The sequence below is a fragment of the Domibacillus indicus genome, assembly GCF_000970685.1.
In the GTDB taxonomy this organism is placed as follows: Bacteria; Bacillota; Bacilli; order Bacillales; family Domibacillaceae; genus Domibacillus; species Domibacillus indicus.
In genome coordinates this window covers 685,222-742,892 of the sequence record NZ_LAJB01000002.1, presented here as the reverse complement: position 1 = coordinate 742,892, position 57,671 = coordinate 685,222, and the positions used below count along the sequence as shown (strand labels likewise).

At 45.5% G+C, this 57,671-nt stretch carries 58 protein-coding genes and 1 tRNA gene (2 of these 59 only partly in view); 52 read left to right on the top strand and 7 right to left on the bottom strand.

All coding sequences use genetic code 11. From position 1 onward, the window contains the following. The 3 genes from VP98_RS04180 to uvrC form a co-directional block, all read left to right on the top strand. On the top strand, positions 1–171 hold the final stretch of the coding sequence (locus tag VP98_RS04180; RefSeq protein ID WP_046174010.1) for an electron transfer flavoprotein subunit alpha/FixB family protein. Its footprint begins 810 nt before the window's first position; the window shows 171 of its 981 coding nt (coding positions 811–981); the start codon falls outside the window, past its left edge; its stop codon occupies positions 169–171. Positions 172–270: 99 nt separating this feature from the next. Beyond that, positions 271–585: a thioredoxin gene (gene trxA, locus VP98_RS04175; RefSeq protein ID WP_046174009.1), complete on the top strand. Its 315-nt coding sequence runs from the start codon at positions 271–273 to the stop codon at positions 583–585. 60 nt (positions 586–645) lie between these two features. After that, complete coding sequence (uvrC, locus tag VP98_RS04170; protein WP_046174008.1) at positions 646–2,424, top strand: excinuclease ABC subunit UvrC; 1,779 nt, start codon at positions 646–648, stop codon at positions 2,422–2,424. 187 nt (positions 2,425–2,611) lie between these two features. Here uvrC and VP98_RS04165 read toward each other — a convergent pair whose 3' ends face one another. Beyond that, entirely contained in the window at positions 2,612–3,097 is a 486-nt protein-coding gene (locus tag VP98_RS04165; protein WP_231584105.1) for a YslB family protein, read from the bottom strand. Positions 3,098–3,266: 169 nt separating this feature from the next. Between VP98_RS04165 and VP98_RS04160 the strand changes: the two genes are divergently transcribed. The 12 genes from VP98_RS04160 (at position 3,267) to VP98_RS04105 (ending at position 11,894) form a co-directional block, all read left to right on the top strand. Then, on the top strand, positions 3,267–3,875 hold the full coding sequence (locus VP98_RS04160) for a succinate dehydrogenase cytochrome b558 subunit (RefSeq protein WP_046174007.1): 609 nt from the start codon (positions 3,267–3,269) through the stop codon (positions 3,873–3,875). 67 nt (positions 3,876–3,942) lie between these two features. Then, positions 3,943–5,706: a succinate dehydrogenase flavoprotein subunit gene (sdhA, locus tag VP98_RS04155; RefSeq protein WP_046174006.1), complete on the top strand. Its 1,764-nt coding sequence runs from the start codon at positions 3,943–3,945 to the stop codon at positions 5,704–5,706. Then, positions 5,706–6,476, top strand: coding sequence for a succinate dehydrogenase iron-sulfur subunit (sdhB, locus tag VP98_RS04150; protein WP_046174005.1), 771 nt, complete (start codon positions 5,706–5,708; stop codon positions 6,474–6,476). The genes sdhA and sdhB overlap by 1 nt, the downstream gene beginning before the upstream one ends. An 80-nt stretch (positions 6,477–6,556) precedes the next feature. Next, the gene (locus VP98_RS04145) at positions 6,557–7,000 is read left to right on the top strand and encodes an acyl-CoA thioesterase (protein WP_046174004.1); all 444 of its coding nucleotides are present in this window, start codon (positions 6,557–6,559) and stop codon (positions 6,998–7,000) included. Positions 7,001–7,082: 82 nt separating this feature from the next. Continuing rightward, entirely contained in the window at positions 7,083–7,289 is a 207-nt protein-coding gene (locus VP98_RS04140) for a helix-turn-helix domain-containing protein (protein ID WP_046174003.1), read from the top strand. Between the two features lie 119 nt (positions 7,290–7,408). Further along, entirely contained in the window at positions 7,409–7,858 is a 450-nt protein-coding gene (locus VP98_RS04135) for a MarR family winged helix-turn-helix transcriptional regulator (protein ID WP_046174002.1), read from the top strand. Positions 7,859–7,868: 10 nt separating this feature from the next. Next, positions 7,869–8,663, top strand: a complete 795-nt coding sequence (gene racE, locus VP98_RS04130) for a glutamate racemase (RefSeq protein WP_046174001.1) — start codon at positions 7,869–7,871, stop codon at positions 8,661–8,663. Between the two features lie 72 nt (positions 8,664–8,735). Further along, positions 8,736–9,725 carry a GerMN domain-containing protein gene (locus VP98_RS04125; RefSeq protein WP_231584117.1) on the top strand — a complete coding sequence of 330 codons (990 nt, stop codon included), beginning with the start codon at positions 8,736–8,738 and terminating at the stop codon, positions 9,723–9,725. Between the two features lie 68 nt (positions 9,726–9,793). Further along, positions 9,794–10,552 (top strand): ribonuclease PH, encoded by a 759-nt coding sequence (gene rph / locus VP98_RS04120; protein ID WP_046173999.1) that lies wholly within the window; start codon positions 9,794–9,796, stop codon positions 10,550–10,552. Next, positions 10,545–11,153, top strand: coding sequence for an XTP/dITP diphosphatase (locus VP98_RS04115; protein ID WP_046173998.1), 609 nt, complete (start codon positions 10,545–10,547; stop codon positions 11,151–11,153). The genes rph and VP98_RS04115 overlap by 8 nt, the downstream gene beginning before the upstream one ends. After that, positions 11,150–11,668, top strand: coding sequence for a metallophosphoesterase (locus VP98_RS04110; RefSeq protein WP_046173997.1), 519 nt, complete (start codon positions 11,150–11,152; stop codon positions 11,666–11,668). Before VP98_RS04115 ends, VP98_RS04110 begins: the two co-directional genes overlap by 4 nt. A gap of 149 nt (positions 11,669–11,817) precedes the next feature. Next, positions 11,818–11,894 (top strand) — tRNA-Arg (locus VP98_RS04105). Between the two features lie 184 nt (positions 11,895–12,078). On the opposite strand, the gene VP98_RS04100 is transcribed toward VP98_RS04105, so the two are convergent. Next, the gene (locus VP98_RS04100; RefSeq protein ID WP_046173996.1) at positions 12,079–12,468 is read right to left on the bottom strand and encodes an SET domain-containing protein; all 390 of its coding nucleotides are present in this window, start codon (positions 12,466–12,468) and stop codon (positions 12,079–12,081) included. Between the two features lie 127 nt (positions 12,469–12,595). Between VP98_RS04100 and VP98_RS04095 the strand changes: the two genes are divergently transcribed. From VP98_RS04095 to yihA, 6 genes are all read left to right on the top strand, one after another. Next, positions 12,596–13,543 carry a hypothetical protein gene (locus VP98_RS04095; protein ID WP_046173995.1) on the top strand — a complete coding sequence of 316 codons (948 nt, stop codon included), beginning with the start codon at positions 12,596–12,598 and terminating at the stop codon, positions 13,541–13,543. 121 nt (positions 13,544–13,664) lie between these two features. Continuing rightward, positions 13,665–14,951, top strand: a complete 1,287-nt coding sequence (gene tig / locus VP98_RS04090) for a trigger factor (RefSeq protein WP_046173994.1) — start codon at positions 13,665–13,667, stop codon at positions 14,949–14,951. Between the two features lie 199 nt (positions 14,952–15,150). Beyond that, the gene (gene clpX / locus VP98_RS04085) at positions 15,151–16,416 is read left to right on the top strand and encodes an ATP-dependent protease ATP-binding subunit ClpX (RefSeq protein ID WP_046173993.1); all 1,266 of its coding nucleotides are present in this window, start codon (positions 15,151–15,153) and stop codon (positions 16,414–16,416) included. Between the two features lie 126 nt (positions 16,417–16,542). After that, entirely contained in the window at positions 16,543–16,728 is a 186-nt protein-coding gene (locus VP98_RS04080) for a hypothetical protein (protein ID WP_046173992.1), read from the top strand. Beyond that, entirely contained in the window at positions 16,725–19,049 is a 2,325-nt protein-coding gene (lon, locus tag VP98_RS04075; protein WP_046173991.1) for an endopeptidase La, read from the top strand. The genes VP98_RS04080 and lon overlap by 4 nt, the downstream gene beginning before the upstream one ends. Then, positions 19,046–19,681 carry a ribosome biogenesis GTP-binding protein YihA/YsxC gene (gene yihA / locus VP98_RS04070; RefSeq protein ID WP_046173990.1) on the top strand — a complete coding sequence of 212 codons (636 nt, stop codon included), beginning with the start codon at positions 19,046–19,048 and terminating at the stop codon, positions 19,679–19,681. Before lon ends, yihA begins: the two co-directional genes overlap by 4 nt. Positions 19,682–19,718: 37 nt before the next feature. Here the strand turns inward: yihA and VP98_RS04065 are convergent, their stop codons facing one another. Then, entirely contained in the window at positions 19,719–20,213 is a 495-nt protein-coding gene (locus tag VP98_RS04065) for a hypothetical protein (RefSeq protein WP_046174152.1), read from the bottom strand. A gap of 419 nt (positions 20,214–20,632) precedes the next feature. Here VP98_RS04065 and hemA point away from each other — a divergent pair, with 419 nt between their 5' ends. From hemA to VP98_RS04030, 7 genes are all read left to right on the top strand, one after another. Further along, complete coding sequence (hemA, locus tag VP98_RS04060; protein ID WP_046173989.1) at positions 20,633–21,976, top strand: glutamyl-tRNA reductase; 1,344 nt, start codon at positions 20,633–20,635, stop codon at positions 21,974–21,976. Between the two features lie 13 nt (positions 21,977–21,989). Continuing rightward, positions 21,990–22,823 carry a cytochrome C assembly family protein gene (locus VP98_RS04055; RefSeq protein WP_046173988.1) on the top strand — a complete coding sequence of 278 codons (834 nt, stop codon included), beginning with the start codon at positions 21,990–21,992 and terminating at the stop codon, positions 22,821–22,823. Positions 22,824–22,857: 34 nt separating this feature from the next. Next, on the top strand, positions 22,858–23,784 hold the full coding sequence (gene hemC / locus VP98_RS04050) for a hydroxymethylbilane synthase (RefSeq protein ID WP_046173987.1): 927 nt from the start codon (positions 22,858–22,860) through the stop codon (positions 23,782–23,784). Continuing rightward, complete coding sequence (locus tag VP98_RS04045) at positions 23,781–24,542, top strand: uroporphyrinogen-III synthase (RefSeq protein WP_046173986.1); 762 nt, start codon at positions 23,781–23,783, stop codon at positions 24,540–24,542. Before hemC ends, VP98_RS04045 begins: the two co-directional genes overlap by 4 nt. Beyond that, the gene (hemB, locus tag VP98_RS04040; protein ID WP_407919197.1) at positions 24,542–25,519 is read left to right on the top strand and encodes a porphobilinogen synthase; all 978 of its coding nucleotides are present in this window, start codon (positions 24,542–24,544) and stop codon (positions 25,517–25,519) included. Before VP98_RS04045 ends, hemB begins: the two co-directional genes overlap by 1 nt. 17 nt (positions 25,520–25,536) lie before the next feature. After that, positions 25,537–26,826 (top strand): glutamate-1-semialdehyde 2,1-aminomutase, encoded by a 1,290-nt coding sequence (hemL, locus tag VP98_RS04035; RefSeq protein ID WP_046173984.1) that lies wholly within the window; start codon positions 25,537–25,539, stop codon positions 26,824–26,826. A gap of 104 nt (positions 26,827–26,930) precedes the next feature. Next, positions 26,931–27,608, top strand: coding sequence for a hypothetical protein (locus VP98_RS04030; protein WP_046173983.1), 678 nt, complete (start codon positions 26,931–26,933; stop codon positions 27,606–27,608). On the opposite strand, the gene VP98_RS19185 is transcribed toward VP98_RS04030, so the two are convergent. After that, complete coding sequence (locus VP98_RS19185; protein WP_082087829.1) at positions 27,550–27,732, bottom strand: hypothetical protein; 183 nt, start codon at positions 27,730–27,732, stop codon at positions 27,550–27,552. The two genes, VP98_RS04030 and VP98_RS19185, sit on opposite strands and share 59 nt — an antisense overlap. A gap of 339 nt (positions 27,733–28,071) precedes the next feature. Between VP98_RS19185 and VP98_RS04020 the strand changes: the two genes are divergently transcribed. The 3 genes from VP98_RS04020 to VP98_RS04010 all read left to right on the top strand — a co-directional run bounded on the left by VP98_RS04020 (position 28,072) and on the right by VP98_RS04010 (position 35,092). Continuing rightward, positions 28,072–30,714: a valine--tRNA ligase gene (locus tag VP98_RS04020; RefSeq protein ID WP_046173981.1), complete on the top strand. Its 2,643-nt coding sequence runs from the start codon at positions 28,072–28,074 to the stop codon at positions 30,712–30,714. A 61-nt stretch (positions 30,715–30,775) separates the two neighbouring features. After that, a complete protein-coding gene (locus VP98_RS04015; protein ID WP_046173980.1) occupies positions 30,776–32,077 on the top strand; it encodes a bifunctional folylpolyglutamate synthase/dihydrofolate synthase in 1,302 nt (433 codons plus the stop codon). 57 nt (positions 32,078–32,134) lie between these two features. Then, entirely contained in the window at positions 32,135–35,092 is a 2,958-nt protein-coding gene (locus tag VP98_RS04010; protein ID WP_046173979.1) for a vWA domain-containing protein, read from the top strand. A gap of 234 nt (positions 35,093–35,326) precedes the next feature. Here the strand turns inward: VP98_RS04010 and VP98_RS04005 are convergent, their stop codons facing one another. The 3 genes from VP98_RS04005 to VP98_RS03995 are packed head-to-tail and all read right to left on the bottom strand — an operon-like array spanning position 35,327 to position 38,911. Then, complete coding sequence (locus tag VP98_RS04005) at positions 35,327–37,786, bottom strand: hypothetical protein (protein ID WP_046173978.1); 2,460 nt, start codon at positions 37,784–37,786, stop codon at positions 35,327–35,329. Next, positions 37,786–38,451, bottom strand: a complete 666-nt coding sequence (locus VP98_RS04000) for a type II secretion system protein (RefSeq protein WP_156151296.1) — start codon at positions 38,449–38,451, stop codon at positions 37,786–37,788. Before VP98_RS04000 ends, VP98_RS04005 begins: the two co-directional genes overlap by 1 nt. Next, positions 38,393–38,911, bottom strand: a complete 519-nt coding sequence (locus tag VP98_RS03995; protein WP_046173976.1) for a type IV pilus modification PilV family protein — start codon at positions 38,909–38,911, stop codon at positions 38,393–38,395. Before VP98_RS03995 ends, VP98_RS04000 begins: the two co-directional genes overlap by 59 nt. 119 nt (positions 38,912–39,030) lie before the next feature. Between VP98_RS03995 and VP98_RS03990 the strand changes: the two genes are divergently transcribed. From VP98_RS03990 to VP98_RS03890, 21 genes are all read left to right on the top strand, one after another. Next, positions 39,031–40,677 (top strand): putative sodium/potassium/calcium exchanger, encoded by a 1,647-nt coding sequence (locus VP98_RS03990; RefSeq protein WP_046173975.1) that lies wholly within the window; start codon positions 39,031–39,033, stop codon positions 40,675–40,677. Beyond that, the gene (locus VP98_RS03985) at positions 40,661–41,536 is read left to right on the top strand and encodes a PRC-barrel domain-containing protein (protein ID WP_046173974.1); all 876 of its coding nucleotides are present in this window, start codon (positions 40,661–40,663) and stop codon (positions 41,534–41,536) included. Before VP98_RS03990 ends, VP98_RS03985 begins: the two co-directional genes overlap by 17 nt. 4 nt (positions 41,537–41,540) lie before the next feature. Continuing rightward, positions 41,541–42,905, top strand: coding sequence for a VanW family protein (locus VP98_RS03980; RefSeq protein WP_046173973.1), 1,365 nt, complete (start codon positions 41,541–41,543; stop codon positions 42,903–42,905). 13 nt (positions 42,906–42,918) lie between these two features. Then, positions 42,919–44,577, top strand: a complete 1,659-nt coding sequence (locus VP98_RS03975; protein WP_046173972.1) for a GspE/PulE family protein — start codon at positions 42,919–42,921, stop codon at positions 44,575–44,577. 5 nt (positions 44,578–44,582) lie between these two features. After that, positions 44,583–45,620: a type IV pilus twitching motility protein PilT gene (locus VP98_RS03970; RefSeq protein ID WP_046173971.1), complete on the top strand. Its 1,038-nt coding sequence runs from the start codon at positions 44,583–44,585 to the stop codon at positions 45,618–45,620. A 4-nt stretch (positions 45,621–45,624) separates the two neighbouring features. Further along, entirely contained in the window at positions 45,625–46,839 is a 1,215-nt protein-coding gene (locus tag VP98_RS03965) for a type II secretion system F family protein (protein ID WP_046173970.1), read from the top strand. 88 nt (positions 46,840–46,927) lie between these two features. Beyond that, positions 46,928–47,413: a prepilin-type N-terminal cleavage/methylation domain-containing protein gene (locus tag VP98_RS03960; protein ID WP_269431493.1), complete on the top strand. Its 486-nt coding sequence runs from the start codon at positions 46,928–46,930 to the stop codon at positions 47,411–47,413. A gap of 4 nt (positions 47,414–47,417) precedes the next feature. After that, positions 47,418–48,161, top strand: coding sequence for a prepilin peptidase (locus tag VP98_RS03955; RefSeq protein ID WP_046173968.1), 744 nt, complete (start codon positions 47,418–47,420; stop codon positions 48,159–48,161). A gap of 15 nt (positions 48,162–48,176) precedes the next feature. Continuing rightward, entirely contained in the window at positions 48,177–49,118 is a 942-nt protein-coding gene (pilM, locus tag VP98_RS03950) for a type IV pilus biogenesis protein PilM (protein ID WP_046173967.1), read from the top strand. Between the two features lie 6 nt (positions 49,119–49,124). Next, the gene (locus VP98_RS03945) at positions 49,125–49,733 is read left to right on the top strand and encodes a hypothetical protein (RefSeq protein ID WP_046173966.1); all 609 of its coding nucleotides are present in this window, start codon (positions 49,125–49,127) and stop codon (positions 49,731–49,733) included. Further along, positions 49,730–50,524, top strand: a complete 795-nt coding sequence (locus VP98_RS03940; RefSeq protein ID WP_046173965.1) for a hypothetical protein — start codon at positions 49,730–49,732, stop codon at positions 50,522–50,524. Before VP98_RS03945 ends, VP98_RS03940 begins: the two co-directional genes overlap by 4 nt. Then, positions 50,524–50,961 carry a type II secretion system protein gene (locus VP98_RS03935; RefSeq protein WP_052712118.1) on the top strand — a complete coding sequence of 146 codons (438 nt, stop codon included), beginning with the start codon at positions 50,524–50,526 and terminating at the stop codon, positions 50,959–50,961. The genes VP98_RS03940 and VP98_RS03935 overlap by 1 nt, the downstream gene beginning before the upstream one ends. Before the next feature lie 75 nt (positions 50,962–51,036). Continuing rightward, on the top strand, positions 51,037–51,600 hold the full coding sequence (locus tag VP98_RS03930) for a hypothetical protein (RefSeq protein ID WP_046173964.1): 564 nt from the start codon (positions 51,037–51,039) through the stop codon (positions 51,598–51,600). Between the two features lie 106 nt (positions 51,601–51,706). Beyond that, positions 51,707–52,291 (top strand): Maf family protein, encoded by a 585-nt coding sequence (locus VP98_RS03925; protein WP_046173963.1) that lies wholly within the window; start codon positions 51,707–51,709, stop codon positions 52,289–52,291. Between the two features lie 21 nt (positions 52,292–52,312). Then, positions 52,313–53,020, top strand: coding sequence for a RadC family protein (radC, locus tag VP98_RS03920; protein ID WP_046173962.1), 708 nt, complete (start codon positions 52,313–52,315; stop codon positions 53,018–53,020). 133 nt (positions 53,021–53,153) lie between these two features. After that, positions 53,154–54,164 (top strand): rod shape-determining protein, encoded by a 1,011-nt coding sequence (locus VP98_RS03915; protein ID WP_046173961.1) that lies wholly within the window; start codon positions 53,154–53,156, stop codon positions 54,162–54,164. Positions 54,165–54,263: 99 nt separating this feature from the next. Beyond that, positions 54,264–55,157, top strand: a complete 894-nt coding sequence (mreC, locus tag VP98_RS03910; RefSeq protein ID WP_046173960.1) for a rod shape-determining protein MreC — start codon at positions 54,264–54,266, stop codon at positions 55,155–55,157. Beyond that, positions 55,154–55,666 (top strand): rod shape-determining protein MreD, encoded by a 513-nt coding sequence (mreD, locus tag VP98_RS03905; RefSeq protein WP_046173959.1) that lies wholly within the window; start codon positions 55,154–55,156, stop codon positions 55,664–55,666. The genes mreC and mreD overlap by 4 nt, the downstream gene beginning before the upstream one ends. A gap of 65 nt (positions 55,667–55,731) precedes the next feature. Then, complete coding sequence (gene minC, locus VP98_RS03900) at positions 55,732–56,409, top strand: septum site-determining protein MinC (RefSeq protein ID WP_046173958.1); 678 nt, start codon at positions 55,732–55,734, stop codon at positions 56,407–56,409. Between the two features lies 1 nt (position 56,410). Beyond that, positions 56,411–57,217, top strand: coding sequence for a septum site-determining protein MinD (gene minD / locus VP98_RS03895; protein ID WP_046173957.1), 807 nt, complete (start codon positions 56,411–56,413; stop codon positions 57,215–57,217). A 72-nt stretch (positions 57,218–57,289) separates the two neighbouring features. Further along, positions 57,290–57,671, top strand: the 5' portion of a protein-coding gene (locus VP98_RS03890) for a hypothetical protein (protein ID WP_046173956.1). Its footprint extends 56 nt past the window's final position; the window shows 382 of its 438 coding nt (coding positions 1–382); its start codon is at positions 57,290–57,292; its stop codon lies off the right edge, out of view.

Here is a 57,671-nt window from a genome sequence, read left to right as displayed (position 1 = left end):
GCGATTCAGCATTTAGCCGGCATGTCCAATTCAAAAGTGATCGTAGCGATCAATAAAGATCCGGACGCTGATATTTTTAAAGTAGCGGATTATGGCATTGTAGGGGATTTATTTGAAGTAGTGCCGATGCTGACGGAAGAATTTAAAAAAGTAAAAGCGGGAAGCCTCTAAGTTTGAAGCTGCGTTTTTAGGGTAAGCAAAATAATAGCTTACGCTAAACAACGGTGATATACTTTCCGTATGATGCAGAAACTTTAGGAGGTATTATAAATGGCAATTGTAAAAGCAACTGATGCAAACTTCTCAACTGAAACTGGAAGCGGACTTGTTCTGGCGGATTTCTGGGCACCGTGGTGCGGGCCGTGCAAAATGATTGCTCCAGTACTTGAAGAATTGGATTCTGAAATGAGCGATAAAGTAAAAATCGTAAAACTTGATGTTGATGAAAACCAGCAAACAGCTGGTGAATACGGGGTAATGAGCATCCCGACATTGATTTTGTTTAAAGACGGCCAGCCGGTTGATAAAGTCATCGGCTTCCAGCCAAAAGAAGCGCTTGAAGAATTAATCAACCGCAACGCGTAATACATGACAAGCGCCCCGATGTACCGGGGCGCTTTTTTTGTCTAAAGAGGTGTACATCCTATGAATGAATTGATTCAGCATAAATTAGCTCTCTTGCCAGATGAATCAGGCTGTTATTTAATGAAGGACCGGCATGGAACGGTTATTTATGTGGGAAAAGCGAAAGTGCTGAAAAATCGTGTCCGTTCGTATTTTACTGGTTCGCATGATGCGAAAACAACAAGGCTTGTCAGTGAGATTGTGGACTTTGAATACATTATTACTTCTTCGGATCTTGAAGCGCTTATTCTGGAACTGAATTTAATTAAGAAGTACGATCCGAAATATAATATTATGCTTAAGGATGACAAGAGCTACCCATTTATTAAATTGACCGCTGAAAGGCACCCACGGCTGATTATCACAAGAAAGGTGAAAAAAGACAAAGGGAAATATTTTGGTCCGTATCCAAACGCTTATGCGGCTTCCGAAACTAAAAAATTGCTGGACCGTCTTTATCCGCTGCGCAAGTGCTCGACCCTTCCAGACCGGGTCTGTCTTTATTACCACATGGGCCAGTGTCTTGCTCCCTGCGTAAAAGATGTCCAAAGTGAGACATACAAAGAGATGGCTGCAGAAATCACCCGGTTTTTAAACGGCGGCCACCAGGAAGTTAAAAAAGCACTGGCGGCTAAAATGGAAGAAGCCGCGGAAAAACTGGAATTTGAACGGGCCAAGGAATACCGTGATCAAATTGCACATATCGACACATTGATGGAAAAACAAAAAATTAACATGGCAGACCTGACTGACCGCGATGTGTTCGGCTACACGGTTGATAAAGGCTGGATGTGTGTACAGGTATTTTTTGTCCGTCAGGGCCGCTTGATTGAAAGGGATGTTTCTACTTTTCCTATATACAGTGAACCGGAAGAAGAGTTTCTTACGTTTCTTGGCCGTTTTTACGAAGCGCCGGAACATTTTAAGCCCAAAGAAATTCTACTGCCCGATGCTGTTGATTCCAGCCTCGCCGGACAGCTTATTGGCGTGCCTGTTACACAGCCGCAGCGGGGCAAAAAAAAGGAACTGGTAGAGCTCGCCAAGAACAATGCGAAAGCTGCACTGCGGGAAAAATTTGCTCTTATTGACCGGGACGAAGAACGTACCATCAAAGCAGTTGAGCAGCTTGGTGAAGCGATGGATATTCACGTGCCGCTCCGCATCGAGGCATTTGATAACTCAAACATACAAGGAACTGCACCGGTTTCCGCAATGATTGTATTTATTGATGGAAAGCCGGAGAAAAAAGAGTACCGGAAATATAAAATTAAAACCGTCACCGGTCCAGATGATTACGCTTCTATGCGTGAAGTGATACGCCGCCGTTATACGCGTGTTTTGCGTGATCAGCTTCCACTGCCTGATTTAATTGTTATTGATGGAGGGAAAGGGCAGATTGAAGCAGCCCGTGATATTTTACTGAACGAACTCGGGCTTGATGTTCCGGTAGCGGGCCTGGCAAAAGATGACCGCCACCGCACTTCTCAATTGCTTTATGGAGAGCCGCTTCAAATCATTCCGCTTCAGCATAACAGCCAGGCGTTTTATTTGCTGCAGCGCATTCAGGATGAAGTGCACCGGTTCGCTATTACTTTCCACCGGCAAATCCGCAGCAAAGGGGCATTTCAATCTGTTCTGGATGAGATTGAAGGAGTTGGACCGCAGCGAAAAAAGCAGCTGCTTAAAACATTTGGTTCATTAAAAAAGCTAAAAGAAGCGTCAAAAGAAGAAATTATGGCTGCGGGTATCCCGGAAAAAACAGCCGATGCAGTAATGGCTGCTCTTACAGAAAAAAAATAAAGACCGCCAAAAAGGCGGTCTCAGGCTGTTGACAAACGCTTGCTTTCGGCGTCACTTGCCGGCCGAGAATGCTCATGACTCCAAAAGGTCACTCCGCTTCCCAGCCGGCGGCGTTCCTGGAAGAACAAACGTTTTCAATCAGCCTGCTTTCAAATTGTCTATGCTCTCAGACCGCCAAAAAGGCGGTCTATTCCCATTTTACGGTAATATCAACATGCTTGCTTTTTTTATGTAACTGATAAACTGCCTCGGCTTCTCGGTTAAAATGCGCCGACATTTGTTCCGCAACAAACCCGCTTTCCAGAGTGAAAGAAGGGCTGGCCTGAAGCTCAAACCGCCGTTCAGTTAAGCCGCCGGAAAGCCGGTACAGCCGTTCGTTTTTTGTTTCCTTTATCAAATAGATTATCCCCCAGCCGGCTTCCTGAAAAAAAGAGGACAGTTCCTCTGTATCTGTGCATGGAAAGCGGCGTGCGATCGCTTTGCCGCCCCAGTATAAAACATCCTCCGCATCCGCTCCTAAAAGGTCGCCGATTAAAACATCCCGGATCAGTTCGTAGCCAAAGACAGGAACAGACGCAGCTTTTGCTTCTGTCAGTCTCTCTTCCCCGTTTTCAATAGTCAAAGTGAATTCCTCGCTTTCTCTCTCAATATTATATACAATTAACCGTCTCAAAAAAAGCACATTCCGCATGAAAAGCCGGACAAAAATGTGCCCACCTCTCCTTGACGCTTATACTTTATGGGAGTAAAATGTACTTGTCACATCGTAAGTTTAATAGATGAAGCCGTGTGCGAATAATCAAACTATTTGTCGGATGCTTCAAGATTAAGGGGGGAAAATGGTGGCTGACAATCGAGAGTTTTTTTACCGCAGGCTGCACTCATTGCTCGGTGTTATTCCAGTCGGGCTGTTTATGACGCAGCATTTAGTCGTCAATCATTTTGCGACGAAAGGGGAAGAAGCGTTTAACAAAGCTGCAGGTTTTATGGGAAGCTTGCCATTTGTGCTTGTGCTTGAAACGCTGATTATCTTCCTGCCGCTTTTGTTCCATGCTATTTACGGATTATACATTGCGTTTACCGCAAAAAACAATGTGGGACGCTACAGTTATTTCCGTAACTGGATGTTTGCGCTGCAGCGCTGGTCCGGCGTCATTACGCTGATCTTTGTTGCATGGCATGTTTGGGAAACACGTGTTCAGGCTGCTTTAGGTGCAGAAGTGAACTTTCAAATGATGGAAGACATTTTATCAAATCCATTTATGCTTATCTTTTACATAGTTGGCGTACTTGCAGCGATCTTCCATTTCGCAAATGGTTTATGGTCGTTTTGTGTAAGCTGGGGTATCGCCGTATCACCTCGTTCACAGCAGATCGTTACATACGCAACACTATTTGTCTTTTTGGCTTTATCAATTATCGGACTTCGCGCGATTTTTGCTTTCGTGTAAGCCGGCAATGAATCGGTTTCTGTCAGACAGATAGAAGACAGAACTGGAAAAGGGAGTGGACCTCACAATGAGTAAAGGTAAAGTTATCGTGGTCGGCGGCGGACTGGCCGGTTTGATGGCTACGATTAAAGTTGCGGAATCAGGAACGCCTGTTGAACTATTTTCACTTGTTCCAGTAAAGCGTTCACATTCCGTTTGTGCCCAGGGCGGTATTAATGGGGCTGTAAATACAAAAGGCGAAGGAGATTCTCCTTGGGAACACTTTGATGATACTGTTTATGGAGGCGATTTCTTAGCAAATCAGCCGCCGGTAAAAGCGATGGCGGAAGCAGCGCCTGGCATTATCCATCTGCTTGACCGGATGGGCGTTATGTTTAACCGGACACCGGAAGGGCTGCTTGACTTCCGCCGCTTTGGGGGCACACAGCACCATCGTACCGCATTTGCGGGCGCAACAACTGGTCAGCAGCTTTTATATGCGCTTGATGAGCAGGTGCGCCGTTTTGAAGTAGCCGGCCTTGTAACTAAATATGAAGGCTGGGAATTCCTTGGTGCTGTCCTGGACGATGAAGGCATTTGCCGCGGTGTTGTCGGACAGAATCTTGCCACAATGGAAATTCAATCGTTCTCTGGTGATGCGGTTATTATGGCAACCGGAGGTCCCGGCATTATTTTTGGAAAATCAACAAACTCCGTTATCAATACAGGTTCAGCAGCATCGATTGTTTATCAGCAGGGAGTCCATTATGCAAATGGTGAGTTTATTCAAATTCACCCGACTGCCATCCCGGGTGATGACAAGCTGCGCCTTATGAGTGAATCAGCGCGTGGTGAAGGTGGACGCGTCTGGACATATAAAGACGGTAAGCCATGGTACTTCCTCGAAGAAAAATACCCGGCTTACGGAAACCTTGTGCCGCGTGACATTGCAACACGCGAAATTTTTGATGTCTGTGTAAATCAAAAACTCGGCATCAACGGTGAAAACATGGTGTACCTGGATCTTTCTCATAAAGATCCACACGAGCTCGATGTTAAACTCGGCGGGATCATTGAAATCTATGAAAAATTTATGGGTGACGATCCACGCAAAGTTCCAATGAAAATTTTCCCGGCGGTTCATTATTCAATGGGCGGCCTCTGGGTAGATTACGAGCAGCAGACAAATATTCCTGGCTTGTTCGCAGCCGGTGAATGTGATTATTCACAGCACGGTGCTAACCGTCTTGGAGCGAATTCACTTCTTTCCGCTATTTACGGCGGCATGGTGGCGGGACCGAATGCAGTCCGCTATATTAGCGGCCTTGAAAAAAGTGCTGATGCGGTTTCCAGCTCTGTTTTTGATAATCATGTAAAACAGGAAGAAGCCAAGTGGAATGATATTATGTCATTAAACAAAGGGTCAGAGAATGCATATGTGCTTCATAAAGAGCTTGGCGAGTGGATGACGGCGAACGTAACAGTTGTTCGTTACAATGATAAATTAAAACAAACGGATGACAAAATTGTTGAGCTCATGGAACGTTATAAAAATATCGATATTAATGACACAGCAAAATGGAGCAACCAGGGAGCGACGTTTACCCGCCAGCTGAAAAACATGCTTCATTTGGCACGCGTAATTACAATTGGTGCGTTAAACCGGAATGAAAGCCGCGGCGCTCATTATAAGCCAGACTTCCCGGAACGGAATGACGAAGAGTTTATGAAAACAACTATGGCCACGTTTACAGGGGAAAATACGGCTCCATCTTTCCATTACGAAGATATTGACGTATCGCTCATTCCGCCTCGTAAACGGGATTACTCGAAGAAGAAGGAGGAGAAATAATGAGCGAGCAAAGAAAAACCATCAGTTTCATTATTACACGTCAAGATACTGTCGATTCTGCTCCGTATGATGAAGAGTTTGAAATAGAATACCGTCCGAATATGAATGTCATTTCCGCTTTAATGGAAATCCGCCGGAATCCTGTTAATAAAAAAGGAGAAAAAACAACGCCGATTGCCTGGGACATGAACTGTCTTGAAGAAGTCTGCGGTGCGTGTTCCATGAATATTAACGGCCGGCCGCGCCAGTCTTGTACAGCCCTTGTGGACAAGCTCGAACAGCCTATTCGCCTGGCACCGATGAGCACGTTCCCGGTTATTCGTGACCTTCAGGTAGACCGCAGCCGGATGTTTGATTCTTTAAAGCGTGTAAAAGCGTGGGTGCCAATTGATGGAACGTACGATCTTGGACCGGGTCCGCGTATGCCGGAACGGAAGCGCCAGTGGGCTTATGAACTGTCAAAGTGCATGACCTGTGGTGTATGTCTTGAGGCCTGCCCGAATGTGAACAGCAAATCAAACTTTATTGGCCCGCAGCCGTTGTCACAAGTCCGGTTATTTAACGCACATCCAACGGGTGCAATGAACCGCGACGAGCGGCTGGAGACCATTATGGGAGACGGCGGCCTTGCCAATTGCGGAAATTCGCAAAACTGTGTGCAGTCCTGCCCGAAAGGTATTCCATTAACTACGTCTATTGCGGCATTAAACCGCGAAACGACGATTCAATCGTTCCGCAGCTTCTTTGGGAGTGATCACGCGGTCGATTAATCGTTTGAAGAACCTCCAGCGCAGGCTGGAGGTTCTCTTTATATAAAAAATGAATGGTTATTCACTGAAGGAGTGGGAAAATGAGAGTGCCTGCCTACATTGATAATTGGAAAAACTGGTCCGAGTCTTTTGTATACTATTGGCCGGTAACAGTCCGATTTTCAGAAATTGACATGCTTGGCCATGTAAACAACACAGAAGTATTTAAATATCTGGAAGAAGCACGTATTCAATTCTTGAAAAACAAGGGCATAAAAAAAGAATGGGATCGCGATCAGGCAGTTTTTGTAGTAGCGGATTTGCAGTGTGACTATATAAAGCAGATTTTTTATGAGGAACAATTAAAGGTTTATGTAAGAGCTGCTTCTTCCGGAACATCATCATGCGACATTCATTATAAAGGTGAAAACGGAAAGAAAGAGGTGGTTTTTACCGGGCGGGGAACGATTGTACAGATTGACAAGGCATCCGGCCGGCCGGTTCCTTTAGATGAAAATACAAAACAACTTCTCACACTTACATAAAACCAATTAAGAGCGGCGCGCATATGATAGGGTAGCGGCGGCTAAACGAAACTGGCTGCTCTTTGAAAGGGTGACAATGTAGGTGGCAGCTTCGATCTTGACGAAAAGGGAAAAAGATGTATTCAAGCGGCTTATTGACGGGAAATCGACTCATGATATTGCAGAAGAATTAGGGATTAGTGAAAAAACGGTAAGGAACCACATTTCAAATGGCATTCAAAAGCTTGGCGTCAAAGGACGGGCTCAAGCCATTGTTGAATTGCTTCGAATCGGGGAACTTTCCTTATAGCTTTATATCCGTGCCGACCCAGCGGCACGGTTTTTTCCCTTGCTTGCATTTTACGTAGAAAACAAGGAAAATAGACGAAGAAATCTATATTGTTTTTTTAAATGAAAGGGTGCAGATGTATGTCTCTCATACAAAAAAGTTCGGGAGAAGCTGTCGCTGATATTGAACGGAATCTCCGTCATATCGACGGCATTATTAAGCAAAAAGGCCGTGAAATTTTAAATGATTATATGATTACACCACCGCAGTTTATTGCACTGCATTCATTATATGAAAAAGGGGACACAACAATCGGGGAGCTGTCATCCAGAATGTATCTGGCCTGCAGCACGACGACGGATCTTATAGACCGGATGGAAAAAGCCAGCCTTGTTGAACGGGTCCGAGATACAAAAGACCGCCGCATTGTCCGTATTCACTTGCTTGAAGAAGGCGAAAAGATTATTAAAGAAGTTATTAAGCGGCGCCGCGAATATGTGGATGGTGTGCTGAATAACTTTTCGGAAGAAGAAACAGCACGCTTAAATGACCTTTTAAGTAAAATGCATATTGAAATGAAAGCGGAATGAGGCGGAAGTGTTGAACAGACCAATTGGAGTTATTGATTCAGGTGTTGGCGGGCTGACTGTGGCGAAAGAAATGATGCGCCAGCTGCCGAAAGAAACGATTTATTATGTAGGAGACACTGCACGGTGTCCATACGGCCCGCGTCTGCCGGGAGAAGTACGAAAGTTTACATGGGAGATGACACGGTTTTTAGAACGGTATGATATGAAGATGCTTGTTATTGCCTGCAATACTGCGACAGCCGTAGTGCTTGATGAGATTAAGCGTGAGCTGGACATTCCGGTTGTTGGTGTGATTCAGCCAGGAGCCAGGGCTGCGATTAAACAAACGAAAAATCGTCACATTGCTGTACTTGGAACAGCTGGAACAGTGAAAAGCGGGGCTTATGAAAAAGCGATTGAAGCGATTAATCCAGGCGTGGAAGTATATTCGCTTGCCTGCCCTGACTTTGTACCGCTTGTTGAAAGCGGGGAATACCGGAGTGAGCGGGCGGAGCAAATTGTCCAGCGGACTCTTGAACCGCTGAAAAAAACTTCTTTAGATACAGTAATACTGGGCTGTACACATTACCCTCTTTTAGAACCAATTATCGCGGATACTATGGGACCTGATGTGTCCGTTATTAGTTCGGGAGACGAAACGGCTCGGGGTGTCAGCGCCATTTTGGAATTTAATGACATGCTTGCAGAGAATGAACAGGCAGAACATCGATTTTTCATAACAGGCAATATTGATTCTTTTAATAGAATTGCGGCTGACTGGCTTGGTGTCCAACAATTGAATACGAAAAAAATTCAGCTGGCATAATGCCGGCTTTTTTTTATTTCACTGCATATATTTGTATGAACGCAAATGAAAGGAGCGGTTTGGGTGCGGAAAATGTTTGGGCTAGCTATGCTGCTTGTGCTGTCAGGCTGCGCGGGAGAATCAGAGGATGGACTGCCCGTAAAAGTGGTATATACAGAAGAGGGAGAGAAAGAAACTCCTGCATCAGCAGACGGAACCGTAATGGCGGAGCTGTATGTAGTGGATCAAAACCAGCTTCTCGTTCCGCAGACCGTGCCTGTTGAGGGGAACGGCCAGCTAGAAAAAGCGGCCCTTTTGGCGCTGGCAGATGGACAGGTCCCGAAGGGATTTCAATCACCCCTGCCTGAAGGAACGATTATTCAGGATGTTGAATTAAAGGGCAAAACAGCTATTGTCAGTGTGGGAGGGGCCTTTCCAGATTATCCGGCGGAAGAGGAAGAACTGGTTGCGGCTGCTATTACATGGACCGTAACAGGGGCAGGGGAAGCTGAGCGTGTTCAATTAAAGCTCAATGGAGAAAAGCTGGAGGCCATGCCTAAAGCGGGCATGCCGATTGCAGAAGGAGGCATGCGCAGAGAAGACGGCATCAATTTAAAAGCGGGCTATACAGATACTGGTGCGACAAAGCCGATTACCGTCTTTTTTACGGCGCAAAATGAAAAAGGTCCATACCTGGTGCCGGTCACCCGGCGAATTCCGGAACAGACGACAGATTTGATTGCTGCTTCTGTTGCTGAGCTTGCAAAAGGTCCTCTCCCTGGCAGCGGTCTTATGACAAGCTGGCCTTCCGATGCAAAGTTAACAGCGGCGCCAGAATTAGAAGATGGACGGGCGGCTCTTCAATTTGGTGAAGAAATTTTAGAGAACAATGGAGAAGCTCTTCTTTCCAGCAGCCTGCTGAAGCCGCTGGCCCTAACCCTCGCCGCTTCAGCTGAAATTGACAGTATTGCTGTAAAAGTGGAAGGGCATGAAGATGTAAAGATGGAAACAGGAGCTCCGCTGCCCGCCTCGCTGACGGCTCCGCTGTTTGTTAATGCGGAAAGTGATGTATCAGCGGAATGAACATTTGACATACATGAATAAATTTTGGAAAATGGACAGCGGAGCAGGAAGAAACGGAGGGTATTTACATGCGGATAGACGGACGGACAGAAACAGAACTTCGCCCGGTTAAAATTGAAACAGGCTTTTTGACACATCCCGAGGGGTCTGTGCTTATTTCGGTTGGCGGCACCAAAGTGATTTGTACAGCGAGCATAGAAGAACGGGTTCCACCGTTTATGAGAGGGAGCGGGAAAGGCTGGATAACAGCGGAGTACGCAATGCTTCCACGTGCAACCGGCCAGCGCAATATGCGTGAGTCAACAAAAGGAAAGGTGACCGGGCGGACAATGGAAATCCAGCGTCTTATTGGCCGGGCACTGCGTGCAGTCGTGGATCTTGATATAATTGGAGAACGGACTATCTGGATTGATTGCGACGTTATTCAAGCAGATGGCGGCACCCGTACAGCAGCCATTACGGGGGCGTTTGTGGCAATGACACTCGCTTTGCATGACCTGGCGATTGAAAAGGATTTTCCGGTTTATCCTGTCACGGATTTTTTGGCAGCAGCCAGCGTAGGAATTGTGAAAGATCATGGTGTTGTTGTAGATTTAAACTATGAAGAAGACAGCAATGCAGAAGTGGATATGAATGTAGTAATGACGGGGACAGGCCAATTTGTTGAATTGCAGGGAACAGGGGAAGAAGCGACGTTTTCCATGAATGACCTGCAACAGCTGCTTAAAGCGGCGCAGGAAGGTATGGAAGCACTATTTGATATCCAGGCGGAAGCGCTTGGTGTTGCAGCAGAGTTGATTCATGAAAGGAAGTCAGCGAATGAATGAAGTAATTGTTGCCACGCGAAACGCGGGAAAAGCAAAAGAGTTTGTCCGCATGTTTGAGCCGTTTGGCGTTACAGTAAAAACACTTCTTGACTATCCGGAACTGCCGGATGTTGAAGAAACAGGAGAAACATTTGCTGAAAATGCCCTTTTAAAAGCAGAATCGGCTGCCCGGCTGACGGGCCGGCCGGCCATTGCTGATGACTCAGGAATTGTTATTGATGCACTTAACGGGCGGCCAGGTGTTCATTCGGCGCGCTATGCGGGAATAGAGAAAAATGACCGGGCCAACAATGAGAAAGTGCTGCTCGAAATGAGAAATGTCCCGGCGGACAAGCGCACCGCCCGTTTTGCCTGCATACTTGCCACAGCATTTCCAGATGGCCGGGAGCCGGTATTTGCGGAAGGATACTGCGAAGGAGCAGTTGCCTTTGAAGAAGCCGGCACAAATGGTTTTGGCTATGATTCGCTTTTTATTCCTGAAGGATACGAAATAACAATGGCGCAAATGGTCCCTTCGGAAAAAAATAAAATCAGCCACCGTGCAAAAGCGTTAAACGAACTGCGGGATATATTGCCCAAACTGGCAGGTGATGAAAGATGAAGCTATTAATCGTAAGTGACAACCATGGCTGGGACAGCGTTTTAGCCGACCTGAAGCGCCGTTATCAGGGAAAGGTCAATGCGATGATTCATTGCGGGGATTCGGAAATGACAGCCGAAGATCCGGCAATTGCCGGCTACACAGTTGTCCGGGGAAATTGCGATTCGGAAGACCGGTTTCCCAATGATCTGCTGGAAAGTATAGAAGAGTGCCGCGTTTTTGTGACGCATGGACATCGGTATAATATCAAAATGACGCTGACCAATTTAGCGATGAAGGCGAAAGAGACAGGGGCTGACTTTGTTTTCTTCGGCCACTCACACACAGCGGGCGCTGAAATGGATAACGACGGAGTATTGTATTTAAATCCGGGCAGTATCGCGCTGCCGCGCGGGCGCCGTGAAAAAACCTATGCAATTGTGAATGTAGAAAAGTCAAAAATTGATGTACGCTTTTTTGATGAAAAGCATCACGAGGTAGAAGAACTGGCCTGTACATTTAAACGCTTATGCTAGAAACTCAGCCGCCCTTGCTGCTTGCACAGGGCGGTTTTTTACGTGCTGAAGCAAATTTATTCGCAAAAACATATTTTACAAAAGTATTTAAAAATTCATGTTGACATCAGGCAAACCGGTTGCTATTATAAATATTGTCTTTAATAGATGTCTCAGTAGCTCAGCTGGATAGAGCAACGGCCTTCTAAGCCGTCGGTCGGGGGTTCGAATCCCTCCTGGGACGCCATACATACAAATTCAAGAAGGCAGTCTGTCACATTTCGGTGCGGATTGTCTTTTTTTATTTACTTGCAATTGTAACTTGTAAAAGCGGCCCGAGCGCTTCAGCAGGGCCTGGTGCCTTGTGATCAAGCCCGCATTTGGAGGCGAAAAGCGCCTCCAAATGTGTTTGGCCTGTTTGGTGCAGGAGCTCATTGCTCAAGACTGTCGTCGTTAAACCAGAGTGGGGTATCATCATTTGCCTCACCGTTATAGTTAATTAAAACCTCTTCACCGGCTTTTATATCGCGGTAAGCGTAAAATTTGAACGAATGGCTTTCGAAATGAATATCATAAACTGCATTCGGTTCATAAGAGTGATTAAACAGCATTCCGTAACCCAATAATATAGCTGAATGATTAACTCCGTATTCAAATGCGTAGTCGGCTAGCAGCGTTTTTTCAATATGAATGTGCTGGTCGTTTGGGTAGGGGATAACGGGCGCTTCATGAAGCAGCTCTCCTTTTTTTATATCGCGCGTGGCAAACACGCCCCTGTTAAATTCGCCGTCGCTTACGGCAGATGTTTTAATCTCAATCATAGTTTGAACTCCTCTTCTGATTTTTTTAAGCATGACAGCCAGAAGGAAGGATGGCAACTGTTTTTTCTTTTCATTCAAATAATGCCATGCTACACTTCAACTATATAAACGCGGGCGGGTGAGAATCATGAAGAAAAAAATACGGAAGCGGTCCGGCAATATTATTCAATTTCCCGGAACATCAGTCCGTCTGGAACAGCAGGGACAGCAGGCGCTCGAAGAAAAGCGGTTTGATGAAGCGATTCGTTTATATACAGAAGCGCTGCGTTTTGAGGAAGGGCATCAGGAAGAAATTAAAATGGCCCTTCTGATTGCTTATCATGAAAGCGGCAGCTATGATAAAGGAATTGAATTATCGCGTGAAATGCTTCATGCCGGAGAAGGCCGTTACTTTGATGTGCTGGATCTGCAAGTTCTGATGCTTATTCAAAAAAGGCGGTACCGGGAAGTATCAGACACATTGTCCGCTCTGCTTGAGGAAGGCCTGCCGCCTGACAGGTATGAGCATTTTGCTCATTTGAAAGCGCTGGCTGACCGCATGAGTACAAAAAAAGAGGCTGCTTTATTTAAAGCGGAGGATTCTCTGCAGGATAAAACTATGCGCCTGGCTGAGCTGGCCAAATCTGATGCCGGACCCTTTGAAGAGGAGCTCATTCACATAGTGGGAAACCGGGCGGAACATCCCTTTGTCCAAACAATGGCCTTTGGATTGCTGCGAGAGATTGGAACGGCTAAAAGTATACCGGTAAGAAAATTCCACTTTGAAAAAATGATGATTCCGGCTATCACAGATGAAGCGTTCCGCCAGCCGTTTTTTCTTGCTGTGATTCAGTGCCTCGAACAAGCTGCCGGGCAGAACAACCCCGCCCTGGCTGAGCAGGCTGTAGAATTGGTAAAGCATTATCAATTTCTGCTGCACCCGTTTGAACCGGAGAGTTCTCCTGAAAAATGGGCGGAAGCTTCGTTGTTGAAATTAAAACAAATGTATGAACCGGCTGAAGAAAAAAAAGTGGATCAGGCTGCCGCTAAAGTGCTGGATTTTATGCAGGAACTCGATGAAATTTCAGCCTTTTAGTTGAAAGAAAGTGGCTGTATGGTATAATGTAAAAGTCGTATTGTGTCCTTTTTATATCAATTGAGAATATACATAGGACGAACGTTCATATTTATTAATAGATTGTTGGAGGGAATTTTTTATGTCAGCAAAGTGGGAAAAATTAGAAGGTAATGAAGGTGTATTAACAGTAGAAGTAGACGCTGAAACGGTTAATCAGGGACTTGACACAGCATTTAAAAAAGTTGTTAAAACAATTAATGTGCCAGGATTCCGTAAAGGCAAAATGCCTCGTCCACTATTCGAACAGCGCTTTGGAGTAGAAGCACTTTATCAGGATGCGATCGACGCGATTTTGCCAGAAGCATACGGAAATGCAATTGACGAAGCAGGCATTGAGCCGGTTGACCGCCCGGAAATCGATGTTGAGCAATTTGAAAAAGGCAAGCCTTTTATCTTCACAGCGAAAGTTACGGTAAAGCCTGAAGTAACTCTTGGCGATTACAAAGGCCTTGAAGTAGAAAAAGAAAGCACAGAAGTAACAGATGAAGATGTTGAAAACGAATTGAAGGATCTTCAAAAACGCCATGCTGAGCTTGTTGTGAAAGAAGAAGGAGAAGTTGAAAACGACGATACAGTTGTTATTGACTTTGAAGGATTTGTGGATGGCGAAGCATTTGAAGGCGGACAGGCGGAAAACTACTCAATCGTAATCGGCTCCGGCACATTTATTCCTGGATTTGAAGAGCAGTTAGTGGGCATGAAACCAGGAGAAGAAAAAGACGTGGAAGTAACATTCCCTGAAGAGTACCATGCAGAAGAACTAGCAGGCAAACCGGCAACATTTAAAGTGAAGCTGCATGAAATCAAAGCGCAGGAGCTTCCTGAATTAAATGATGAGTTTGCAAAAGAAACGGACGAAGAAGCAGAAACGCTTGAAGAGCTAAAAACAAAAATAAAAGAGCGTCTTGCAGAGCAAAAGAAAAATGCTTCCGAACAAAAGCTTCGTGACGACCTTGTTGAAAAAGCCGTTGCAAATGCACAAACAGATGTGCCAGAAGCAATGATCAACACAGAAATCGACCGCATGCTTCAGGAATTCACACAAAATCTTTCTATGCAGGGCATGAATCTTGACCTGTACTACCAGTTCTCAGGGCAGTCAGAAGAAGATCTTCGCAGCCAGATGAAAGAAAATGCTGAAACGCGTGTACGCACAAGCCTAACACTTGAAGCGATCGCAGAAGCGGAAAATCTTGAGCCAACAGATGAAGATGTAGATACTGAAGTAAATAAAATGTCTGAGCAATTCGGCCTTTCGAAAGAAGATGTTCAAAAAGCGCTTGGAAGCCTTGAAGGCATGAAAGCAGATTTGAAAATCCGCAAAGCAGTCGAATTCCTTGTGGAAAATAGTAAAACTAGTGCATAATAAATAAAAGAAATACACAGGCAGGGCACGAGGGGATCGTGCCTTGTTTTCTACCTATAAAAAAGCAAAAAACGCTTTTTCGTTTTTGTTTTACGGCAAGTGTGCTACAATGCGATACATAACTTAGTTACGGCGCAGTTAAAAGGCGGATGGCTAGAATGGCTCCGGCTGCACCAACATAGCATAAGGGGTGAACCAGATGTTTAAATTCAATGAAGAAAAAGGACAGTTAAAATGTTCGTTTTGCGGAAAATCGCAGGACCAGGTGAGGAAGCTTGTCGCCGGGCCTGGTGTTTATATTTGTGATGAATGTATTGAATTATGCACGGAGATTGTGGAAGAAGAACTTGGTACGGAAGAAGAAGTAGAGTTTAAAGATGTACCAAAACCAACTGAAATACGCGAAATACTAGGCGAATATGTTATTGGCCAGGAACGTGCCAAAAAATCTCTTGCCGTTGCCGTTTATAACCACTATAAACGCATTAACTCAAACAGCAAAATCGATGATGTAGAATTAGCAAAATCAAATATTTGCTTGATTGGGCCGACAGGAAGCGGGAAAACGCTTCTTGCTCAAACACTGGCACGCATTTTGAATGTGCCGTTCGCTATTGCGGATGCCACTTCCTTAACCGAAGCAGGTTATGTAGGGGAAGATGTGGAAAATATCCTTTTGAAATTAATTCAAGCAGCGGATTATGATGTAGAAAAAGCAGAAAAGGGAATTATCTATATTGATGAAATAGACAAGGTAGCCCGCAAGTCGGAAAACCCATCTATTACCCGTGACGTATCTGGTGAAGGGGTTCAGCAGGCATTGCTTAAAATTTTGGAAGGAACAGTTGCCAGCGTTCCTCCGCAGGGCGGCCGAAAGCACCCGCATCAAGAATTTATTCAAATTGATACAACAAATATTTTATTTATTTGCGGCGGAGCATTTGATGGGGTTGAGCAAATTATCAAACGCCGTCTTGGCCAAAAAGTGATTGGTTTTGGATCAGACCAGAAAAAACAAGAAGGGGAAGAAAAATCATTTCTTGCCCAGCTGGTCCCAGAAGATCTGCTGCGTTTCGGTTTAATTCCGGAATTCATTGGACGTCTGCCAGTCATTGCAAGCTTAGAACAGCTTGACGAAGAGGCGCTGATCGAAATCCTGACAAAGCCTAAAAATGCTCTTGTAAAACAATTCCAAAAAATGCTGGAGCTTGATGATGTGGATTTGGAATTCGAGGATGAGGCTCTAAGTGAAATTGCCAAAAAAGCGATTGAACGCAAAACAGGTGCCCGGGGACTTCGCTCCATTATTGAAAGCATTATGCTCGATGTGATGTATGAACTTCCGACACGTGAAGATATTAAAACATGTGTAATCACAAAAGAAACAGTAACCGATCTGGCGCCGCCTCGTCTTCTTGATGAAAATGGCAACGATGTTGGCTCTGCTGACAAAACATCTGCATAAGTGCCTTATGGATTACAAGAAGGGGCAGTGCCTGAAACAGGTGCTGTCCCTTCTTTTTAATCGACAGCATTATAGGTTTACGATAAGATAGGAAAAAAGAAAGAGAAGCATCTGGTGGAGGCCAGGATGGTTAAACAGCAAGATAGCACATTATTCACTTTTGAATGTTGTCTAGCTTCGGGCGGTGAGCCCATCGGTCGTAAGCTGTCACAGCTGGGCGGCAGCAAAAAGCTGCTCAACCTGTCCCTCTTGCGCCTGCTGGACCTAAGCGGCTGCCTCCGCTTTTCTTATTGGGAGGGAAATATGTCATGAAGGCAGATACAATTTATACGGTGCCACTTTTGCCGCTCCGCGGGATGCATGTGTACCCAACGATGGTGCTGCATTTAGATGTGGGCCGGGATCGCTCAATTGAAGCGCTTGAGAAAGCGATGATGAATGACCAGCTTGTTTTTTTATCCGCCCAAAAGGATCCGGATTTAGATGATCCATCGGGCGATGATGTTTATGAGGTTGGTACACTGACGAAAGTAAAACAAATGCTGAAGCTGCCTAACGGAACGATTCGCGTACTCGTAGAAGGGTTAGAGCGGGCAAAGCTTATTTCTGTCATTGATCAGGAAGCGTTTTATGAAGCTGTAGTGGAAGTGCATAAAGAAGACGAGTCGAAAGATGCTGAAACAGAAGCGCTCATGCGCATGCTGTTAAAACAATTTGAGCAATATGTAAAGCTGTCGAAAAAAGGATCTTCAGAAACAATCAGCTCGGTCTCTGATATTCAGGAGCCAGGCAGGCTTGCTGATATTGCTACCTCTCATATGGCTCTCAAAGTAAAAGAAAAACAGGAAATACTCGCTACATTTTCTGTAAAAGAGCGGCTTGAACGCCTGATTTCACTGCTTCACAATGAGCGTGAAGTGCTCAATCTTGAGAAAAAGATTGGGCAGCGTGTAAAAACATCAATGGAGAAAACGCAAAAAGAATATTATTTACGCGAGCAGATGAAAGCTATTCAGCAGGAACTCGGCGATAAGGAAGGGAAAACGGGCGAGGTAGAAGAGCTGACAACTCGTATCATGGCAGCGAATATGCCGGAACATGTAGAAAAAACGGCTATGAAGGAACTGGACCGTTACGAAAAAATTCCGCAAAGTGCAGCAGAGAGCGCCGTTATCCGCAATTATCTTGAATGGCTGGTAACTCTTCCATGGTCAAATGCTACAGAAGATGATTTGGATGTGATGAAAGCGGAACATATTTTAAACCGTGATCATTATGGACTTGAAAAAGTAAAGGAACGCGTGCTTGAGTTTTTAGCTGTCCGTCAGCTGACTCAATCACTGCGCGGCCCTATTCTTTGTCTGGGGGGACCTCCCGGGGTAGGGAAAACAAGCCTTGTCCGGTCGATCGCAGAGTCACTCGGCCGTAATTTTGTCAGGATTTCGCTCGGCGGCGTCCGGGATGAATCTGAAATCCGCGGCCACCGTCGGACATATGTAGGTGCGATGCCCGGCCGGATTATCCAGGGAATGAAAAAAGCTGGAACGGTTAATCCTGTTTTCCTGCTTGATGAAATTGATAAAATGTCCAGCGACTTCCGCGGCGACCCATCGGCCGCGCTCCTTGAAGTGCTGGACCCCGAGCAAAATCACAATTTTAGTGATCACTACATTGAAGAAACGTATGATTTATCAAATGTCATGTTTATCGCAACAGCGAATGATTTAAGTGCCATTCCAGGGCCGCTGCGCGACCGGATGGAAATCATTTCAATTGCCGGTTATACGGAAGTTGAGAAAATTAATATTGCGATGAATCATCTTTTTCCAAAGCAGGTTAAAGAAAATGGACTTTCACGCAGCCAAATTCGTTTAAAGGAAGAAGCCGTTCGTGACATTGTTCGTTACTACACGCGCGAAGCGGGAGTGCGGAGCCTGGAAAGACAGCTTGCGGCCATTTGCCGGAAAGCAGCGAAGAAAATCGTTTCAAATGAGAAAAAGCGTGTAACCGTATCGGATAAAAATTTGCAGGAATTCCTCGGGAAACGTATTTTCCGCTATGGACAGGCCGAAACAGAAGACCAAATTGGCGTGGCCAATGGCCTTGCGTATACAGCAGTCGGCGGAGACACGCTCCAAATTGAAGTTTCTCTTTCACCGGGCAAAGGAAAATTGATTTTAACAGGAAAGCTGGGAGAAGTCATGAAAGAATCTGCCCAGGCTGCTTTCAGCTATGTGCGTTCAAAAGCAAATGAACTGGGAATTGAAGCTGACTTTCATGAACATCATGACATTCATATCCATGTTCCTGAAGGTGCGGTTCCAAAAGACGGGCCGTCAGCGGGTATTACCATGGGCGTCGCGCTCATTTCAGCGCTGACTGGCCGGCCTGTGCGCCGTGATGTGGGGATGACGGGTGAAATTACCCTGCGCGGACGAGTCCTGCCTATCGGCGGTGTGAAAGAAAAATCGCTTGGTGCGCACCGGGCGGGCTTAAAAACGATCATCCTGCCAAAAGATAACGAAAAAGATATCGATGATGTGCCAGAAAGCATTAGAGAAGGCCTGGAATTTTTGCCGGTCTCGACAATGGATGAAGTGCTGGCCATTGCGATCGGGGGAAGCAATTCATGAAAGTTAACAACGTAGAGCTGGTGATCAGTGCTGCCAAACCGCACCAATATCCAAAAGACGGGCTTCCGGAATTTGCACTTGCCGGCCGGTCGAATGTAGGAAAGTCCTCTTTCATTAACCGGATGATTGGCCGTAAAAGCATGGCACGTATTTCATCAAAGCCAGGCAAAACGCAAACGCTGAACTTTTACAAAATTGAAGACTCACTGTTTTTTGTCGATGTACCTGGCTACGGGTATGCGAAAGTAGCGAAAACCGAACGGGCGGCCTGGGGGCGCATGATTGAAACGTATATGACAGATCGTGAGCCTCTTGCAGCCTGTATTCATATTGTGGATTTGCGCCATGCGCCATCTGTAGATGATGTGGAGATGTATGAGTTTTTAAAGCATTATGATATCCCGGTGATTGTCATTGCCACCAAGGCGGATAAAGTGCCAAAGGGGAAATGGCAAAAGCATTTAAAAATCGTTAAAGAAACATTGGATTTTGATCCAATTGACGATATTATCGTTTTTTCATCTGAAACAGGCCTTGGGAAAGAGGAAGTATGGAAAGCTGTAAAGAAGCGGATGTATGAACAAAAAGAATATGAAGCGGAATTGCAGCAAGAAGAACAAGCAGAAGAATAAACAAAAAAGCGGTCCCCATTCTGGGAGACCGCTTTTTTTATGTTTTTTTTCGTGTATATCCGCCGTTTTTTTGAACAAACAGCAAGTAGCCGCCAGCCGCAATTAAAATAAGCGGCCAAAACTGCCAGACCAGCCCAATCGGACTAAACCACTGCTTGATTGTTTCATAGAAAAGAATAACGGAAGCCAGCAGTAAAAATAAAATCCCATTTAAAAGGCCGCTTCCTGTTTTTTGATGCTGAATGAAAAAGCCAACGGCAATTATCAAAATAAACACACCTGTCTCATGTGCCCACCAGCCCAGAAAGTCAACTACATAAAAATGAAGGCCAAATCCAGTAAGAACAACACCGGGCAGAATATGGTTTCCATCACTCTTCAATCCCTGGGCAAGAAATGCAAAACCGGTAATAAGCAAGAGAGCAGGCCAGCCAAGATAAGGTTTTATCCATGTAAAGGCCGAGTGCTGAAGAAAAAAGTAAAGGCCAAACCCAATTAACAGGATGCCTGGAAAAATACGCTGTCCATTCATTTTTTTGCCTCGCTTTCCAAATCGTTCTATTGAAAAAATCATTTTTATTTGTGACCCGCACCGCAGGAAGCGGGTCACAAATGCGTTGCAGCAGGGCGCTTCGGTGTTAGCATTTGCTCCACCCTTATTGCAGAATAGCCATGCAGCTGCTCTTCCAAATCGTTCTATTGAAAAAATCATTTTTATTTGATAATATTTATAAATAAGAAAGCTGCACAGTCATAAATCAAAAAGAACCCTGGTTTTAGCTTCTAGATTTATGTCTATAGTATAAAAGAAAAACTTGTGCAGATTTTATTATATAAACAAACATGACCGTCTTTTATGTTAGCATATGTTCACAAATTTTGAATAATAAAAACGTCGCATTATGTTATAATGGGACTCACAATGAATCGTTTTTCGGGGGTGCAAGTGACGTGCATATCATCACGGTGGGATTAAATTATAAAACAGCCCCGGTAGAAATACGCGAGCGCCTTTCATTTCAGGAAGAAATGCTTGCTGCAGCTATGACCGAGCTCCAGAAACAAAAAAGTGTGCTCGAGAACGTTATTATATCGACATGCAACCGTACAGAAATATACGCGGTCGTTGATCAGCTGCATACCGGCCGTTACTATATAAAAGAATTTTTATCGAAGTGGTTCCAAATTCCTCAGGAAGAATTCACGCCATTTTTGTTCATTTATGAGCAAGAAGCGGCAGTTGAACATTTATTCCGTGTATCGGCAGGGTTAAACTCAATGGTACTTGGCGAAACGCAAATTCTTGGACAGGTACGTCAAAGCTTTTTTCAATCCCAGGAAGTAGGCGCTGCCGGTACAGTATTTAATCATTTGTTCAAGCAGGCAGTAACACTGGCAAAACGCGCTCACGCAGAAACAGAGATCGGCGCTAATGCTGTATCCGTCAGCTATGCAGCTGTGGAACTTGCGAAAAAAATATTTGGCCGGCTTGATGGCCGCCATGTACTCGTTCTTGGAGCGGGCAAGATGGGTGAACTGGCAATTAAAAATCTGCATGGAAGCGGCGCAACAAAAGTAACAGTCATGAACCGGACTTTCCAAAAAGCAGAAGCGCTCGCCAGCCGGTTTAATGGAGAAGCAAAAACGATAGACGAATTGCAATGCGCGCTTATCGATGCAGATATATTAATTAGTTCAACCGGCTCAAAAGAGTATGTAATTACACAAGAATTAATAGCAGGTGTACAAAAATTACGCAAAGGGCGCCCGCTTTTTATGGTGGATATTGCAGTGCCTCGTGATATTGAGCCAGGCATCGCAGATATTGACAGCATCTTTCTATATGATATTGACGACTTGGAAGGCATTGTCCAGGCGAACTTGGCTGAACGCGAAAAAGCCGCCCAAAAGATTGGTCTTATGATTGAAGGCGAGATTGTCGCTTTTAATGAGTGGATTAATTTGCTTGGTGTCGTTCCGGTTATTTCTGCACTGCGCCAAAAAGCTCTTTCGATCCAGGCGGAAACAATGGAAAGCCTTGACCGGAAACTGCCCCATCTATCGGAGCGTGACCGGAAAGTATTGAGCAAGCATACGAAGAGTATTGTGAATCAAATGCTCAAAGATCCGATCCTGCAGGCGAAAGAATTGGCCGGTGACAAACGGGCTGCAGAAAAACTGGAGCTTTTTATGCACATTTTTAATATTGAAGAAGACGTAAAAGAGTTAAAACGTGCACAAGAAGAGGAAGAGTGCGTTCAAACAGTTCAGGCAAAGCCTTTACTCCAATTTTAAGTGAGGTTACGCGATGTTGGAGCAGGGAATGACACGCCTTCATGAATTAATGATTATTTTATACGCAGTAAGCGTACTGCTCTATTTTCTTGATTTTGTCCAGAAAAATCAGCGGGCAAACAAAGCCGCTTTCTGGATTTTAACTGTTGTCTGGAGCCTTCAAACGATTTTTCTAGGCCTGTATATGTATAATACAGGCCGATTTCCAGTCCTGACTCTGTTTGAAGGCCTTTATTTTTATGCGTGGGTGCTGGTTACTTTTTCGCTTACACTGAATAAACTGCTCCGCATGGATTTTACCGTGTTTTTTACGAATGTAATCGGATTTATGATTATGGCTATCCATACTTTTGCCCCTGTGCAGGTAGAATCGCAGGCTGCAGCCGAAAAGCTTGTATCGGAACTGCTGCTCCTGCATATTACAATTGCAATTCTATCGTATGGTGCGTTTTCCCTGTCTTTTATTTTTTCGGCGCTTTACGTACTTCAGTACCGGCTCCTGAAGACGAAAAAGTGGAATGAGCGGCTCTGGCGCATCGGCGATCTCGGTAAGCTGGAAAAGCTGTCCGTTATATTGAACGCACTGGGGGTGCCGCTCCTGCTGCTCAGTCTTATTCTTGGACTTGTCTGGAAAACGATTAAATTGCCGGATGTCAGCTGGTTTGATTTGAAAATTGTCACATCTTTTGTTTTACTGTTTGTATATAGTGCTTTTTTGTATGTAAAAGTGCGAAAAGGCGCCGCAGGAAAAACACTTGCATATATTAATGCAGCAGCATTTCTTATCATTTTAATGAACTTTTTCCTTGGAAGCCGGCTGTCCACATTCCATTTCTGGTATTCGTGACACCGGCTTTCAAACGGTTATGGAGGGAAGTATTTTGCGGAAAATTATTGTCGGCTCAAGAAGAAGCCGCCTGGCGCTGACGCAGACCAACCAGGTTATCGATCAGCTTAAAGCGCTGTCTCCGGGAACGGAGTTTGAAGTGAAAGAGATCGTCACGAAAGGCGACCGCATTTTAGATGTTACTTTGTCAAAAGTCGGCGGAAAAGGTCTCTTTGTTAAAGAAATCGAACAGGCAATGTTCGACGGTGAAATTGATATGGCGGTGCACAGCATGAAAGACATGCCGGCCGTTCTTCCGGAAGGGCTTGTGATTGGTGCTGTACCGGAGCGGGAAGACCACCGTGATGCATTTATTTCGAATGGCCATATGACATTTCGTGATTTGCCGCCGGGTTCCATTGTCGGAACGAGCAGCCTTCGCCGTGGAGCCCAGCTGCTTGCGGCAAGACCTGATATTGAGATCAAGTGGATTCGCGGCAATATTGATACACGGCTGGCAAAGCTTAAAAATGAAGAATATGATGCTATTATTTTGGCGGCGGCCGGCCTTGCACGCATGGGCTGGTCATCGGAAACCGTTACTGAATTTTTAAATGAAGACCTGTCCGTACCGGCTGTCGGCCAGGGGGCGCTGGCGATTGAATGCCGGGCTGATGATAAAGAGCTTCTGGCTCTGCTTAATCAGTTTACCTGTGACAAAACAAAGCGGGCTGTCGCGGCTGAACGTGCTTTTTTAGCTGCTGTTGACGGTGGGTGCCAGGTGCCGGTCGCAGGCTTTGCGACGATGAATGCTGAACATGTGTTCTTAACCGCGCTGGTTGCTTCGCCGGATGGAAAAACGATTTTAAAAGAAAGCGTTTCAGGAGCGGATGCTGAACAGGTCGGACTTGAAGCCGCCCGTTTGCTTAAAAACCGCGGAGCTGAAGAGCTGATTGAAGCGGCGAGAGCGGCAGCTGAGTGAAGCCGCTTGCTGGTAAACGAATCGTTGTAACACGTCCCGCAGGACAGGCAGCACCGTTTATTGGTAAAATAGAAAAGGCGGGCGGCACAGCATACGCGGTGCCGCTTATCGCATTTCAGCCTTTTGAAGATGAGCAGGATGAGGTTATTCTACAAAACCTGCATACATACGACTGGATTTTATTTACAAGCAAAAATGGTGTTGATTTTTTTATGGAAAAGGCAGGCCGCCACTTAAAAAAGATACAGGCGAAATGGGCGGCTATCGGCAAACAAACGGCGCGGGCAATGGAAGCCTATGGCCTGCCGGTTTCTTACATGCCGGCAAGCTTTTCCGCTGAAGATTTGACGGAAGAAATAAAAAAAGGGCTTTTTCTGCCAGAGAAGGTGCTGATCCCAAAAGGCAGTCTGGCGCGAAGCTTGATTTCGGGCACTCTACGCCGAAAAGGTATCCAGGCGGATGACTGGATTGTATACGAAACTTATTTTCCGGAAGAAGAGCAGGCGAATTTATTAAAACTGATCAGAACGGAAAAGATGGATATGTTTACGTTTACAAGTCCTTCGGCAGTACGGCATTTTGTGAAAATCCTTCAAGAAGCAGGAGAGCCTTTTCCTGATGCAGATTACGGAGTGATTGGCCGGGTAACAAAGAAGGAAGCGATGTCGTTTGAAATACCGATTTCTGTTTGCCCGGCGGAATTTACAGTGGATGCGCTTGTAAATGAGATTAAAAAATTTTATAAGGAGCGATCATAATGGATTTGAATTTTGACAGGCACCGCCGGCTGCGCAAAACAGCTAGTATGCGTGCTCTTGTACGGGAAACACAGCTTCAGGCTGCTGATTTTATTTATCCCCTGTTTGTGGCAGAGGGGGAAGGAATACGCAATGAGGTGCCATCCATGCCAGGCGTATTCCAGCTGTCTATTGACCAGCTGAAAGAAGAGCTCGATGAGGTGGTAAGCCTTGGCATTAAGTCGGTTATTTTATTTGGCCTGCCTGATGTAAAGGATGCGGTGGGCACAGGCGCTTATCACAATCATGGCATTGTCCAGAAAGCAACACGGTACATTAAAGAGCAGTATCGGGACCTTGTGGTTATTGCAGATACATGTTTATGCGAATACACAGATCATGGGCATTGCGGCTTGATTGAAGAAGACCGTATCTTAAATGATCCGTCACTCGATCTGCTGGCAAAAACGGCAGTCAGCCAGGCGGAAGCCGGCGCGGATATTATTGCTCCGTCAAACATGATGGACGGCTTTGTAGCCGCCATACGAAAAGGGCTGGATGAAGCCGGGTACACAGAAGTGCCAATTATGTCGTACGCTGTGAAATATTCTTCCGCTTATTACGGGCCATTTCGTGACGCTGCTGATTCTACCCCTCAATTTGGTGACCGGAAAACCTATCAAATGGATCCGGCAAACCGCCGTGAAGCAATAAGGGAAGCGCGTGCAGATATTGAACAGGGTGCTGACTTTTTAATCGTAAAGCCGGCTTTGTCCTACCTGGATATTGTGCGCGACGTACGGAATGAGTTTGACGCGCCGGTCGTTGCGTACAATGTAAGCGGAGAGTACGCGATGGTAAAAGCAGCCGCATTGAACGGCTGGGTCGATGAAAAAGCGATTGTGCTTGAAACGTTAACAGGAATGAAGCGCGCAGGAGCCGATTTAATTATGACCTATCATGCCAAGGATGCAGTACGCTGGCTGAACGAACAATAAAGGGGGGCGTTTTTTTCATGCGTTCATTTGAAAAGTCAAAAGCAGCTTTTAAAGAAGCAGTTGAGATGATGCCGGGCGGCGTAAACAGCCCGGTCCGAGCTTTTAAGTCTGTAAACATCGATCCGATTTTTATGGAGCGCGGCAAGGGCTCGAAAATTTATGATATTGACGGCAATGAGTATATTGACTATGTGCTCTCCTGGGGGCCACTTATTTTAGGCCATTCTAATGACAGGGTTGTTGAAGCATTGAAAAAAAGTGCGGAAACAGGTACGAGCTTTGGAGCGTCTACTCTTTTAGAAAATGAAATGGCCAGGCTGGTCATTGAGCGTGTTCCCTCGATTGAAGTTGTGCGTATGGTATCAAGCGGAACAGAAGCGACAATGAGTGCATTGCGCCTTGCCCGGGGCTATACGGGACGCAATAAAATTTTAAAATTTGAAGGGTGTTATCATGGCCATGGGGATTCGCTGTTAATTAAAGCCGGTTCTGGCGTAGCGACTCTGGGCCTGCCGGACAGCCCTGGCGTGCCGGAAAGCGTGGCGAAAAACACGATTACCGTTCCGTATAATGACCTGGAAAGTGTACAATATGCATTTGACCAGTTTGGCAATGATATTGCCTGTGTAATTGTAGAGCCGGTCGCTGGAAACATGGGAGTTGTTCCGCCGCAGCCGGGCTTTTTAGAAGGGCTGCGTGAGGTAACAGAAAAAAATGGCTCACTGCTCATTTTTGACGAAGTAATGACCGGTTTCCGTGTAGGCTATAACTGTGCGCAGGGCCATTTCGGGGTAACACCTGACCTGACCTGCCTCGGGAAAGTGATTGGCGGCGGCCTGCCAGTAGGAGCCTATGGCGGCAAAGCAGAAATTATGAATCAAATTGCACCGGCCGGATCTATTTACCAGGCAGGCACCCTGTCCGGAAATCCAATGGCCATGACAGCCGGCCTCGAAACACTTCGCCAGCTGACGCCGGCTTCTTATGAAGAATTCGGGCGCAAAGCAGACCTTCTTGAAAAAGGGCTGACGGAAGCAGCGGCCAAGTATGGTATTCCAATTTCGTTTAATCGTGCAGGCTCCATGATCGGCTTTTTCTTTCATGAAGGTCCTGTCCGCAATTATGATGATGCTAAAAATTCAGATCTTGCTTTGTTTGCCGACTATTTCCGTGAAATGGCACTAGAAGGAGTCTTTTTGCCGCCATCTCAGTTTGAAGGCTTGTTCCTTTCGACTGCCCACTCGGAAGAAGATATTAATCAAACTATTCAAGCGGCGGAAAAAGCATTCAGCCGTTTAAAAAAATAAACCTTTAGTGTCAGCCTGCAAGGTGTTCATGCATTGCAGGCTGACACTTTTTTTCATTTTTGCTTCTATTTGCGCATACACTAGCGCGAAAGGGAGGGGTGTGGATGGAAGAGTTGTTTTTCGTTTCCGTTCAGGAAGAAGTTGTATTTCCAGAAGGAGAAGAAGTGGACGAACTGCTGTCCATTTCACTTGATCCACAAGTAACAATTTCCGATTCGATTGTACAGGGGTCAATCGAGGTAACAGGAGAGTATCGGATAAATGATCAATATGGAATGGAGGAAGATACGATCCGCCAGTTTTTTCGCCAAATTCCCGTACAGGCTGTTCTGCCGCCGAATCAGCAGGCATCAGCTGACACAGAAATTGAGATTCATACCTTTGATTACACCGTAGGCAAACCGGATCGCCTGACTTTAGAAGCCGAACTTGCCGTTGCTGTTTCGGCTTCAGGGAATCTTTATGAGGAAACGCTTGCTGCCGCTTCGGTTCAAGAAACGGATAATAAATTCGAAGAAGCAGAAGAGAATCTTGAAGAAAGCTATGACGAAGCAGAAGAAGCGGAAGAAACAGAAGAAGCAAACGATGAGGAGGAAGCAGAGGAAGCCGCTGTTCAAGTTCAAAAACGAACGGAAGACGATTCTTCCATTTTCAGCTGGCTTGAAGAGCGGCCCGTTGAGCAGGCAAAATGGCGGTTTCAAGTGTCATCTGGCAATGTAGAGCTTATAACCACTCAAGATGAAGAGCAGCCGCAAGAAGAATCAGAACAGACAAGAGAATGACATCAAAAGTGGTCGGCAGGAAAATCGTCCGCAGCCCTTGAAAGCAGCACAGAGGAATAATAATCCGGCAGCACATAAAACGGCAGCGCCGGAGCCAGGGCGGCCACCGGTCGTAATGGCGCATCATGAAAAACACATCCTTTTTCTAAAGTACTGTCCAGTCCTTGGTGCAGTCGGAGACCGGCAAGATGTGCTTATGAGCCATAAGGCGATCCAGCTGAAAGGCCATAAAACACCTTCATTTGGTATGGCTTTATGCTTGCCGGCAGCAAGCAGCACCCTGCTCTTTTCTTATCATATGAATTATTCGAAAAACATGTGCATGAGGTTGACGCATAGAAGTCTTTTCGGCTAAGATAATGGTATTGAAAAGAAACGTGTGGACCTGGAAAAGGTGGTACCGCAAGCAGTCTCTTCGTCCTTTTCAGGCGGCGGGGCTTTTTTTTGTCAAGGAGGAAAAATAATGTCACAACAAGAAACAACTATGCCGACAAAATACGATCCACAGGCAATCGAGCAAGGCAGATATGACTGGTGGAAAGCCGGCAAATTTTTTGAAGCGAAAAATGATACATCAAAAACGCCATACACGATTGTTATTCCGCCTCCAAACGTAACAGGTAAGCTTCATCTCGGCCATGCCTGGGATACGACGCTTCAGGATATTTTAACGCGCATGAAGCGGATGCAGGGATATGACGTTCTCTGGCTTCCGGGAATGGACCATGCAGGTATTGCCACGCAGGCAAAAGTGGAGCAGAAATTAAAAGAAGAAGGCACCACCCGATATGATCTTGGACGTGAAAAGTTTCTTGAAGAGTCATGGAAGTGGAAAGAAGAGTATGCCGGCCATATTCGCGCGCAATGGGCGAAGCTTGGCCTCGGGCTTGATTACAGCCGCGAACGGTTTACGTTAGATGAAGGGCTGTCAAAAGCGGTTCGTGAAGTGTTCGTGAAGCTGTATGAAAAAGGGCTGATTTACCGCGGCGAATACATTATTAACTGGGACCCGTCTACGAAAACGGCTCTTTCTGATATTGAAGTGATTTATAAAGACGTCCAGGGTGCTTTTTACCATATGAAATACCCGCTCGAAGATGGATCTGGCTCAATAGAAGTGGCAACAACACGTCCGGAGACGATGCTTGGCGATACAGCGGTCGCTGTTCATCCGGAAGATGAACGTTATAAGCATTTAATTGGCAAAAATGTTGTGCTTCCGATTGTCGGCCGTATTATTCCAATTATCGCGGACGATTACGTGGATCCGGAATTCGGAAGCGGTGTGGTAAAAATTACACCGGCTCATGATCCGAATGATTTTGAAGTGGGCAACCGCCATGATCTTCCGCGTATTCTTGTAATGAATGAAGATGGAACAATGAACGGCCAGGCCGGTACATACAGCGGCATGGACCGTTTCGACTGCCGCAAGCAGATTGTGAAGGATCTTCAGGAAGCGGGCGTGCTGTTTAAAATTGAAGAACATTTGCACTCTGTGGGCCATTCAGAGAGAAGCGGTGCTGTTGTAGAACCGTATTTATCTACCCAATGGTTTGTAAAAATGGAGCCTCTGGCAAAAGAAGCGGTAGAGCTTCAAAAAACCGAAAACAAAGTAAATTTCGTACCGGACCGTTTTGAGAAAACATATCTCCACTGGATGGACAATATCCGTGACTGGTGTATTTCACGCCAGCTCTGGTGGGGCCACCGGATTCCAGCCTGGTATCATAAAGAAACCGGCGAAGTGTATGTTGGACACGAAGCTCCGAAAGATGCGGAAAACTGGGAACAGGATAATGATGTGCTGGATACATGGTTTTCTTCTGCACTGTGGCCGTTTTCTACAATGGGCTGGCCGGATGCGGAATCGGCTGAGTTCAAACGCTATTACCCAACAGCCGCGCTTGTAACAGGCTACGACATTATTTTCTTCTGGGTATCACGGATGATTTTCCAGGGTCTTGAGTTCACGGGCGAGCATCCATTTGAAGATGTTCTGATTCATGGACTTGTGCGTGATGCACAAGGGCGCAAAATGTCCAAATCACTTGGAAACGGTGTTGATCCAATGGAAGTCATTGATCAATACGGTGCGGATTCACTCCGCTATTTCCTCGCAACCGGAAGCTCACCGGGCCAGGATTTGCGCTATACAACTGAAAAAGTCGAAGCAACATGGAATTTTGCCAATAAAATCTGGAATGCTTCCCGGTTTGCTCTTATGAACATGGGCGGCATGACATATGATCAAATTGATTTATCCGGTGAAAAATCCGTGGCAGACGAGTGGATTTTAACCCGCCTGAACGAAACAATCGACAGTGTAACAAGCCTGTCTGCGAAATATGAATTCGGGGAAGTCGGCCGTACGCTGTACAACTTTATCTGGGACGACCTTTGTGACTGGTATATTGAAATGGCCAAATTGCCGCTCTACGGAGAAGACGAGCAGGCAAAACAAATGACCCGCTCCGTTCTTGCTTATGTGCTCGATAACACGATGCGCCTTTTGCATCCGTTTATGCCATTTATTACAGAAGAAATCTGGCAGAACCTTCCGCATGAAGGTGAAACGATTGTGGAAGCTTCCTGGCCAAAGGCAGATCCTTCTTTAACAAATAAAGAAGCGGCTGCAAACATGAAGCTGCTTGTCGATATTATTCGTGCTGTCCGCAATATTCGGGCGGAAGTAAACACGCCGATGAGCAAAAAAGTACCGCTCGTCTTGAAAGCCAAAGATGCCGGGGTGCTCGCAACTTTAACGGATAACCATTACTATATTGAACGGTTCTGCAATCCGGATGAGCTTTTAATCGATACAAATCCAGCGGTGCCTGAAAAAGCAATGACGGCGGTTGTAACGGGCGCAGAATTGTTTATGCCGCTTGCCGGCCTTCTCAATATTGATGAAGAAATTGCCCGTCTTGAAAAAGAAAAAGCAAAATGGCAGTCCGAAGTGGACCGTGTTTTGAAAAAGCTTGCCAATGAGCGGTTTATTTCAAAAGCGCCGCAAAAAGTTGTAGATGAAGAGCGGGCCAAAGAAGCAGATTACCGTGAGAAACTGGCAGCAGTAGAAGCGCGTATTGAAGATTTAAAGAACTAAGCGAAAAAGACGAACCTGCCTAAAGGACGGTTCGTCTTTTTCGTACATAAGGAGAACAGGAATGAATAACTACGAAGAAGCACTCACCTGGATACATGGACGTCTTCGCACCGGTATTAAACCGGGACTTGAACGTATGGAGTATATAATGTCGCGCCTTAACCATCCGGAACGGCGGGTAAGGGCTGTTCATATTGGCGGAACAAACGGAAAAGGATCAACTACAGCGATGCTCCGGTCTATCTTAACGGAAGCTGGTTTTGAAACGGGTACATTTACATCGCCCTATATTGAGCAGTTTAATGAACGCATCAGCGTAAACGGAACGCCGATTTCAGATGAAGAAATCACATTGCTTGCCGGTAAAATCAAAACGATTGCGGATGAAATGGAAGACCTTGAGATCGGCGGACCGAGTGAATTTGAAATTATTACCGCGATGGCTTTTTACTACTTTGCTTACGTGCACCCGGTGGATATTGTTTTATTTGAAGTGGGGCTCGGCGGCCGTCTGGACTCAACGAATATCGTTCATCCTATCCTGTCGATCATTACGACGATTGGCATGGATCATCTTCAGTTTTTGGGAGATACGATCGAAAAAATTGCCGGTGAAAAAGCAGGCATTATTAAAAGCGGCATTCCTGTTATCACAGCCGTTGAGCAGCCGGAGGCGCTCTGTGTTATCGCCGAAAAAGCAGCCGAAAAAAAAGCGGCTCTATACGAGTACGGCCATGATTTCACTGGCGCATGGACCGCTTCTCTTGAAACAGGCGAGCAATTTGATTTTGTTTCTGCCTACAGTACACGGCCGTCTCTTCAAACAGGCCTTGTCGGGCTCCATCAAGTACAAAACGCGTCAATGGCTGTGATGGCAGCCGATTACCTGCGTATGTACTATTCTTTTTTAATTGAGGACGAACATATTAAAAGCGGGCTTGAAAAAGCAGCCTGGCCGGGCCGCTTTGAAACACTATCCCGCCGGCCGCTTGTAATCGCCGATGGCGCCCATAATGAAGAAGGGGTGGCGGCACTCGTTAAAACAATTGGACAGCGATTCCCGGACCGTTATATTACAATTCTGTTTGCCGCGATGAGAGATAAGCCGCTTGACCGGATGATTGGCCTTTTAAAAGAGTCAGCAGACAAAGTGTTTCTTGCTCCGTTTGATTTTCCAAGAGCGGCCCGCACGCAGGACTACGAACAGTTTCAGTCGGAAACAGTTCAAATTGCTCAAAGCTATCAGGCGGCCATTCAATCCTTTCAGCAGAACGCATTCAAACAGGACGTTTTAATTATCACCGGCTCCTTGTACTTTATATCGAACGTGAAAAAAGACATGAAAACCATTCTTTCCAAATAAGCACAAGGTCTATATAATAGTAAGAAAGATTGCCTATTAGGAAAAGGCTGGTGCCAAATGAAAAAATTTGTAGTAAATGCTGTTTTATCAATCATCGTGCTTTTTTTAATAATGCCGTTTAATGCCCTGCAAACAAAAGCACAGGGAAATACAATTGGGGTCTCTGTAACTGCGGCTCCCTCTCAATCGGTCGTTGTAAAACCAATAGACAGTAATGCACGGGCGCGGATTGATATGAAAATGATTCCGTTTGGAAAGTACGAGCAGCTGGCCCGGAAACCTGTAGATGTCGTTTTTATTTTTGATACATCCGGATCAATGAACGAGTCAGGTACCCGCCCGCAAAAGTTCCAAAGTGCGAAAGAAGCGATGTATAAAGCGCTGGATTATTTTCAGAAAAATGCAGGGCCGAATGACCGATTTGCATTTATCCCGTTTAATTCTGGAATAGATATGAATAATATAATTGATATCAACTACGGAACAGGAAGCAAAGAAGCTGTTAACTGGAAGCTTGAGCAAATAAAATACAAGGTAAATAGATTAGCAGCCAATGGAGGCACCAATTATCGTTCACCAATGGAATATGCTGAAAATATGTTAACCGGGTCAACAAATGAAAAAAATATTATTTTTATGACAGATGGTGAATTGACTGTTTCTGAGGAGAGAACAGCGGTTTGTGATTATTATTGCTATGACGATGGAATAAATACCGTTTCACAATATACAAACGGGTCATTTGGCTATTATTCACAGCGCTTTAGAAATGTGACTAACCCGTATATTTTTAATGGAGTAAACTGGATTAATACCTCATCAAGCGAAGGGAAAAAACAAGCTATTAATCTATTTAGAAAAAACGCCAAAAATAAAGCACAGGCGCTGGGAGCCAAAAACATTAAAATGTACTCCATCGGTTTTGGAAATGATCCATCCGAGCTGGACCAGCCGTATTTAGAAGAACTGTCTTCGGTAACAGGAGCATATGCGAGTCCTGCATCCGAAGGGAATATTGACCGGATTTTTCTTGACATTGCAGAATCAATCAATAAGCAGAAGCTTGATGTCGAAGTGACACTAGACCTGGCGAAGTTCGGCGGAAAAGTAATAGCGGCCGAAGGAGCTAACGCTGCAATAGACGGCACTAAAGTAACGCTGAGAAAAACGTTTGAATATGATTATCAGCAAAACGCGCCGGCGCCGGTCGATTTAACGCTGCCTCTTGAATTTACGGCTGTTGGCACTTATACATTTGATAACATTAAACTAACTTACAAGCGGCCAGACGGTTCCACCGGTTCTGCCAATGTGCAGCCGGTTACCATTGAGGTCAGGGCGGAAGCGCCGCCGGCTATTAACGGCAGCATGGTGTTAAAAGGAGAACTGGAATCAAACCCTGTGAACAACCTCGTCAAGCAGGCGGGCAAACGAACCAATTATTTTCGGGCAGATTACAATTTGACGCCGAATGGATTAAGCAACAGCACAGTTAAAGGTACATTGAAGAATATTAAGCTTATCCAGCCTCTCCCTGATGGAGTCAGCCTTGACGAAAAATCAGCATCTAATGTAAAGCTTCAAACGAATGGGAGTACTGGAGCCAAGGAAGCCGTTATTACGTTAACCCAAACTGTAACATACGCGAATGGCGCTTTTACACCGGCATCGTTTGGGGCATCGCTGAAGCTGAAAGCAGACTGGGCACTTCATAACGTAACAATGCCGCAGGCCCGTGTAGAATACGAGGATACACGATTTAACCAAACATACAGCTCTTCTATTCCATCTGCTTCAGACCGGATTACCAGCAAAGTGAGATTGGATGATGAGAACAGTCATAATTATGACGGCTATGCAAATGGCAGCATTAAAAAGGTAGAGAAGTCATCCGGCAGTACTGTTGCAGAAACAGCGTACCCGAATGATTACAGCTTATTACCGGAACCGGTAAAAGATATGGTTTTCACAGATGGAAACAAAAAAGCAATTAACATTACCTATTCGGATGATTCATCCGCTGTATTATACTTTACCGCTGATATTGGCATGACAGGAGCAGACAGCAAAGCGGCTGTTGAAGATAAAGCAGTCGTATATGAGAGTGTAGATGCCAGGCTTTCCCGTTTCGTAGCAGGGGAAGGTGTCCGGTACGAATACCGCATCAGCACACAAAAAGCAGAAGGCGAAGCATGGGAAACCGGCGGCTGGGCTGCCCTGGCAAAGAACCAGACTGTTCCGCTTACGGCGATGGGCGTCAATAAAATTGAAGTCAGATCATTCGGCGGCTTCTCGCTCGGAAGTGATGAAATTATTTCAAAACAAGTAACGATTAAGAAAAAAATAGACCGGGTTGAAATATGGTCTGTCGGTGATAAACGAGAACCAATCACCGAGCTTCAAGTTACGGAAGGTGAATCGAAAGAATTTGAAGTGAAAATATTCCTTGAAGGAAACGATGAACCAGAAAGTGCGGCAGACTACCCATGGATTTACAAGCTGACAGATGAAACCGTCGCTCTTGCGGTGCCGGGAGAGAAAAACATCGGCACGGCGGCCGGCATTAAGCCGGGGGAAACAACCCTTACCGTCACGCCGGACATGGACCCGAAAGCAAATCCGGAGAATAAAAGCGCCAATCTTGACATTATCGTTACATCAGCTTTTACCGAACTTGAAGGAGTCACCTTCGAGCAGTCTAAATACACGAATAAAACGAAAGAAAAAGTAATAGATATGCTTGAAACAACACCGTCAGGATTGGAAGATACGATCAAGGTAACCAATGTATATGCTTCGAACCCGGAAGGCGATATTGTTAAAATTACGCAGCCTGGCGGAGGGGACGGTGACTGGTACATTGAAGCCGGTACAGAAACAGGTTATACAAGAGTGACGGCTGTCGTTGAGCAGCAAAAACCGGACGGCAGTGTTATCGAAAAAGAAGCGAAAGCCAGGTTTGAAACTGGAAACGGCGATAATACAACAGCCGAAGAAATCGAAGGTGAGTGGTAACAGCACTAAAAAAGCTTGAGGAGAAATCCTCAAGCTTTCAGGCTGTTGACAAACGCTTGCTTTCGGCGTTACTTGCCGGCTGTGAATGCTCATGACCCTCAAAAGGTTACTCCGCTTCCCAGCCGGCCGCGTTCCTGGAAAGACAAACATTTTCAATCAGCCTGCTTTCTAACTTTGTGTACACTCTCAAAGCTTGAGGAGAAATCCTCAAGCTTTTTTATGCTGAATCAAAAGCTATTCAACCGTCAGCTGGTCACTGTATACAGTTAAATACTCTACCTCTGGCAAATAATCAAGCTGGCTCAGTAAAATATCCCGGTCATAGTCAACGATAAAACGGGAATAGCGGTCCTCCTGCTGTTCGGAGGGAGGAATGGCCGTAGAGATTTCAAAGCTTTTCGTTTCACCACGTATCGCATTAATGGCGAAACCGCCTTTTGCAAAAAGCCCTCCATCCACATAAAACAGCGAGCCAACACCATATAATTTAGCAGCCGGATTTTCTGATTTATCAGATATGCTTGTGGTTACTTCTGCTTCCTTATCTGTGTAGAAAAATCCTTTCAGAGGCTGAATTTTTTCTTCTGAATCAGGCACATAAGGCTTCTCTCCTTCTTCCTGCTCTTTGCTGCTTTCAAAGTTCTGGAATTCATTAATCCGCGTAATCAGCAGGGAACCGCCCGATAACAAAACAAGCTGCCCTGGCTTTTCTCCTTCAGGTGTAAAACCCTTGATCGACAGGTTTGATATTTTTGTTTCTCCCTGTGCATACATCGTTCCGCTTACGGAAAAAACATCGTTTTCTCCCTTGCTCCCTTGTTCATCGTCTCCTTGAATTGTCAGCTTATTATCTGCAAACAGGGGGCCGTTAAAGGAAATGGGCTCCGATTCTCCACTTTCCCCTTCCTGGTTGTTTTTCACAAATACAGTAATATTGTTATTCATATCGGCTGAAAACTCTTTACCTTCCGATTCTGGGGAAGATTCTGAGGAAACGACATTGCCGGTGATGGACGCTTTTCCTGAAAAATCCAGGGTAATAGAGCCGAGCGCATGTAAATGATTTTTTAATGTGAAGCTGCCCGACGACACGATGTTCATATTGCCAGTGCTGTATAAGGCATTTATACTCGTTTCTTGCTGGCCAGCGGAGAAGGGGTATTGGAAATCAACAGTCATCTCATTTTTATTTTTAATAATGAGGTCGTCTTCCGAACGAAGCGGAGCTGAGACGATGAAGGAACCGGCATTATCAATAACAATATCCTGTGAATCAGGAGTTGTTGTACCGTTAGTTCTCAAAAAGCCGGATTGAATTTTCTCTGTTAATTCGATTTGGCCGCTTTCATTGTCAAAGATCACATCCCCGCCGCTGTCAAGCGCGCCAAGAATAAAAGAGCCCGTCCGGTTGTCTGCTTCAACGGCCAATTCATCGTATATGTGGGCGCTGTCTGCTTCTATCGTTCCAGAATCGTTTTCTATTACGATGCCGCGGTCCGAGATGAGATCATCTACTATTGTCACCGTGCCGCTGCCCTTATTATCAATTTTCAGGATGCCTCCTGAAACGGACACATTCTTAATGGTAAGATCGCCTTCTGTTTCAATGGTCAAAGAGCCTTTTACATTTAAATTTTCAACACGACTATGCGCCGGTTTTACAACGGCATTTCCTTCGTAATTAATATTGCTGATATCATATTTAGCGGCGTATTCGCTTAACGTAAGCGTATCTTCCGGATCATCAGGGTCAGGGAAGCCGGTTACTGGTGGACTTTCCATATGTTGGGCTTTGTTTTTAGGAAGGGAGCTCTCATCGGCCGCGGAGACAGCATTCATCTTTTGTAAAGCTGCTGAGCGCTCTTCTGTATAAGCTTCGGAAAAATAAATGCTTTGATACTGGCTGTCATTTTTTAAACCCGGCGCCCGTTTTTCCTTGTAAAAATTGTCTGGCTTTAACACATCCATTAGCTTTTGCGGTTCAAATGTGTTTCGCCATTCTTCATAACTTCCGGTTGTCCCCGCGTATAAATCTCCGGAAACAGATGGCTTTGGGGTTAAGCTTCTTCCTTCGTTTCCTTTTTCATCAAGATAAATCGCTTCAGGGCTGATGCTCAGGTCATTGGCAAAGATATTTCCCTGCAGATGCGGGGACCCATTAAGCGTTAATGTCCCTTTTTCAGAACCGATTGCGTATTTTAAAAAACTTGGCAGGGGAGAAATAATCAGTTCTTTTTCTGCTGTCCGCGACACGGCGGTTCTTCCAGGCTCAATAGCCGTAATCCGTACTTTTAAGACACGGGTCAGGTTGCGGTTATCTGTAAAAAGAGATGGATCTGTTACATCGGTAACCTCAATTTTTTCAATCGACGTATTTTCCATTAATTTGTTTTCAATGACTGTTGAAGCGGACTCAAGCAGCCCTTTTAAAGCAAATGACGGATTCGGATTTTTTGACAATTTCTCAATATACATAGTGGAGTCGGTACGCAAATGCTCTGAAAGCGCAGCAGTATAGGAATCAATGGCTTTAATCGCTTCATAAGTCGTATCCACATCTTCAACACGCACGGTGGTTCGGTTGGCTCCGCCGATCGTAGAGGCAACAACGGCAAGCCCGATTGTAGACATAATTACAGTGACCAGCAGAACAAGCAGCAATGTATTTCCTTTTTCATTACAAAGCTTTTGCATTAAAATCCAAACCTACTTTCTAATTGCATAGTGTCAACAGTACGGTCGCTTTTTAAATTAAATATGAGTTCAATAGACCCGCTTTGACAGACGGAGCTGCCGTTTTCCTCTGTTTTGGTATCGCAGGCGACGTTAAAGACCGGCTTGTTATCCGGATTGGGTATAAACTGTGAAGGCACTTCAAGCGTTTCCACTCCATCATTTTCATTAGTGCCGGATCGCTCAATTTTAATTTGCGATCCTTCTATGAAAATTTTCGTCTCTGTTTTTTCTGAATCCATCTCTTTCTGGGAAGGAGCATAGTAAAATTCAGGAGTACTTTCGCTGCCTTCATTTTCATTTTCAATTTTATCGAAGCCAACTTTTTTATTGTTAAGGATCACCACACAAGAGCCATCCCCACAGTCTTTCACTTCGTCAAAAGGTGTGGAGTAAAATTCATTCATAATTCTGGTTGTTACATAATCGGCATCTTCACGAAACTGTGTTTCGGCTGTCTGCTTTGTAAAAATCTTTTGGCCGGTAACGAGTGTGCTTGTTAAAACAGATCCGATAATGGCCATGATTGCGATTACTGCCAACAGCTCCATTAAGCTGACTCCGCGTTCATCGCAAATCCTCGCTTTTAATCGTGCCGTCAAGTTCCATAGTTTTTTGAGGGCCATTTCCAGTCCAACCTACTTTCACCTTAATGGGAATGTAATATTTTTTTTCTTCCGCGTTTTCAATGTCGCCTAAAGAGATTGCTGCGTGATAAGAGCCATTGTTTACTTCGATATTTCTACATTTTGATTCGTCAATATTGTTGGATTCAGGATTTGACGGTTCAAGTGTATAAACGTAAATGTCGGGATCGCCTTCAGAAGGGCACATTTTCAGCCATTTTTCTGTACCGGGATTTTCAAATTCATGACGCATTTCGACAAATGATTGTTTTTCCATAAACATTAAAGCATTCCGGGCTACATTTAAAGCCACTGTCCGGCTTTCATTGGAAGCATTAAAAGTGGCGGCTTGAAAAAAGAAGCGGGTGACGGAAAGCAAAATAATAGTTAAGATAGTAAGCGAAACCAGGAGCTCGATCAATGTGACACCTGATTGACAATTTTTGATTTTTTTCGCCACGAGTTTTTTCCTTTCTTTGCAATTACATAACTTTATTATACAATATTCCTATTATACTGTATTTTTCCTGCATGGGTTATGTGATTATTCTACTACATTGATCATAGAGAGGGTTGTTGATGACAAAAACAATTATGATGTTTATCGGATTTTTGCTTGTTTTGCCGATTTTGCCCTGGCTGCCGATCGGCGTTTCCTTAAAAGGAAAGATCATCATTGTGCTTGAGAGCCTTGCTGTTGCGGGAGCAGTTACAGCTGCTCTTGCCTATCTCCCGCTCTGGCAAGGCCTTTTAATCGGGCTTCTATTTTTTATTACGACAGGTTACTTTACGATAAAATATGGCCTTCCGGTTTGGGCGGAAGAAGCAGAAGCTTTTGAAGGAGCCGCTGAAAACGAAGATATTGGGGAGCGGGCAGAAAAGCGTTCCAGCAGATCGCTGTTTAGAAAAAAGGAAGCAGCAGAGACTGCAGAACACATACAGCACCAAAAGAAAGAGGCGGATGGGGAATCCTCATTTTTATTGAAGCAGGAAGCTGAGAGCCAGGCCGCGGAGTCAGAATCCAGAGAAATGCTTTTAGCTGCTGATGATCAAAAAGCAGCTCCAGAGGAATTAGATGATCAAGCAGCTTTCGAATTTGAAAAGGAAGCACTTGAAGAACGTATTGGTTCTGGCGAAACAGACGATCATCAAGCAAGTGAAGAAGGGAAATGGCAGTCCGGGCTCGACGGTGATCTGGAGGAACTGGATTTTAGTTTTTCATCTGAGGATGATGAAGAGCAGAAAGAAGCCGGACCGGACATTGAAGAAACAGGGGGATGGCTTGAAGAAATAAATGCCGGAGATGAAACGGCTGCGGCAAAATTAGCAGAGGAAGCCGGCCTGGATGAATTACTGGGGAAAGATGAAGATGAAGAAATAGAGATTTTAGACCATGAAGAAATAAGCTTATTTGACGATAAAGAAATAGAAGAAAGTGAGGAAGATTCTTTAGAGGAGCTGGAGGAGCTCAGCGGACAGTATTTAAATGACTTATTTGAAGATGAACTGCAGGAAAGCACCGGGATTTCAGCAGAAGAGAATCTGGAAACAGCAGAAGAGCCTGAAGAAGGTCTTTTCATACAGCAGGAGGAAGACGATTTCGAGCAGGAAGCGTTTCTGTCTGCAGAGGAAGATACGGATAATGAAAGTGGACAGGCTGCTGAAGAGGTTGAAGAAGCTGAAGAAGCTGTAGAGGAGCTGCAGGAAAGCACCGGGATTTCGGCTGAAGAGAATCTGGAAACAGCAGAAGAGCCTGAGGAAGTTCTTTTTATACAGCCTGAAGAAGCCGATTTGGAGCAGGAAACGCTTCTGTCAGCAGAAGAAGAAGCGATTAATGCCGCCTTGCCGGAAGAAAGTGAAGAGCCGGGGCAGTTTTCTGCAGAAGAGAGCATGGAAGAAAAGCCGCGCCTTTCGCCAGAGTGGCTTCATGCAATCGTTCAGGAAATTACCGTGAAACAGCAGGTTCTTTCCTACACAGACGCAGAGCAGATCATGTTTGGTTATTTAAAGGCTCCGCTTCATGACCGTGATTATTACGTAATTGCCCGAATGCTGCTCGCGTTTTATATGGCGAAAAACAAGCCCGGACAGGCTGCGCAGCTGGCGGATGAGCTCTTGTGCCGTCTTGGCGCGTATCCGGTTCTGGCAGATGAAATAAAAAGCATTAAAGAGATTATTTTAAATCAATCAATGGAAACAGGTGAGAGAAATGAAGAGAAGCAGTGAAGTTCAAAGCCTTCCTATTATCAGCATTGCGGACGGTGTAGAGATTGGAAAAGTAAAGTCGCTTATTATTAACCCGGAAAAAAGAAGTGTCGATTTTATTACCATTGAACATGAAGAATGGGAACAAGAAGGAAAAGCAATTCCGTTCAATAAAATTATTGGTATTGGTGATTACGCACTGACGATTGAGCAGGAAAGCAACGTGATTGAAATGAACAGCATCCCGGTAGCCAATGAACTATTGAACCGCAAAACGAAAATTGAGCAAACACGTTTAATGACAAAAAAAGGACAATTAATCGGAGAAGCAGTTGAGTATATGATTGATGACGAAACCGGTGAAATTGTCCAGCTTATTGTAAAAGACAGCGAAGGTTCGTTTATAGTAAATGGACAGTTTGTGGTTACATACGGCCGGGACTTGATTGTGGTCAGTGAAGATGTGGTCAAAGAATCGCCAGAAAGCGAAGCGGCAGTACCGCACTCCCTTTCCATTCAGCCAGAGGATTCACTTGAAGCGGTTCAAGAAAAGCAGCAGCCTGTTTTAAAAGTGGAAGAACCGATTAATGCAGAAGCCGGCATTGAAGAATTGCCGCTTTTAGAAGAAATTGAGGCAGAACCCGAACCGGTTCATAACGGGCAGGAAGAATCTGAAGCTTCTTCTATTGACCGGTGGCTTCAAATGATCGATGATCAGCACAGCAAGCTGCTGGCCGGGAAAACAGTCGTGAAGGATATTGAAGTGAACGGGGAAGTGCTTATTCCGGCCGGTGAGGTTTTAGCCGAAGAACATATTCAAAAAGCGCGATCGGCCGGTCCGGAGGTTTTAGTCGAGTTAAGCATGAACAGCGAGGCATAAGGAAGTGGAAGCAGTAGGACGGCCTCAAAAAATAATTGGAAAAGCAGCGCTCTTTTTACTTTTGCTTGTGATCTACTTTTCGCTGTTTTCTTTTTACGGAAGCCGGCTGTTTGAAAAAGTCTTTTTATCGGATACCGTTTTTGACGAGAATACGGCGATCGGGCCTGAGAAAGTTGCCGGCATGACCGACCGCGAAGCAGCAAAGCTTCTTAATGAAGAAATTGAAAACTGGCAGGCTCAGGCGGTTATGAAACTCAAATATGCAGAAAAAGAGATACCGCTGAGCAGTAGTTTTGTTGAGTTTCAAGTAAGACAGTCTGTCGATGAAGCGGCGGATGGACAGCAAAACCGGTTAATTGCATCGGTTTCGCCTGAAAAGCTTGAAGACGAGCTGAATCGAAAAATGCCGGCTCTTCAAATAAAGGATCATATAGATATAGATTTGCTGGCTGCTGATTTAGGGGATATTGGTGATTATTTAAAGAGCGGAGAATCAGTACTCGACCTATCGCTTTACCTGGAGGAAAACGGAAAAACGGCCAAGCTGGCTGAAGTTACGGCAGACGGGCTCGATAGTGCATCGATACGCTTTATCAAAGAAAATCCGGCTATTTCTATCAAAGGAGGATCCTCGGTTTCTTTTAACAGCTGGATTGAGCCTGCTGCGGACAAAATAAGTGAAGAAAGCTTGAATCTTTTATCATCAGCTCTCTATCAGCTCATACTGAAAACAAATTTCGACATTATGGAGAAAAATCAAAGCACGGCTCTTCCTGATTACATTGATCTTGGTTATGAAGCGAAAGTAAAAAGAAAAAAAGAACAGGATTTTATCTTTTTTAATCGGAATGATTATGACTATACGATTGAGTGGACGGCTGACAATGGAAATGTATACGGCGTGCTAAAAGGCATTCCTTTTTATTACACATATAAACCGGAATTAAAGAACAAAAAAACATTGAAGCCAAAAACGGTCCTTCATTTTAGCCCGAATCTTCCATATGGCCAGATGAGGATAGAACAATACGGTGAAACTGGCTTGATGATTGATGTGTTCAGGTCCCGGTACGAAGGGGCAAAAAAAATGGACAGTGAGCAGGTAGCTGCTGACTTTTATCCGCCCGATCATCAAATCGAGCTGTACAGCTCACAGGAGCCGCCGCCTCCGCCTGAACCGGAAGAGACGGAAGAAACAGATGAAGCCGGAACAGAGTCTGGAGATGAGACAGCGAATGAAGAAGATTCCTCTGTAGATGACGAACCGCCGTCTGAAGGTGAAGAAAACTCATCTTCAGACGAGCAAAACCAGGCCGAAGATGAAGAAAGCTCCTCTGCTGAAGAAAACAATACTGAAAATGCGCAATAAAAGGTGATGCGGAATGAAGACGAAACGAAAACGGCTTGGTGATCTGCTGGTTGAATCCGGCTTGATTTCAGAAGAACAGCTCTCCCTTGCTTTAACAGAAAAAAAATCCAGCCAGAAACTCGGGGATGTGCTTTTAAGCAGGGGTTTTATTACAGAACAGCAGCTGATTGAAGTGCTGGAATTCCAGCTGGGTATTCCGCATGTCAGCCTGTACCGCTATCCGATTGATATTAAGCTGCTCAGCCTCGTATCAAAAGATATGGCGAAGAAAAGCTTAATCATTCCGTTGAAAAAAGAAGAAAACCGATTGTTTGTAGCCATGGCTGACCCAATGGACTATTTTACAGTAGAAGATCTGCGCCTGGCCACAGGCTTTCAAATTGAAACCGCCATTGCAACAAAGCAGGACATCCTGCGTGCCATTAACAAGTACTATGATATGGATGATTCGCTTGAAGAATTTATGCAGCAAAACCCTCCTGAAGCAGCTGAGGCACAGGAAACAGTAGAGGAAGATTCACCGGTTGTCCGGCTGGTAAACCAGATTATGTCCCGAGCCCTGACGGAAAAAGCAAGCGACATTCATATTGATCCGCATGAAACAAAGGTAGTCGTCCGCATGCGGGTTGACGGCGTATTGCAGCTCGACCGGCAGCTGCCGAAATCAATGCTTGGTATGTTAACAGCGCGGATCAAGATAATGGCGAACATGGACATTACGGAACACCGTATCCCGCAGGATGGACGGATTAAAACCAATATTGATTTTCGGCCGATTGATCTTCGTATTTCAACGCTTCCCACTGTTTATGGCGAAAAAATCGTCATGAGGATACTGGATTTAAGCAGTTCCTTAAATGATATGAATCAGCTTGGATTTAATAAAGTCAATTTAAAGCGGGTTGAATCCCTGCTCCAGCGCCCGAATGGCATTGTGCTGATTACCGGCCCGACCGGATCGGGAAAATCCTCCACACTGTATGCAGGATTGAACCGGCTTAACAGTGAGGAAGTAAATATCATTACGATCGAGGACCCGGTAGAATACCAGCTTGAGGGCGTCAATCAAATACAAGTCAATCCGAACGTCGGGCTGACATTTGCCGCGGGGCTCCGCTCCATTTTGCGCCAGGACCCGAATGTTATTATGATCGGTGAAATTCGGGATAAAGAAACAGCGGAAATTGCCATTCGTGCGTCTTTAACCGGCCATCTGGTGCTTAGTACTTTGCATACAAACGATTCGATCAGCAGCATTACCCGTTTAATTGACATGGGTGTTGAGCCGTTTCTCGTTGCTTCTTCCCTGAGCGGAATTGTTGCCCAGCGTCTGATTCGCAAAGTATGCCGGGACTGCGGCCGGGAAGAGCAGGCGACTGAGCGGGAAAAAGAGATTTTCGGAAAACGGGGGCTTAAAATCGAGAAAGTCAAGCGGGGAAAAGGCTGTGCTTCCTGCAATATGACCGGCTATAAAGGGCGCCTGGCCATTCACGAAGTTCTAGTTGTTACCGAGGAAATGAAACGAATGATTTTAAACAATGAACCATTGTCGAAATTAAAACAAACCGCGTTAAAAAACAAAACGATTTTTTTGCTTGACGATGGTCTTTTAAAAATTAAGCAGGGCATCACGACAACCGAAGAGGTGCTTCGTGCTGTGTTAATGGAGTAGAAACTATGAAAGATAAGCTTGAATTTATTTTACGTTCCGCTTTTGAACTGAAAGCGTCAGATATCCATTTAACAGTCGGAACAGCTCCCGTGTTTCGCATACACGGTGATTTAAAGCGCTATGGAAAAGAACCGCTGAAGCCGGCTGACACAGAAGCAATGGCAAAAGCCGTCATTCCAGAATCCATGTGGAGCACGTTTAAGGAAAAGGGAGAGCTTGATTTTTCCTTTGGCCTGCCGCGTGTATCCCGCTTCCGGGTAAATGCCTACCATCAGCGCAACTGCATTGCCCTTGCTTTTCGGGTCATTGCTTCGGGGGTGCCGACACTTGAAGATCTCCATATGCCGGAAATCTTAAAAAAAGTGTCAGAACGGCCGTATGGCCTCGTTCTTGTTACAGGACCGACCGGCAGCGGAAAATCAACCACGCTTGCCAGTATGATCGATTATTTGAACCGCAATACAAGAAAACACATTATTACGCTTGAAGATCCAATTGAGTATTTGCATAAGCATGGAAAATGCATTATCGACCAGCGGGAAATCGGGTATGACACCCAGACATTTGCGAACGGGCTTCGTGCAGCGTTACGCCAGGACCCGGATGTTATTCTGGTCGGCGAAATGCGTGACCTTGAAACCATTCAAACAGCCATTACGGCAGCAGAAACAGGCCATCTTGTGTTCGCCACACTTCATACATCAAGTGCGCCCGCTACAATTGAGCGGATCATTGATGTGTTTCCGGCTGAACAGCAGCCGCAGATCCGCACCCAGCTCGCGACGGTTTTAACAGCCGTTATTGCCCAGCGCCTGTTTCCGACAGCAGATTTAAAGGGAAGGCGGGCGGCTCTGGAAATTATGCTGAATAATTCAGCAGTGGCCAATTTAATCCGGTCAGAGAAAGTCCACCAAATTATCAATGTAATCCAGACATCGAAAGCCCAGGGTATGCAGCTCATGGCCGACCATGCCCAGGAATTGTTTCGCCAGGAGATTGTTTCAAAAGCAGCACTTCTTCCTTATTTAAGAGAAAGGGAATAACAGAATGGCTAAATTCGTTTACACAGGAAGAGACAGGCGCGGTCCTAAAAAAGGCACGCTAACCGCTCATTCAAAAAAAGAAGCCATTGAAAAATTGCAGTCAAACGGGATTCGCGTAAAAGAAATTGAGCAGAAGCCCGAGACATTCTGGGAGCAGGATATTGTAATTGGCCGGGCGGTAAAGCTTGAACATATGGTTATTTTTTTACGGCAGTTTGCTGCACTTCTGCAGGCTGGAGTGACTGTGGTGGATTCGGCTTTTATTTTATCCCAGCAGACGGACAGCAAGCCGCTCAGACGGGCGCTCACTAACATGGAAGCGGATATGAGGGAAGGGCGGCCGCTATCAGAAGCTGCCGAAAAGCAAAAAAAGATTTTCGAGCCGCTGTTTATCAATATGCTAAAAGCCGGGGAAGCAACCGGTACGCTTGATCAAACCTTTAGTGACCTTGCTGTCCACTACGAGCGGCAGCACCGTACCCGCCAAAAAGTGATTTCAGCACTCGCTTATCCGGTTGTGGTCGGAATTGTAGCGGTATTCGTAGTTATCTTTTTGCTTGTTTCCGTTGTGCCGACCTTTGTCGGGATGTTTGAAGACTTTGGCGGGGAGCTGCCGGCGATCACCCGGTTTGTAATTTATTCAAGCGAATGGATGCAGCGCTTCTGGTACGTGATTGCCCTGCTTGCGGTGCTTGCTGCTGGAGCTGTCTGGCTACTCCGGCGCCGGCCGGAATCCAAAATATATATCGATTATGCGATTTTGCGCATGCCGCTTTTTGGGAATTTAATGCGGAAAGCGGTGCTTGCGCGGATGACCCGGACACTCAGCTCTCTGTTTTCCAACTCTGTTCCGATCCTGGAGGCGATGGATATTACCGGAAATGTGGTGGGGAACGAAGTGATTGCCGGTGTCATTAAAGAATCCAGGCAGTCACTGGAACGCGGTGAATCCATTACCGGGCCGATGCAGCGCCACTGGGCATTTCCGCCGCTTCTGCACCAGATGGTTGCCATCGGGGAAGAAACCGGGTCACTGGATCAGATGCTGTCGAAAGTCGCTGATTTTTACGAGGCGGAGGTTGAAACAGTGACCGACCGGCTTAAAGCGCTTATTGAACCGCTGATGATCGTGTTGCTTGCGGCGATCGTCGGGACTATTGTTATATCTATTATGGTTCCGATGTTCGAAATATTTAACACCGTCCAGGAAGGAAGCTAAAATAGCGAATTTTTGAGATTTTTTTCCTATATCTCATTGCTTTTATTGTCGGAAATAAGTAGAATACTAGTATTGGTGTCCTAATACTATGAAAGTTGTCGAAAAAGAGAGGAGCAAAAACATGTTAAAAGCACTAAAAAAACGTGTGAAGAACGAAAAAGGCTTAACCCTGATCGAATTGCTAGCTGTAGTCGTTATTCTAGGGATTATCGCTGCCATTGCCATTCCAGCGATTGGAGGGTTAATTGATAACTCTAAGAAAGATGCGCACGTTGCGAATGCGACACAGATGATTAATTCAGCCAAAACGTATGTTGCAGGTAATGCGAATGATCCAGCAACATCGATTACATTAGAAGAATTAATTGGTGACGGTTATATTGACGAGATGGAAGATCCTGATGGAAAAGACGCTACAGGTGAAGGGTACGACTTAAAAGATTCAAAAGTTGATATTGTTAAAAGTAATAATAAATTCACCTATACTGTAACCTTAAAAGGAGTAGAAAGAGGTATTTCTGGTGAACTAAGTGCATTAGATCGGGATGCCGTTCTTGATACTCTGAAAAAGTAATTTTATGTTCCAAGTATTTATATTTATATACGGTCTCTTATTTGGCTCGTTTTATAACGTAGTCGGGCTCCGGGTGCCGGCCGGGAAGTCGATTGTGAAGCCGCGCAGCGCCTGCTCGCTGTGCGGCCGTCAATTGACGGCGCGGGATTTAGTTCCGGTTTTGTCGTATGTTGCATTAAAAGGACGCTGCCGCGGGTGCGGGGCGAAAATATCGATTCTCTACCCTGTAACAGAGCTGGCCACAGCGCTGTTATTTTTGTATGCTTATCTATTATATGGGTTCAGCGTATCTTTTTGGGTGGCTGTTTTGCTGTTTTCAATGCTGATGATTCTCGTTGTCTCGGATTTTGCTTATATGCTGATTCCGAATAAAATTCTTTTGTTTTTCCTCCCGTTCTTTGCCGTGCTGAGGCTGGTGGAACCGCTTGATCCGTGGTGGGATTCTTTGCTCGGAGCTGCGGCTGGCTTTGGGCTGCTGCTGCTGATTGCGGTTGTTTCAAACGGCGGAATGGGCGGCGGCGATATAAAGCTGTTCGGGGTGCTGGGATTTGTGCTTGGCACAAAGCTCGTGCTGCTGGCTTTTATGCTGTCCTGCTTTTTCGGTGCCGCAATCGGGCTTGTTTTAATGGCGGCCGGCATCGTTAAGAGAGGAAAACCGATGCCGTTTGGCCCGTATATTGCGCTCGGAGCGATTGCTGCTTACACAAACGGGGATGTGCTGATCCTCTGGTATCTTCAGTTTTTTTAAAAAGGAGAAAAAAGAATGGCGCTGCGTTTATTTCAAAAAAAGGATAAAACCATTAACTTTACGATTACCGATGAAGCCATTCGCTTTGTAGAATTACGCCAGTCGATGGTGGAACGGTTTGGCGAACGGCAGCTGCCGGAAGGAATTATTGTCCGCGGCGATCTCGTTAAAAGTGACGAATTACAGGACATTCTGAACAATGTGGTAGATGAATGGAAGCTGAAAAACCGGCATGTCCGTTTTACCATTCCAGACCGGTTTGTGGCGATTAAAGAAGAAAAAGTGGACCGCGACTTAACACTTGATGAAATTAAAAACTTCTTTTTTATGCAGATTGGTTCAACGATTCATCTGCCTTTTGAAGAGCCGGTGTTCGATGTGGTTGTGACAGGCTATGAAGAAAACAAGCAGTCTGTTTTGCTTGTAGCAGCTCCTGAGCAGGTGGTCGAAGAATACTCGCGCCTGTTTGAGCATGCCCGTCTGAAGCCGGCCGCAGCCGATATTGCCCCGCTTGCTCTTTACCGGCTTTTTCATTCACATGGCAATACAAATGAAAACGCTCATGAGCTGCTCATCCAACTGGAAAAAAACGTCATGACGCTGTCGATTTTTCACCAGCACCGGTTAAAATTTATAAAGCCGGTGTTTATTGAAAAAAATGAAGATATACTGGAATTCGAAGACATAAGCGGGAGCGGCGACCTGGCGGATGCACTGTCTGAAATCGAGAAAGTAGTTAATTTTTACGAAAACTCGGTTCACAGCGGCCAGGTGAAAATTGACCGGGTCCTGTTTACCGGCCATCACTCTCAGCGGCCGTTTGTAGAAGGATTTATTAAACAATCATTTGATATCCCGATTCAAACCGATGAAAGTATTACCATGGACACAAAGCAGAACGAATGGCTTCCGCCCGCTTTTTATACAGCGGCTGGTCTGGCGTTGAAAGACGGGTGAATACGTATGCTGATTGATATCAATTTACTGCCGGCCAAAAAGAAAAAAAGTGTCCCGTTTTTTGTCTGGCTGATTATTGGCCTGCTGCTGCTGGGCGCCGGTGCCGCGCTTTTTGCGGCGGTGAATATAAAACAGGGCCAGCTGGAGCGGGCGGAACAGGAGCTTGCCACACAGCAGCAGCTGCGGGAAACACTTGAAGGAGCAGCATTGAGCTCGAATACCGCCTCCGAAACAAGTGCGGACCAGCTGCGCCAGGCAGTCGAATGGTCGCAAGTAAGGAGGCTGCCCGCTTCTCCGATTTTGCAGCATCTTGTTTCGCTGCTCCCGGAGAGGGGCTTTTTCCTGGCGATGTCTTATACGAGTGAGGAAACGATGAATTTAACGGTCCAGTTTGATACAAGCAGGCAGGGGGCTTTTTATTTGTCGCAATTAAAGTCATCGGACTGGATAGAAAAAGCGGCGATTTTACAGCTGGATACCTCGGTGGATGAAACAGAAGAAGAAGCAAAAAAAATACTGGAGCTCACCGATGGCCTTCCCCGCTATTTAGTGCAGTATGAAATTGTTTTTAACGAGCAGGCCGTCCTGAAAAAGCTGGAGGAAGAAAAAAAATGAGCAAAAAAACAATCTACACAGGCCTGTTTCTGGTGATGATCCTGCTGACCCTGGTTTATTGTTACTTTGCTTTTTACCGGACGGAGGCGGCAAAGCTCGAAACAGTAGAGCAGCAGAAGCAGGCAGAAGAAGAGCTGATTGCCGTGCTTGAAGCAAACAGCGGAGAGGCCGCCGGGCAGCAATCCGTAATAGCAACAGGCTCCCTCCAAAATAAAGTGCCGATAAAGCCGATGAGTGATAAGCTGATGCTCGATTTTGAAAAAGCAGAACTCCTGTCGGACAGCTTGATTACCGCGATTGTTTTTACAGAAGGAGAGGAAGAAACACTTCCGGCTTCAGACGAAACGGCCAATGCGGATGAAAGCACGGCTGCAGATGAAGAAACGGCCTCGGAAGAAGAACAAGAGAACGAATCGGAAGCAGAAAATGTCACAGATGGTGAAGAAGCCGAAATGGACATACAGGAGCAGCCGCTCACCGAAGAAACACTTCCGGCGGGTATACGGAAAATCCGGGCTCAATTGACAATCGAGTCACCCGGCTTTGCGGAAATGAATGCCTTTATCGATTCAATTGAAAACCAGCTGCGGATGATCAGGGTTGAGCAGCTTCAGTTTACTGGCCCGGAGGAAGCGGAGAAAATAGAAGGAGTAACAGAGCCTGTCACCTACAACTTAACGGTTGCCGCTTATTATATGCCTGAGCTTACCGATCTGTTGGAAGACACACCGGAAATCGATGCGCCAGACCCGGCGAACAAACAGGACCCGTTCGCGGTGGTGGAAGAATAATGCGGCAAGCCGGACAGATGAACGAAAAAGGCTATACGCTTGTTGAATTGCTTGCCGTCGTTGTTATTCTTGGGATTATCTCGGCTATTGCTGCTGCTGGAATCGGCCGCCTGATTGAGCAGTCACAGGAGAAGGCTTTTGTAGCACAGGCACTTCATTTCAAAGAAGCCGCAAATTTGTTTATCACGAATGCGCGGGTGGAAAAACCGGATGCCTTTCCCGTTCAGGTCACTTACAAGGAATTGTTTCAGCAGGGCTTCACTGAAAAGATAACCGATCCGTTTACTGATCAGGAGCTTGACCCTGAAGCAAACGGAACATATGCGGAGGTTCGTGCAAATGGTTCTATTAAAACCGTCTGCCTGCAGGGGGACAAAAAGAAGCTTTGCCCAGAATCGCTGTCCGGCCTTGATGAAAAAAATATTATAGATAAATAGAACAAAGCGTACTGGCGCTTTGTTCTTTTTTTTATAGAATGCCGTATACATAAATAAAAATGAGGAGGGATAAACATGGACGAGCCGGATTGGGGACGCCGGGGGGACAGCGATGTTCTTGTCTGGCATCTGCCGGGGGAAGAAACTGCTGTGCCGGTGCCGAAAAAACAGCCGACGCTAAAAGCAGCGGCAGGTGTGCTGATTATTATCTCAGCCCTAATAACAGGCAGTGTTTTTGGACTGCTGATGATGAATGCTGTTCCGGAACGGACTGCAACAAAAGCAGCGCCGGTGCTGAACAGCTCCACTGAACAAACAGCAGCTTCGGTTGAAAAAACGGTTCCGCTTTTTGTTGTTCAGGGGGGGATTTTTTCCACTAAGGAAGCGGCAGCAACAGCTGTCTCGTCGGCAGAAGAGCCGGCGGCGGTTATGCAGTCCGAAGATCAATACAGCATGATTTACGGGGCTTTTTTTACGAAGGCAGAAGCGGATGAAGCAGAACGAAACATTGAATCAACAGGCAGCGCAGCCTACGTAAAGGAAACAAGCGCCATTCTGTCTCTTGAACAAGAAGAGGAGTTGAAAAAAGCGGCGGAAACAAACCGGCTTGATGAAATAGCTTCGCTTCTTTCGCCTTAACCTGCCAAAATCCGGCAGGTTTTATTTGTTCATGGCGGAATTGTTTGATATGATAAACGCGTATCTCCCTGATAGTTGATATCCTAAAAAAGAAAGGTGATCCTCTTTGACCCACATTATCTTAGCTTCATCATCACCCCGCAGAAAAGAATTGCTTTCTCAAATCTCTATACCTTTTACTGTCCAGGCAGCGCACGCCGATGAAACGATTGTACCGGGAACACCGCCGGAAAAAGCGGTTAAACAGCTTGCCGAGAAAAAAGCAGCGGCAATTTTGACGCAATTTTCCGATGCCGCCGTTATTGGCGCCGATACAGTCGTTGCGATGGGCGATCGTATTCTTGGAAAGCCGAAAACGAAACAGGAAGCGATGCAGATGCTGTCCTCTTTATCGGGGCAGATCCATGCTGTTTACACGGGTGTAGCCATTATGTCGCAAAAGGAAAAAGCAGTTTTTTATGAAAAAACAGATGTTGAATTCTGGAATCTGACAAAAGCGGATATAGCTGCTTATATTGAGACAGGCGATCCGTTTGATAAAGCAGGCGGATATGGCATTCAAACAGCCGGTGCGCTTTTTGTCAAAGCGATTCATGGTGACTACTTCAATGTAGTCGGGCTGCCGATTGCTTCTCTTTACCGCAGGCTGAGACAAATGGGCCTTCTCAGTAACAGTCCCTTGTCCCGCTGACTTGAGAGGGGAATGGAACGAATGAACCAGAGCAAGACAGCTCAATCTCTGCCGATAATGATCCGCGATGTACCGCCGCATGACCGCCCGCGTGAACGAATGATCGCAAGCGGTCCGAACAGCTTATCTAACCACGAGCTTCTTGCTATTTTACTCCGCACTGGATCGAAGGAAGAATCTGTCCTGCAGTTATCCAACCGCATTTTACACGAATTTGAAGGGCTGCGCCTGCTAAAAGACGCCTCGCTTGAAGAAATTACCTCCATTAAAGGCATCGGCAGTGCAAAAGCGATTCAGCTGATGGCCGCTGTTGAAATTGGGCGCCGGATTGAACGGCTGAAATATGATGAGCGATTTCAAATCCGCTCGCCGGAAGACGCAGCCAATTATATGATGGAAGAAATGCGTTTCTTAAGCCAGGAGCATTTTGTCGCACTTTATTTAAATACGAAAAACCAGGTTATGCATAAACAGACGCTTTTTATCGGCAGCCTGAATGCTTCCATTGTCCACCCGCGTGAAGTGTTTAAAGAAGCTTTTCGCCGTTCTGCAGCAAGCATTGTCTGTCTGCATAACCACCCATCGGGCGATCCTGCGCCGAGCCGTGAAGATATCGATGTTACGAAGCGTCTTGTCGAATGCGGCCGAATACTGGGTATTGATGTCCTCGACCATTTAATCATTGGAGAGAAGAAATATGTCAGTTTGAAAGAAAAAGGTTATTTATAACGCTATGCTTTTTTTTTTCGTTCCGCTATAATATAAGTTATGGTTTTTGAGAAGCTTTTCACACAATATAACGGCCATTACTAGTGAAATGATCACGATTAAAAGGATCTATTAGGAAAGGGAGATACACTACATGTTTGGAATTGGCAGCCGTGATTTAGGCATTGACCTTGGAACCGCGAATACACTTGTTTATGCGAAAGGAAAAGGGGTTATTGTACGAGAGCCGTCCGTTGTGGCCCTGCAGACAGATACAAAGCAAATTGTCGCGGTTGGAAATGACGCACGCAATATGATCGGACGGACACCGGGAAATATTATTGCTACCCGCCCGATGAAAGACGGCGTTATTGCCGATTATGAAACAACAGCAACGATGATTAAATATTACATTAAGCAGGCAACAAAAGGCTCATCTGGCTTTTTGTCAAGCAAGCCGTATGTAATGGTATGTGTCCCGTCCGGTATTACTGCCGTTGAACGCCGTGCAGTCATTGATGCAACCCGGCAGGCCGGCGCGCGTGACGCTTATCCAATTGAGGAGCCTTTTGCAGCAGCAATTGGTGCCAACCTTCCAGTTTGGGAGCCGACGGGCAGCATGGTTGTTGATATTGGCGGCGGTACAACAGAAGTGGCCATCATTTCACTTGGCGGCATCGTGACAAGTGAATCTCTCCGCGTGGCAGGAGACGAAATGGATGATGCTATTACGGCATATATCCGCAAGCAGTACAATTTGCTGATTGGCGACCGGACAGCGGAAACGATTAAAATGGAAATTGGTTCAGCCGGCGATGCGGAAGGAATTCCGAATATGGAAATTCGCGGACGTGATTTATTAACCGGTTTACCGAAGACGATTGAAATTACGGCCCAGGAAATTGCGGAAGCTTTAAAAGATACTGTTTACGCGATTGTTGATGTAGTAAAAGGAACGCTTGAAAAAACGCCGCCCGAGCTTGCGGCAGATATTATGGACCGCGGCATTGTGTTAACAGGCGGCGGGGCGCTTTTGCGCAATTTGGACAAGGTGATCAGCAAAGAAACCAATATGCCGGTTATTATTGCAGAAAATCCGCTTGACTGTGTAGCGGTTGGAACAGGCCTGGCCCTTGACCATATTCATTTATTCAAAAATAAATAAAATTGACGTTGAGGCCGGTATTCCGCGCGACCTGACCGGTTTTCCGGCGCGCTGAACCAGCCTCGCGTTTTGAATGCTTAGAAAACTGAGGTGGAATTCATGCCGCAATTTTTTACAAACAAGCGGTTGATTATATTGCTCGGCAGCATTATTCTTCTTGTAGCCATGATTGGTTTTTCGTTGAGGGACCGGGACAATATTACCTGGCCTGAAAAATTTGTAAAAGATGTAACCGGATTTGGCCAAAATATTGTATCGAAGCCGGCCGGTGCTGTAGAGTCTTTTTTTGGCGATATCCGCAGACTGCGCCATACATATGAAGAAAACGAAAAGCTTCGTTCCCATTTAGAAGAGCTTGCTCAATTAGAAAGTGATGTAGCCCGGCTTGAAAAAGACAATGCAGAGCTCCGAAAAGTGCTCGAAAAAGAGAAGAGCCTGGCAGATTATGAGCCGATTCAGGCGACAGTAATCGCCCGCAACCCTGACCGGTGGTATGAGCTCATTACGATAGACCAGGGTGAATCAAATGGCATTGAGCCGGACATGGCTGTTATGACAGCAAACGGCTTAGTCGGAAAAGTGCAAAGTACGTCGAAATTCACGTCTACTGTACAGCTTTTGTCGGCTCATGATTCCCAAAATCGGGTTTCAGCCCTTATTCAGGGAGAAACGACAATTTACGGGTTAATTGAGGGCTATGATGAAGAGAAAAAGATGCTTCAGATGACCAAAATTCCATCCGATTCAAAAGTAAAGAAAGGACAAGCCGTCACGACATCCGGTCTTGGAGGTGTTTTTCCGAAAGGGCTGGTGATCGGAACAGTCACAGAAATGGTTCCGGATGAATTTGGATTGACACAGACAGCGCTTGTCGAACCGGCTGCAAGCTTTTATGATCTGGAACATGTAATGGTTTCAAAACGCGAAATTACAGGTGTTTTGCCGGAAGAAGAAGACCGCCAGCAGGTGCTGGTTGAGGAGGAAGGACTGTGAAAAAAGCGCTCCTTCCTCTTTTGATAATCGTCCTCTTTTACAGTGATAGTGTTTTTATGATCTTTTTTCCAGAACAGGCCTTTAATGGGGCGTATATACCTGTCCCACGGTTTTTCTTCATAGGCCTTTTGTTTATGTCTGTTTTCTTTGATCGAAATACAGCTATAAAATACGGCTTTTTATTCGGCTTTTTGTTTGATATGTTTTATACAGGGCTTCTCGGCGCGTACTTCTTTTTCTTTCCGCTTATCGTCTACATAACATCCAAGCTGACGAAGTGGCTTCACAGCACGCTGCCTGTTTTTTTGGTTATTGTTTTGTTCGATATTGCCTTGCTTGAAATGATGATTTACGGACTGAATGTGCTGGTGCAGCGGACAGCTCTTTCATTCGAGCAGTTTGCTTTTGTTCGGCTGCTGGCAGTGCTCGTTTTAAACGGTCTTTTTTATATTGTGTTTGCGATTCCGCTTCGAAATGCTTTTGTAAAATTGAAAAAAGTGTTCGATTAATATCGGAAAAGGAATTTTGAATGGCGCTGTCGAATATTGAGACGTACAGAGGTGGGATACTTTCTATGAAACAAAGTCAAAACGTCGTCATTAAAGGGACGAAAGACGGTCTGACTCTTCAGTTAAACGATAAATGCGCGTATAATGAATTGATAGAAGAATTAACAGAAAAATTAGATGCTGTTATAAAAGAGGGCAAAGATGCGCTTATTAAGGTTACTGTGCAAACGGGGAACCGTTACGTAGCCGAAGAAGAAAAAGAGCAGCTGCGCCAGCTGATCAGGCAGCGCCGTCACTTAGTCGTCGAAGACATTCGATCAAATGTATTGACGATTGACGAAGCGGTACAGTGGAAGGAAGAAAATGAAATTGTTTCATATGCTGGCCGTATTCGTTCCGGACAAGTTCTTGAAGTACCGGGCGACTTATTGTTAATTGGAGATGTAAACCCAGGCGGAACAGTGATGGCAGGCGGCAGCATCTTTATAATGGGGGCTTTAAAGGGTATGGCGCATGCCGGCTGCTATGGAGACGAGTCAGCCGTTATAGCGGCGGCGAAAATGATGCCATCCCAGCTGCGGATCAGCGAGCATATAACCCGCTCGCCAGACCGCTATGATGAAGAAGAACTAACAGAATCGGAATGCGCATTTATTAATGAAGCACAACAATTGGTAATTGATCGGCTGCAAGTGTTAAAGTACCTGCGGCCTGATTTATCGACGTTTAAAGGGGGCTTTTGAAGTGGGTGAAGCAATCGTCATTACTTCTGGAAAAGGCGGTGTCGGCAAAACGACAACGACCGCTAATCTTGGTACAGCGCTGGCGCTGCAGGAAAAAAAAGTTTGTCTCGTTGACACGGATATCGGGCTCCGTAACCTGGACGTTGTCATGGGACTCGAAAACAGGATCATCTACGACCTTGTCGATGTTGTAGAAGGACGGTGCAAAACACATCAGGCTCTCGTCAAAGATAAGCGTTTTAATGACCTTCTTTATTTGCTTCCGGCAGCACAGACAACAGACAAATCAGCTGTAACACCTGAGCAAATGAAGAAGTTAATTGATGAACTCAAGCAAGACTATGATTATATTTTAATTGATTGTCCGGCAGGAATTGAGCAGGGATATAAAAATGCGGTAGCCGGCGCCGACCGGGCTATTGTGGTCACTACGCCGGAAAAATCATCGGTTCGGGATGCTGACCGTGTTATTGGGCTGCTGGAAAAAGAAGAGGGAATGGCGCCGCCCAAGCTGGTCGTCAACCGGATCCGCAATCATATGGTCAAAGAAGGGGATATGCTGGATGTTGATGAGGTGGCAGCTCATCTATCTATCGAATTGATTGGAATTGTAGCGGACGATGATGAAGTTATTAAGTCATCTCACAATGGAGAGCCTGTCGCACATAATCCGAACAACCGCGCTTCGATTGCGTACCGGAATATTGCGCGCCGTATCCTGGGCGAGTCCGTTCCTCTCCAGGCTCTTGAACCGGAAAAAGATACGTTTTTCACGAAATTTAAACGATTTATCGGAATGAGCCGATAATAAAAACCGCTTTTTTAAAGCGGTTTTTTTCTGTTTTTCCGCATATATATAAGCAGGCAGGAGGGGTTTTTCATGCAAAGAAAAATAATCGCTTCTTTTGGTTTGTTCACTCTTATTTATTTTAGCCAGCAGACTCCTTTTACAAAAGCGGTATTTACAAATGATTTTTCGTTTGCATCTTTTTCTTCTGCCTACGAAGAACGGTTTGGCACTCTTTTGCCGGCTATGGACCGGACAAGCACGCCCCCTGCTTCACTTGTAAGCACAAACAGCATGCTTGCTGCTGAAAAAAATGGAATGGTAATCAGAATTGATAAAGATAACATTTCCATTCAGCAGGAAGATGGAACAGTCCTGCGGGTAAGCGGGCTGAAGCGTGAGCCGTATCGGCTGTTTGAAAGAATCAAACAAGGAGAGCCGGTGGGGACACCTGCCGGCCGCGTAATTGAATTCG

Excerpts from the sequence above, each read along its gene's own strand:
- hemL (WP_046173984.1), top strand. The coding sequence starts at position 25,537 with ATGCGTTCATTTGAAAAGTCAAAAGCAGCTTTTAAAGAAGCAGTTGAG.
- minC (WP_046173958.1), top strand. The coding sequence starts at position 55,732 with ATGAAACAAAGTCAAAACGTCGTCATTAAAGGGACGAAAGACGGTCTG.
- uvrC (WP_046174008.1), top strand. The coding sequence starts at position 646 with ATGAATGAATTGATTCAGCATAAATTAGCTCTCTTGCCAGATGAATCA.
- VP98_RS04000 (WP_156151296.1), bottom strand. The coding sequence starts at position 38,451 with ATGGCCCTCAAAAAACTATGGAACTTGACGGCACGATTAAAAGCGAGG.
- lon (WP_046173991.1), top strand. The coding sequence starts at position 16,725 with ATGAAGGCAGATACAATTTATACGGTGCCACTTTTGCCGCTCCGCGGG.
- rph (WP_046173999.1), top strand. The coding sequence starts at position 9,794 with ATGCGGATAGACGGACGGACAGAAACAGAACTTCGCCCGGTTAAAATT.
- VP98_RS04015 (WP_046173980.1), top strand. The coding sequence starts at position 30,776 with ATGAATAACTACGAAGAAGCACTCACCTGGATACATGGACGTCTTCGC.
- VP98_RS04020 (WP_046173981.1), top strand. The coding sequence starts at position 28,072 with ATGTCACAACAAGAAACAACTATGCCGACAAAATACGATCCACAGGCA.
- VP98_RS03990 (WP_046173975.1), top strand. The coding sequence starts at position 39,031 with ATGACAAAAACAATTATGATGTTTATCGGATTTTTGCTTGTTTTGCCG.
- trxA (WP_046174009.1), top strand. The coding sequence starts at position 271 with ATGGCAATTGTAAAAGCAACTGATGCAAACTTCTCAACTGAAACTGGA.
- VP98_RS03985 (WP_046173974.1), top strand. The coding sequence starts at position 40,661 with ATGAAGAGAAGCAGTGAAGTTCAAAGCCTTCCTATTATCAGCATTGCG.
- yihA (WP_046173990.1), top strand. The coding sequence starts at position 19,046 with ATGAAAGTTAACAACGTAGAGCTGGTGATCAGTGCTGCCAAACCGCAC.
- mreC (WP_046173960.1), top strand. The coding sequence starts at position 54,264 with ATGCCGCAATTTTTTACAAACAAGCGGTTGATTATATTGCTCGGCAGC.
- VP98_RS19185 (WP_082087829.1), bottom strand. The coding sequence starts at position 27,732 with ATGCGCCATTACGACCGGTGGCCGCCCTGGCTCCGGCGCTGCCGTTTT.
- VP98_RS03915 (WP_046173961.1), top strand. The coding sequence starts at position 53,154 with ATGTTTGGAATTGGCAGCCGTGATTTAGGCATTGACCTTGGAACCGCG.
- VP98_RS04135 (WP_046174002.1), top strand. The coding sequence starts at position 7,409 with ATGTCTCTCATACAAAAAAGTTCGGGAGAAGCTGTCGCTGATATTGAA.
- VP98_RS04095 (WP_046173995.1), top strand. The coding sequence starts at position 12,596 with ATGAAGAAAAAAATACGGAAGCGGTCCGGCAATATTATTCAATTTCCC.
- VP98_RS03965 (WP_046173970.1), top strand. The coding sequence starts at position 45,625 with ATGGCTAAATTCGTTTACACAGGAAGAGACAGGCGCGGTCCTAAAAAA.
- VP98_RS04055 (WP_046173988.1), top strand. The coding sequence starts at position 21,990 with ATGTTGGAGCAGGGAATGACACGCCTTCATGAATTAATGATTATTTTA.
- VP98_RS04125 (WP_231584117.1), top strand. The coding sequence starts at position 8,736 with ATGTTTGGGCTAGCTATGCTGCTTGTGCTGTCAGGCTGCGCGGGAGAA.
- VP98_RS03935 (WP_052712118.1), top strand. The coding sequence starts at position 50,524 with ATGCGGCAAGCCGGACAGATGAACGAAAAAGGCTATACGCTTGTTGAA.
- sdhA (WP_046174006.1), top strand. The coding sequence starts at position 3,943 with ATGAGTAAAGGTAAAGTTATCGTGGTCGGCGGCGGACTGGCCGGTTTG.
- tig (WP_046173994.1), top strand. The coding sequence starts at position 13,665 with ATGTCAGCAAAGTGGGAAAAATTAGAAGGTAATGAAGGTGTATTAACA.
- VP98_RS04110 (WP_046173997.1), top strand. The coding sequence starts at position 11,150 with ATGAAGCTATTAATCGTAAGTGACAACCATGGCTGGGACAGCGTTTTA.
- VP98_RS04030 (WP_046173983.1), top strand. The coding sequence starts at position 26,931 with ATGGAAGAGTTGTTTTTCGTTTCCGTTCAGGAAGAAGTTGTATTTCCA.
- radC (WP_046173962.1), top strand. The coding sequence starts at position 52,313 with ATGAACCAGAGCAAGACAGCTCAATCTCTGCCGATAATGATCCGCGAT.
- VP98_RS03945 (WP_046173966.1), top strand. The coding sequence starts at position 49,125 with ATGCTGATTGATATCAATTTACTGCCGGCCAAAAAGAAAAAAAGTGTC.
- VP98_RS04100 (WP_046173996.1), bottom strand. The coding sequence starts at position 12,468 with ATGATTGAGATTAAAACATCTGCCGTAAGCGACGGCGAATTTAACAGG.
- VP98_RS03955 (WP_046173968.1), top strand. The coding sequence starts at position 47,418 with ATGTTCCAAGTATTTATATTTATATACGGTCTCTTATTTGGCTCGTTT.
- VP98_RS03975 (WP_046173972.1), top strand. The coding sequence starts at position 42,919 with ATGAAGACGAAACGAAAACGGCTTGGTGATCTGCTGGTTGAATCCGGC.
- VP98_RS03960 (WP_269431493.1), top strand. The coding sequence starts at position 46,928 with ATGAAAGTTGTCGAAAAAGAGAGGAGCAAAAACATGTTAAAAGCACTA.
- VP98_RS04005 (WP_046173978.1), bottom strand. The coding sequence starts at position 37,786 with ATGCAAAAGCTTTGTAATGAAAAAGGAAATACATTGCTGCTTGTTCTG.
- VP98_RS03940 (WP_046173965.1), top strand. The coding sequence starts at position 49,730 with ATGAGCAAAAAAACAATCTACACAGGCCTGTTTCTGGTGATGATCCTG.
- VP98_RS03930 (WP_046173964.1), top strand. The coding sequence starts at position 51,037 with ATGGACGAGCCGGATTGGGGACGCCGGGGGGACAGCGATGTTCTTGTC.
- clpX (WP_046173993.1), top strand. The coding sequence starts at position 15,151 with ATGTTTAAATTCAATGAAGAAAAAGGACAGTTAAAATGTTCGTTTTGC.
- VP98_RS04080 (WP_046173992.1), top strand. The coding sequence starts at position 16,543 with ATGGTTAAACAGCAAGATAGCACATTATTCACTTTTGAATGTTGTCTA.
- VP98_RS04065 (WP_046174152.1), bottom strand. The coding sequence starts at position 20,213 with ATGAATGGACAGCGTATTTTTCCAGGCATCCTGTTAATTGGGTTTGGC.
- hemB (WP_407919197.1), top strand. The coding sequence starts at position 24,542 with ATGGATTTGAATTTTGACAGGCACCGCCGGCTGCGCAAAACAGCTAGT.
- VP98_RS04010 (WP_046173979.1), top strand. The coding sequence starts at position 32,135 with ATGAAAAAATTTGTAGTAAATGCTGTTTTATCAATCATCGTGCTTTTT.
- sdhB (WP_046174005.1), top strand. The coding sequence starts at position 5,706 with ATGAGCGAGCAAAGAAAAACCATCAGTTTCATTATTACACGTCAAGAT.
- VP98_RS04145 (WP_046174004.1), top strand. The coding sequence starts at position 6,557 with ATGAGAGTGCCTGCCTACATTGATAATTGGAAAAACTGGTCCGAGTCT.
- pilM (WP_046173967.1), top strand. The coding sequence starts at position 48,177 with ATGGCGCTGCGTTTATTTCAAAAAAAGGATAAAACCATTAACTTTACG.
- VP98_RS03970 (WP_046173971.1), top strand. The coding sequence starts at position 44,583 with ATGAAAGATAAGCTTGAATTTATTTTACGTTCCGCTTTTGAACTGAAA.
- VP98_RS04115 (WP_046173998.1), top strand. The coding sequence starts at position 10,545 with ATGAATGAAGTAATTGTTGCCACGCGAAACGCGGGAAAAGCAAAAGAG.